Origin of the sequence: Lutibacter litoralis (genome assembly GCF_014646675.1) — a bacterium.
Taxonomy (GTDB): domain Bacteria; phylum Bacteroidota; class Bacteroidia; order Flavobacteriales; family Flavobacteriaceae; genus Lutibacter; species Lutibacter litoralis.
In genome coordinates this window covers 299,883-357,553 of record NZ_BMNS01000001.1, presented here as the reverse complement: position 1 = coordinate 357,553, position 57,671 = coordinate 299,883, and the positions used below count along the sequence as shown (strand labels likewise).

Sequence of the window (57,671 nt, the reverse complement as noted above, 5' to 3'; positions counted from 1 at the left end):
CTCCAATCTAGTGAGCGCACAGAATCGTCATCGTATCTACTGGATCAACATACCGATAACAATTCCAACCGATACGCATATTGTACTAGATGATATCATCACCGATGGATATGTGGACCGTGTGAAATCCAATTGTGTACTTACTAAAAATGTACCACATACTAAAAAAGGACTGATACGATACCTAACCAAATCACTAGGTAACGTGGTCTATTACGATAAAGCATTTGCAAAGTTGCATAAGAAAGACAAGCTAACGAGTATTGAAAATATGGATGCTATTACAGCTAAATCCTTATTTAGATTGTTTAGCGTAACGGAACTAGAGCGACTTCAAACACTTCCAGATGGTTATACCAGTCTACTGAAGAAAACACCAGCAGCTCATGCAATTGGTAACGGATTCACTTTGGAATCTATAAAGCACATCCTATCTGGAGCAGAATTCAATTTATAAGTTGTTAGAAATATGTCGTTAGGAGTATTTTGATGCTAGGCTTCCATATCCGTAGGGCTCCAGCACCCTCTGGTTATGACGATAAAAATCAATATCAAATTATTTTACACAAAAATCTAAGTAAGGGGTCGGACCTCCCTATGTGTGTAACCACTCTATTATCAGGTAATTACATTCTCACAGATGGCCTCCAAAGAAACTCCCTTATATACATAATATGACATTAGTCGATTTTTTTGGCATTCGGTTATATATATAATAGAGAGCAATTGATAAGCAAAAATAAGTATCACGACAAATGTCACTTAAAATTATTTAGAAAAATTTGAGCTAAACTATTGACTTTGAGGACAAATGACGTATGATTAATAAATAACAGCAAGCTCCCTTGTATTAAGGTCTTGCGCCCTATAGTAAACAAAACAAGAATATGAAACTAAAAAATTGGTATACAACAAAAGAGTTCAGCAGTGTATGTAACATATCGGTAAGAACACTTGAAAGAAGAAGAGATAAGCTATTATTAGAGAATCCAGCGTTAGATTGGTTCAAAATGAAATCCAAACCATACAAGTACAGCTTTAAGATGATGGAACAGTTTGTAAGTACTGAACTGTTCGAACTAATCCAAAGAAACCGAAGCCTATCCAATACCATTGAGTGCATGCATCGTAACGATACACTAGAACAACACTTATCATTTTTAAACTGGGATTACTTTGTTACAGTTACCTATCAGGAGCCAAAATCTAAGATGGAGTGCATGACGCTCATGAACGAGCTATATTGTGAATTAGAATCTAGTTCCACAAGTGGTAACACTCGTATGTTCTATACTACTGAAACTTTTTCAATTAGCAAAGGCAACCACAACCACCTAGTACTAAAATCAGGCTTGAAGCTATATCAGGTTAAAGAACTTTTACAAGCATTAGAACCTATTGGTATTATAGATGTTCAGCGTTTTGATTATGAATATGCAGCCATATTCTATATCTGTAAAGAGATGGACAAGAACTTGAATGGTTTGTATTGGGGCGTATTGGGAAATAACCTAGAATCAGATGGTATCAACATTAAAAAGATAAAAGATGCAAGCAATTTATAACAAACAAGGTTTCACCGTTGGGTGGCTCTCAGGTAAAGACCTATATACAACCAATGGCTATTTCATAGGTTATCTAATCGGTAATGCGGTGTACAATCACAAATCTCAATACTGTGGTACACTAAAGCAAAGCTTTTTTAGAGATTACAATGGAAATGTGGTGGGTTTTCTAAAAGGAGCTAAAGGTGGACCATCACTGCCATCACTTAAATCATTACCAAATAAGCCAATCAAGAAATCAAGAGCATCGACCAAAGTAGCACCGCCAGCACCATCTGCTAAACCATCAAAACCGAGTTGGTCAAAACTGAATTGGGAAGTATTTATGAAATAGGTCCAGTACAGATGGTTGGCGAGTAGTTATTTTATTCACCTTTTGTTTAAGTAGTTCCAAGTGTTTTTTAAACCTGAGATTGGTTAGTTCGTGGTTGTATTCGCATATAGCATCGTCACAAGTAGCCAATTTCAATTGTAACTCACAGTACTCAATTTCAGTATCAATATTTTCAATGTTCATCTACAATAAATATCTGAATCACCACAAGAAAGCCAACCAATTTTTAAGCGATTTAAGCAGCCCTAAATCTGAAGCATCACGTAATATCGCTATCCAATGAAATGACCAGAGAACGCACCCTGAGAGGTTTAAATGCGGCTTATGGGTGCAATATTCCAATACATGTTAAAAATAAGGTAACTTCCAGATTACCAGGTTTTTATTTCCAATAAAATTACCTATCCTTGTAGTAAATAATTACAATTATGGCAATAGATAATAAAGATTACAAATGGAGACCAAACGATAATAGTTCTAGCACTCGGTTAAAATATGACCTAGAAGCTGAACACTGGACCCGTGCTTTTAAATCTGCTCAGATAAAACAACAATCCGTATCAATTGGTGAAAGCCTATCGGCTATTGGCATCGTGCTAAACCTCATAGCATCATTGGTGCTTTTGGTTGTGTTTGGTCTGGTGAATTTATATAAGTGGCTTAGGTCGTGAGTATAGAAGTATTTTAAATGAAATTTTGTAAAAGAAAATGAGCACACAATATAGCGTGCTCATATATTTTTGAAATTTATTATAAATCCAATCTATTATTCTCTTTTGTGACTTCTAATCCAAATTGTTCAAATAAATTAAGGTATCCAAATATTTGCTTGGTATCTTATCACTTTTCTTATTTAATATACCTTTAAAGCTATATTCAATACTTGAATTTATTGGAGTAATGAATATTCTAAATTTATTTTGTTCAATTCTCTCAAAAGTATTACGAAAAACAACAGTATCAATATCCACTGGATTAATTTTAGTTCCAATTAAATTACATATCGAATCTGAAATCCATTCCAGTCTAGCAATAAATACTGGTTCGTTGTTATATAATTCAACTTGATAATTCTTTAATCTAAATATCCTACCTAGATATTTTTCATTTTCATACAATTCAAATTCACCTTCTTTAATTCCACTTTGATTTGAGACACATCCAATGAAAGCAAAAATGATAGCAAAAAGGCAAAATATTTTTTTATACATCTCTAAATATTAAATACATTCCATAAACAAATAATATTATTGCAATTAACCAAGATTTAATTAAAACAGCTTGTGTCGAGTAATTTTCACTTTTTTTTCTAAATACATTATAAAGGACAAAAAGAATTGCAATGCCTACAAATATAATTCCAATAAAAATATTATTATTCATAATCTTTATCTTTAGTTTCCTGAACTAATTTATCCGCTACTTTTTTACTTGTATAATTCCACGAAAATCCAGTGAGCTGAAATATAGTTTCTTGAATTAATTCATTATTTTTTGACAAATCTGATACTTTTTTAGTAGCCGACAATGCTTCATCTGCTAAACCACCAGTTAGTACTCCAACGGCAGCAGTAGCACCCTCTGCATAATTTGCAGTATCATCACCTTTAAGATTATTAGCTGCCATTTTAAAGGCGGTTCCAATGCCTGATACTAATTTCCCTAATCCTACCAATGTCACTGATGTTCCAGCAGACGGAATAAGAGCCGCTGTCCCAGTTATTTCCATCGCTGTACCTAGATTTTGTAATCCACTTGCACCAAGGTCAATAGAACCGATACCAGCTTCAGTCGCACCTTTCATAATTTGATTCTTAGCACCGTTAATTTCTACATTTCTTTCTTCTTGAGCGATACTTGATTTTAAATTATCAGTAGAATTAATTTGTTTACTTCTATTTATGTTCATTGACTCACTAATTTGCCGTGTAGTACCAGATTGTATATTATTCATACCACGCCCAACTAACTTTAATTCAAGTCCTTCTAATTCAATACCTAATCCAAGTTTATTTTCCTGAAAAGCATAGGTAGAATTATATGTATACTCATCTGCTAAAGGGTCTATTGTCACAAACCTTGCAATAGCGGGGTCATAATGTCTATACTTGAACTCTAGCATATTATATCCTAGTTCATCGGTCAATTCTTGCCCTTGATACGTTTTATATTTTTGAGCAATGTTTGTAGATGTGATAACGTTATTATACCCTTTATGTTTGAGTCCAAATCAATCCCAATTATAGCCGTTGCACCCAATTTAAAAGCTTGTTCTTCCATTTCTTTTAAAGCAGTTTCTTTAGCTTCTCTCAACACCCTTTCATAAGAGCCAGATCTTCCACCAACAATATCTCTAATTCCTGCAAAAAAGTCTTTAAAAATATTTGCACCAATAATGGTTTCACCAGATACAATACCTAAATACTCTTTTACTGGATGTGTTTCAATAGTATTTGTAGTAGATAATATCATTATTTTTTATTATTTTTAGTGTCTTTTACTTCTTCGTGAGAAGATTCATTTATTTTATTCGCTGCTACTAAGCTAGAAACCATATCATTTAACATAGAACTTGCAGCATTTGGATTATTTGGTAATAAAATTAAATTCGATTTTGTATCAGATCCAATACTTTGTAGCGTATCATAATGTTGTGTAATTACAATTAGGGCAGAAGCTTCTTGGCTATTAATACCAGCTCTGTTTAAAACATCAACACTCTCTTCTAATCCACGCGCAATTTCTCTACGTTGATCAGCGATACCTTTACCTTGTAAACGTTTACTTTCAGCTTCAGCTTTTGCACGTTCAACAATTAAAATACGTTGTGCATCACCTTCATGTTGTGCTGCAATTTTTTCTCTATCAGCAGCATTAATACGGTTCATTGCTATTTTTACCTTTTCATCAGGATCAATATCGGTTACTAAAGCTTTAATTATATCGTAACCATATTCTAACATGGCTTGTTTTAGATCGCGTTGAATTGCTAAAGCAATTTCTTCTTTCTTTTCAAAAACATCATCTAATATCATTTTTGGAACTTCAGCACGCACAACATCAAAAATAAAGGATGTAATTTGTTCATGTGGATTTTGAAGTTTATAAAACGCATCATAAACATGATCTGGTCTAATTAAAAATTGAACAGAAATTTTTAAATGTACAAAAACATCATCTTTTGTTTTTGTTTCAACAATTACATCTAATTGTTGCACGCGTAAATTAACACGACCAGCAACTTTATCTACAATTGGTATTTTAAGTTGTAAACCTGCACCTCGAATACTTTGGTATTTTCCAAAGCGTTCAATTACAGCATTTGTTTGTTGTTTAACAGTAAATAAACCAGTTACTACAATTACAACCAGAATAAAAATAAAAATATATGTTCCAACCATTTCTGAAAAATTTTAAAGATTAATAAGCGTTTTAAAGATACAATGTTTTAAAATTTAATTCAAAACTTATTGTATCTATTTGTAGTGAAAAAAATAAAAATGTTACATGGAAAATAAAAGAAATAAAAAATGTGGTTTTAAATTATTTATAATCACTCAAAATTAGAAGTTGGTATTGTACAAAGTTTTAATAATAACTAACTTTAAAAGTTAGTTGTAAGAACTTATAAAATGAACAATAAAACGATGAGTACTTAAAATTTGTTCTCACTTGATAAAGCTTATTTAAATGTTTTATATGACTAATAAAGAACACTAAATATATACAGATGAAACAATCAATTAATTTTAAATTGAATTCAAAAAATGTAACGGTAGAGGTTCAAGGAGATGAGTCTTTATTAACAGTTATTCGCACTTATTTAGATGAAACAGGAACTAAATATGGCTGTGGATTAGGAGATTGCGGAGCTTGTACTGTTTTGGTAAACAATGAAGTAACACGTTCTTGCATGACATTTATTGAAGATGTAGCAAATAAAGAAATAATTACAATTGAAGGTATTGGAACTAGTACTAATTTACACCCAATTCAAGAAGCTTTTGTAAAAACGGATGCACTTCAATGTGGTTTTTGTACGCCTGGAATGATAATGAATGCATATGGACTTTTATTAAAAAATCCGAATCCAACTCGAGAAGAAATAATTACAGCCATGGACACTAATTTATGCAGATGTGGTTCGTATGGTAGAATTATAGAAGCAATTGAAAAAGCCTCAAAACAACTCTCTAAAACATTTTAATTATGAAACCAGATAAAATTGATGAACTCTATTTTAGCGATGTAAATGAACCTATTTCTTTAGACAGAAGAGACTTTCTTAAAAAATTAGGGGGTGGTATTATTGTAGTTTTTTGTTTAGGAAAAATGTCATTATTAGATGGTTGGGGCCAAAATAAATCAGACGATACGCCAAATTTTAATGCTTATATACATATAAAAGAAGACGGACGCATAAATTGTTATACAGGTAAAATTGAAATGGGACAGGGAATTATAACTTCCTTAGCACAAGTGGTAGCAGATGAACTTGGTGTTCCTATTAATTTGGTGGATATGGTAATGGGAGACACCGAATTATGTCCTTATGATGCGGGAACTTGGGGTTCTTTAACCACACGTTTTGCAGATCCTGTTTTAAGAGCTGCTGCAGCTGAAGCACGAGAAATATTAATTGATTTAGCAGCTACAAAATTTGGAGTTTCAGAAGCTAGTTTAAAACTTGATAATGGCATTATTTGTGAGACTGAAAATCCTTCAAATAAAGTAACCTATGCCGAATTAACCGAAGGAAAAAGGATTGTAAAAAATCTTGAAAAGAAACCAACCATTAAAAAAGCTTCTGAATTTAAACTTATTGGAAAACCTATTATAAGTACTGATGCTATTGCAAAAGTAACAGGAACTGCTATGTATTCAGGTGATATTAAATTACCAGGAATGGTGTATGCAACAGTTGTGCGTCCTAAAGTTGTGGGTTCAAAAAAAGTACAGGTTGATGCTTCTCAATTAGAAAGTTTTTTTGGTGTTGAATTGATAAATGAAGGTGATTTGGTTGCGGTTGTACACTCAGATCCTGAAGTAGCTACAAAAGCTGCTAGAAAAGTAAAAGTTACTTGGAATGCTCCAGAACAAAAAATGGACAACGAAACTATTTTTAAATATTTAGAAGATAACATTTCAGATAATAATATATTTCAAGAAGGAGGTTTGCTTGAGGTAGGAAAAGCAGCTTCAGAATATGTTATAAAAGCGCAATACCAAGATGGTTATAAAGCTCACGCTCCTATGGAAACGCATACAGCGACTTGTTATTTTGAAGATGATAAATTAACTATTTGGACTTCAACCCAAACTCCTTTTGGAACCCAAGATCAATTAGCAAAAGCCTTGGAAATTCCTAAAGAGAATGTACACGTTAAGCAAATATTTTTAGGGGGTGGTTTTGGTGGAAAAATTTACAATCAACAAGCTATTGAAGCGGCTTTAATTGCTAAAAGTTGTAAAAAACCAGTGCAATTGGTTTGGAGTAGAAGAGAGGAATTTATGTACGATAAATTTAGACCAGCTGCAGTTATGAATGTAACTTCAGGTGTTGATGAAAATGGAAAATTGAATTTATGGGAATTCGACATTTATTGTGCAGGAACACGTGGAACAAAATTGTTTTACGATGTAGAAAATAACAGAACCAGAATGTTTAATGAACGTGATATTCATCCATTTGGAACGGGAGCATGGCGTGCACCTGGAAATAATTCAACCACATTTGCACGTGAATCTCATATAGATGTTACTGCTTTTAAAGCTGGAATTGATCCGTTAGAATTCAGAATAAAGAATTTGAAAAGCAATAATATGATCGCTGCTCTAAAATTAGGAGCTGAAAAGTTTGGTTGGAATAGAACAAAAAAAGAAGGCCACGGTTTTGGAATCGCGCTTGGTGAAGATGCAGGAACTAGTGTTGTAATGATAGCTGAAGTGCATGTTGATAAAAACACAGGAGTTGTGACTCCAATTAAAGTGGTTTGTTCACAAGATATGGGTCAAGTTGTGAATCCACATGGTGCAACTGTTCAAACTGAAGGAGGAATCACAATGGGCTTAGGTTATGCTTTGTATGAAGATGTTAAGTTTAACGGAGGTCTTGTAAAATCTAGAAATTTCAGTAATTATACCATTACCAAATTTTCTAATACTCCAGAAATTGAATGTGTATTTATTGATAAAATGGATTCAAAGCCTCAAGGTGGTGGAGAACCTGCAATTATTTGTGTGGGAGGAGCTATTGCAAACGCTGTATTTGACGCTTGTGGAGCAAGAGTAAATAGAATGCCAATTACACCAGAACGCGTATTAAAAGCTTTAAATAAAGAATAAAATTATTTTGACTACTATTTGAATTGTCAACAATATTTTCTTGTCATTCCGACAAAGGAGTAATCTCATCTTGTTAACAGTATTGTTATGAGATTGCTTACTACCGTTCGAAATGATAAATATGTTTTTTATGTCCAAATAACAAGAATAAGTATTTTGTAAAATAGATCCTATTGATTTTAATTATAAGCGTGTTATATTTGCTTCTATGAATAAAATTTATAAAAATTCTGAAGAATCAGAAGTAATTTTAACCGAATTAATGTTGCCATCACATTCCAATTTTAGTGGGAAAATTCATGGTGGATTTATTTTGTCGTTGATGGATAAAGCGGCTTTTGCTTCTGCATCAAAATTTTCTGGACAATATTGTGTTACAGCCTCTGTGAACCGAGTAGATTTTTTAAATCCTATTGAAGTTGGTGAATTGGTAACCTTGCACGCAAGAGTAAATTACGTTGGAAGATCTTCAATGGTTGTTGGTATTAGAGTTGAATCTCAAAATATTAGAACAGGAATTAAAAAGCATTGTAATTCTTCTTATTTCTCTATGGTTGCAAAAGATGGTAATGGAAAAGGAGTTCAAGTTCCTGGATTAATAATTTCGAATGAAAAAGAATTACGTCGTTATTTACGTTCAATTAAACATATTAAAATGCGAAATGAACGTAAAATTGAATTTAGTGCAGAGAATTTTCAACCTAAAAATTATAAAGATGCTTTAAAGGATTATAACGTTAAATTAGAAATATAAAAAAGGAGCTAATGAGCTCCTTTTTTTATTATGTCATACCTGCAAAAGCAGTTATCTTAAGGATGTAATTATGGATTCCTGTTTTCACAGGAATGACAATAGTGAAACCTATAAAGTTTCAATCGCTTTTTTAATTCTATCAACAGTTTGTTGTTTTCCAATCATTTCAGCAATATCAAATAGGTGAGGACCTTTCATTGCGCCAACCAAACTCAATCTAAAAGGTTGCATTACTTTTCCAAAACCAATTTCTTTATTTGTAATCCATTCTTTTACAATATTCTCAATATTCTGTGAACTAAAGTCGTTAATAGCTTCTAAAACAGTAATAAGTTCTTGCATTAAAGGAGCTGTATCTTCTTTCCAAGTTTTTTTTGAAGCTTTAGCATCAAACTCAGTTGGAGCTTCAAAAAAGAAGCTACTCAATTCCCAAAAATCTGAAACAAATATTGCGCGTTCTTTGATGGTACAAACTACTTTTTTAACAAATGATAATTCCGATGAAATACCTTTTTTAGTAAGAATTTCAAGAAATAATTCCGCTAAATCTGAATCCGATTTTTGCTGCATATATTGTTGGTTAAACCATTTTGTTTTATCAGGATCAAAACGAGCTCCAGATTTATTTACACGACTTAGATCGAATGATTTTACCAATTCTTCTAAACTAAATAACTCTTGTTCAGTCCCTGGATTCCAACCTAACAACGCTAAAAAATTAATAACTGTTTCGGCAAAATAACCATCTTCTTTGTATCCACGTGAAACATCACCAGTTTCATTGTTTTTATATTCAAGTGGAAAAACTGGAAAGCCTAATTTATCACCATCACGCTTACTTAATTTTCCTTTTCCTACAGGTTTTAAAATAAGTGGTAGGTGTGCAAATTCTGGAGCATTCCAACCAAATGCTTCATATAAAGCAATGTGTAATGGGAGAGAAGGCAACCATTCTTCACCACGAATAACATGGCTTATTTCCATTAAATGATCATCTACAATATTTGCTAAGTGATAGGTTGGCATTCCATCGCTTTTAAACAATATTTTATCGTCTAATATTTCTTTTTTGAAAGAAACGTGTCCTCGAATAATATCATCAGCCTCAATCAGTTCAGAATCATTATTTTTTGGATCGTACATTTTAAAACGAACCACATAATTATCTCCTCTTTCAATTCGCTCTTGAACTTCTTCATTTGATAATACTAATGAATTAACCAAACGTCCTTTTTCTCTATTATGCCAATTGTAAATAAAAGTTTTGCCTTTCTCTTCATGGTCTTTTCTATGAAAATCTAATTGTTCAGAAGTATCAAATGCATAGTATGCTTTTCCCTTGGCTATTAATTCTTCAGCATACTTTTTGTAGATTTCTTTACGTTCTGATTGACGATATGGTCCAAATTTTTCATTTTTACCTGGTCCTTCATCATAAGGAATATGCATCCAATTCAGTGCCTCTATAATATATTTTTCGGCATTTGCTACATAACGTGTTTGGTCGGTATCTTCAATTCTTAAAATAAAAGTTCCGTTGTGCTTTTTAGCAAATAAATAGTTAAAAAGGGCGGTTCTAACTCCTCCAATATGTAAAGGTCCTGTTGGACTAGGTGCAAATCGTACTCTAACGTTGTTCATTTTTTGTAGTTTTAAAGTGCAAAGATAATTTATACATATAAATTCAGGCATTTATATTACAAAAAAAAGGTTGCTAGAAAGCAACCTTTAAAATCAGCCCAATAATTGATTTTAGAAACCCTTTGAATTATTCAAAGAATAAGTTAGTGATGTGGGACGAGCAAATATGATTAGTTTTTTATTTAATTTCTAATATGTTTTTCAAAAATAGGTTGAACACTAGAATTACTGGTGACTTTAGTTAATAGTATAAAGTTTAAAACAAAAAGGAGAATAAAAAAACCAATTTTAATATATTTTTCTGTATGTTTTTCTTTGTAATTCATTAAACGTAAATTATTATACTTCAAAAGTACCATACAATTCTCATATTTTGCTGGGGAAATACCTCCTTTTTTAATAGGGGAAATATCCCCTTTTTCATTAAAAATTCTAAATTAACTAAATTAATTAATTAACTTTAACATTTTTAGTTTAAAATTGAATTATTCTATGAGTTTAAAATTACCTATAGGTCTTATTTCGCCTGAAAAAGCAAAGGAATTAAATCAGCAATTTGTTAAAACACGGTCTGAAGATTTAAATGGTATTGTTGAAAAATTAGATAAAAAACCTAAAAAAAAGGATGCATTATCTAATTGGTTTTCGCTTGAAGAAATTAAAAATTATATTGCTTATGTAGAAAGTAAAGCTCCTGAAGCAAATGGGTTAAGAGTTTATTTTGGAGCTTACGGAAAGAAAGCTACTGAAAAAAGTAATACAAGTACGGTGTTTTTTATTCCAACAAGAGTAAAATCACGATCGTCTCAAAAAGATTGCTTTGAAGGTGGAGGTATTACTGATATTAATGATTTAGACGGATTGAATAACGGTACTTTAGGTGATCCTCCTTCAGCAGAATATCCTCAATAACATTGAAATATTTCTTTTTAATATACCCGATATTTTATATAATAGTGCTTAGTGCAGGTTTTATAAATTATTCTAAAATTAGAGATAGTTTGTATATAAAATTATTTTTAATTTTTATCGCATATTCTTTACTAACTGAAATTTCAGCATTTATAATTGGAGTTTTGTTAAGGATAAATACTTTTCCAATATATAATACTTGGAATTTAATGAATCATTTTTTCTATTTATTCTTTTTCTTACATCTATTACAAAATTCCTTAAAAAGGAAAATTTTAAAATTTATTATTGGTATTTATGCTGTTTTTACCGCTGTAGTAATTTCCTTTTATGTTGATTTTTTAAGTAAATTTTTATCTATAAATTCTGTTATAGGAAGTATTTTAATTGTAATTTCAATAATGATATATTTTTCTGAATTATTACAAAGTGATGAAATTTTAAACTTAAAAAAATCTATCTATTTTTGGATAAGCTTGGGTGTTTTATTATTTAATATAGGTTTTATCCCTGTATACATAATTGCAGAATTTATTGTTTTTGGAGGTGTTTTTAAAATAATTACATTTTTCTTAAATTTATTAATGATAAGTTGTTTTGTTACAGGTTTTATAGTCAGCAAAAAAGAGTATAATTGATATATAATGGATCAAAAGGAAATTCAAATATTAGTTTTAGCTGTAACTATTATTATTATTGTATTAGCAGCTTCCTTGGTGGTTTTCTTATTATATTTTCAGAAGAAAAAAGTTGCTTACATTCTAAAACAGCGCGAAACTCAAAAGCAATTTGAAGAAGAAATTAATAAATCTAAATTAGAAATTCAGGAACAAGCTTTAAAAAATATTAGTTGGGAAATACATGATAATATTGGACAATTACTTTCTGTCGCAAAAATGCAATTAAATATTTTGCAAATGAATGTACCAGAAGCTGAAAAAATTAAAATTCAGGAAACTAGTGCAATTGTTGGTAAAAGTTTAGAAGAATTGCGTGGTTTGGCAAAATCTTTAAACCCTGAAACCATTAAAAATAAGGGGTTAATAGAATCTTTAGAATTAGAAATGGCACGGTTTAACCGTTTAAATGTAATTGACGCTTCTTTAACGATAAAAGGAGAAACATATAATTTAAGCAACGAAAAGGAGATTATTTTATTTAGAATTTTACAGGAGTTTTGCAACAATACTTTAAAATACTCTAAGGCCGAAAATCTTAATATTCAATTAAATTATAATGAAAATAATTTTGAAATTAATGCTGAAGATAACGGAATAGGTTTTAACATAAACGACACTTCTAAACAGCACGGTATAGGTATACTAAATATTAGGAGCCGTGGAATACTAATAGGAGCGAAAATAGATTTAAATTCTAAAGAAAATGTAGGAACAAAATTATATATTAGTTGCCCCAAATAGAATGTCTCATGAACCCAATTAACATAGTTATAGTAGATGATCATTTACTATTTTCACAAGCACTTAATGGATTAGTTTCAAATTTTGAAGAGTTTAATGTTTTGGCTGTTTTAAACAATGGAAAAGAACTTGTGGATTATATTTCAAAAGAAAAAATACTACCCGAAATTGTTTTAATGGATATTCAAATGCCAATTATGAATGGTGTTGAAGCTACCAATTGGTTAAAAGGTAATAAACCAGAAATTAAGGTGTTGGCATTGTCTATGGAATGCGAAGAATCTACTATTTTAGCAATGCTTCGTGCTGGAGCAAAAGGATATTTATTAAAAGATATTCATCCAAATATATTACACCACGCACTTAATCAAGTAAATTTAAACGGATTTTATTATACGGATAATATTACAAATACATTACTAAATTCTATTCATAAACCAGAAAAGAAAAAGAATATAACACTAAAAGAACGTGAATTGGAATTTTTAATATTAACGGTTTCAGAAAAAACATACAAAGAAATTGCTGAAGTAATGTGTTTAAGTCCAAAAACTATAGAAAATTACAGAGAATCCTTATTTGAAAAATTAGAAGTTAAATCACGTATTGGACTTGTAATTTACGCAATTAAAGAAAAAATTGTCATACTTTAAGTAAACTTTTTTCTAAAACTTACCTTTTATAAAGGTTTAATAAATACAAACATTTCTTAGAACAAAGGTTTTAACGTAATTTTCGTTATTTTTAGCCGTTTTAATAGTTTAAAATAGGGAATTGAGTAATTTTAAAAACATACAAGAAAAACTTCAGGAGTTTATAAAAAAATATTATATAAACGAACTGATAAAAGGAATTTTATTATTCTTTTCGTTAGGTTTGTTGTATTTTATTTTCACCTTACTTGTCGAACATTTCTTATGGTTAAAACCAATTTTAAGAACACTGTTATTCTGGCTATTTATACTAGTAGAGGTCGCTTTAGTTTTTAACTATATTGCTATTCCAATATTCAAAATTTATGGAATTAAGAAAGGAATATCAGATGTAGAAGCTTCAAAAATTATTGGTAAACATTTTCCTGAAATAAAAGATAAGTTACTGAATATGATGCAATTAAGGAGTATCCAGCTGCATTCTGAACTGATCCAAGCAAGTATTCAACAAAAATCTAACGAGTTTAAATTAATTCCATTTAAAAAAGCTGTTGATTTTTCAAGCAACAAAAAATATATTAAATATGCATTGCTTCCAATTCTAATTTTGGGATTGGTTTATGTTACCGGAAATATTACAATTTTTAACAATAGTTTTTCCAGGGTAGTACATTATAAAACAGCATATCAACCTCCGGCACCATTTGACTTTAAAGTAATAAATCAATCTTTAAATGTTGTTGAAACAACTGATTTTACCTTACAAGTTGAAACTATAGGAAGTACAATTCCAGAAGATGCCACCATTTATTTTAACAATCAAAGCTACTATTTGGAGAATATTGGGTTAGGTAAATTTCAATATAATTTTTTCAATGTTAAAAAGACTATAAATTTTTATATTGAGGCCAATGGCGTAATTTCTAAAGAATATTCGCTTATTGTGATTGCAACTCCTATAATTACAAGTTTAAAGATGGTTCTTAATTATCCCAGTTATACTGGTAGAAGTAATGAAGTTATTGAAAATACTGGCAATGTAATTGTTCCACAAGGAACTACTATTTCATGGCTTTTAGAAACACATCAAACTGATACGGTTTCTTTTATTTACGATAAAAATTTAAAAACAAATTTTAAGCAAACTACTAAAGATTTTTTTAGCTTCACAAAACAATTAAATAATTCTACAAATTATAAAATAGCAACTTCAAATAAGCAGTTAAAAAATCATGAAGTATTAAATTTTGAAATTGGAGTTATTTCAGATGAATTTCCTAAAATTGTTGTTAAATCTGATATTGACTCTATTTCCAGAGGTCCAGTGCAGTTTGTTGGTCAATTAAGCGACGATTACGCTGTAAATAAACTACAGTTAGTATATTATGATAAATCAAATCCAACATTGCTTAAAACACACAGTATTGAGGTTGCAAAATCTTCATTCACAGATTTTTACTATGTATTTCCAGAAGGAATTACTATTGAAAAGGGGTTAGATTACGAAATGTATTTTGAAGTTTTTGATAACGATAGAGTACAAGGAAGTAAAAAAACTAAAAGTAAAATATTCAGTTATTATAATAAAACTGAAAAGGAATTAAAAGAAGATTTATTAAAAGAACAAGCTGAAAATATTAATGAAATTTCAAGAACCTTAAAAAAATCAAAGGAGTCTAATGCCGAAGTAGAAAAATTAAAAAATCAACTACAAAAGAAAGCCGAAGTTAATTGGAATGATTCAAAAAAGTTAGAGGAGTTTATAAAACGTCAAGAACAGTACCAGGAAATGTTCAAAAAGCAAACCGAGCAATTGGAACAAAATTTAAATGAACAGCCAGAGGATGCATCTTTAAATGAAAAAAAAGAGGAACTTAAAAAACGCATTGAAGAAACTAAAAAATTGGCTGAGCAAGAAGAAATGCTTAAAGAACTTGAAGTGCTTTCTAAAAAAATTAAAAAGGATGATCTGATAGATAAGTTAGAAGAAATATCAAAAAAGAACAAACGAAACGAACAAAGTTTAGAGCGTATTTTAGAACTTACTAAACGTTTTTACGTTGAACAAAAATTTAATCAAATTGCTGAAAAATTAGAAATTCTTGCAGAAAAAGAAGAGGACTTATCTAAGAAACGGGATGAAGAAAATACATTCGAAAAGCAGAAAGAAATCAACAAAGAATTCGATGAAGTTAAGAAAGATTTTGAGCAACTAAATAAAGATAATAATGATTTAAAAAGACCGATGAAACTTCCAGATTCTTCTGATGAAAAAAAGGAAATTGATCTAAATTTAAAAGATGCTCTTGAAGAATTAAGTAATGTGGAAAAAAGTCCAGTTATAAATAATTCTAAATCTAAAGCTCAAAAAAGTCAGAAAGCTGCTGCAAAAAAAATGAAGGAATTGAGTAAATCAATGGAGCAAACTATGGAAGCTTCAGAAAGTGAATCTATTGATGAAAATATTGAAGATTTACGTAAAATTGTTGAAAATTTAATTGAGTTTTCTTTTCAACAAGAAGATTTGCTAAATAATTTTTCAAATATTGATGCTACGCATCCAGAATATTCAAAAAACTTAAAAGAGCAGTATGTGTTAAAGGAGTATTTTGAACATATTGATGATAGTATTTATATGCTTTCATTGCGTTTGGTAAAAATGAGTACTGCTATTCAAAAAGAGGTAAGTGATGCGCAATATAATATTGACGAGTCGCTTTTAAATTTTTCTGACAATAGGTTTATGGAAGGTGTATCTAACCAACAGTTTGTTATTACTTCGGTAAATAATTTAGCAAATCAACTGAGTAATTTATTAGAAAGTTTAATGAATGCTTCTGCAAGTATGGGAAGCGTAAAAGGAAGTTCTCAAGACTTTAGTTTACCTGATATTATTAAAAAACAAGGAGAGCTTTCTGATAAAATGAAAGAGGGAATAAAAAAGGGTGAAAAGTCTGGAAATAATAATGAAGGTGATAAGAATGGAGATAAGTTCGGAAAAGGGGAGGGAAAAGATGGAGACGAAACTAGTGAACAAATGAACCAAGAACTTTTTGAAATCTATAAAGAACAAGCCAAACTAAAAGAAATGCTAAAAGAAATGTTTGGAGTTGATGGCAAAAAATCGTCTGAGGGTTCTGACGATGCGATTAACAAAATGGAAGCGCTAGAAAAGGAACTTTTAGAAAAAGGATTTACTAATAGTTTATTTGATAAAATGCAGGAATTATCATACGAATTATTAAAACTTGAGAAGGCAAAGAAGGAACAGGGCGAAGATGAAAAAAGAACATCTGACACGAATATACAATTATTTCAAGAACGTAATATTGATAAATTAAAACTCAAAAATCAGTATTTTAATTATAATGAAATATTAAATAGACAATCATTACCTTTGCGCAAAATTTATAAATTTAAAGTTCAGGAGTATTTTAAAACAGTTGAAAAAAATGATTCAATTTAATTATGAAACAGCGTTTAAATTAGAGAACGAAGCTGCAGTGCAAAGCTGGATTATAGCTTGTATTAAAAGTTATGGTTTTATTGAAGGAGAAATTAGTTACATTTTATGTGATGATGAATATCTTCATAAATTGAACGTTGAATTTTTAAAACACGATACATTTACTGATGTTATTAGTTTTGATTACACTTTAGGGAAGCTTATTAGTGCTGATATTTTTATTTCAGTAGAAAGAGTGCAGGAAAATGCACAAAATTTTAATCAAAACATTGATAATGAATTAAATAGAGTATTAATTCACGGTATTTTACACTGTTTGGGCTTTAAAGATAAATCTGAAGAGGAGAAGCAAAAAATGCGATTTGAAGAAGATAAATGTTTGAGTTTATTAAATTCATAAATAACGTTCCACGTGGAACAAAATTCAAAACTTATGTTTAATACGGAATATGATGTTATAGTAGTGGGAGGTGGTCACGCTGGAGGAGAAGCTGCTGCTGCTGCTGCAAATATGGGTGCGCATACTTTATTAATTACGATGAGTTTGCAGAATATCGCGCAAATGAGTTGTAACCCGGCAATGGGTGGAATTGCTAAAGGACAAATTGTTCGTGAGATAGATGCTTTGGGTGGTTATAGTGGTATTGTAACTGATGAAACTGCAATTCAGTTTAAAATGTTGAATAAATCTAAAGGTCCTGCAATGTGGAGTCCAAGAGCCCAAAGCGATCGGATGCGTTTTGCTGAAACTTGGAGAAATATGTTAGAGCAAACTGAAAAAGTTGATTTTTTTCAGGATATGGTAAAAGGCTTGATTATTGAAGAAGGTAAAATTGTTGGTGTTAAAACTGCTTTAGGAATTTCAATAAAGTCTAAAACTGTAATTATAACAGCAGGAACATTTTTAAATGGTTTAATACATATTGGTGATAAAACTTTTGGTGGTGGTAGAGCAGGTGAAAGTGCTTCAATTGGTATAACGGAAGATTTAGTTAAAGTAGGTTTTGAAGCTGGTAGAATGAAAACTGGTACACCTCCTCGGGTTGATGGAAGGTCTTTAGATTATTCTAAAATGATTGAGCAGCCTGGTGATGAAAGTCCAGAGAAATTTTCTTACTTATCTTCAACAAAACCGTTACAAAAACAACGTTCTTGTTATATGAGTTATACTTCAAAAGAAGTGCATGATTTATTAAGAACTGGCTTTGATCGTTCGCCAATGTTTAATGGAAGAATACAAAGTATAGGTCCAAGATATTGTCCTTCAATTGAAGATAAAATTGACAGATTCGCAACGAAAGAACGTCATCAATTATTTGTTGAGCCAGAAGGGTGGAATACAGTCGAAGTATATGTTAATGGTTTTTCAACTTCCTTACCAGAGGATATTCAAGATAAAGCCTTGCGTAAAGTTGCGGGTTTTGAGAATGTGAAATTTTTCAGATATGGATATGCAATTGAGTACGACTTTTTTCCTCCAACACAATTGAAACATACTTTAGAAACAAAGTTAATTAAGAATCTTTATTTTGCAGGTCAAATTAATGGAACGACAGGTTATGAAGAAGCTGCGGCTCAAGGTTTAATGGCTGGTATAAATGCAGCGTTAAATGTACAGGATAGAGCGCCTTTTATATTAAAAAGGAATGAAGCTTATATTGGAGTTTTAATTGACGATTTAATTACAAAAGGTACTGAAGAGCCTTATAGAATGTTTACTTCTAGAGCCGAATATAGAACTTTATTGAGGCAGGATAATGCGGATTTACGTTTAACCCCGTTATCTTTTGATTTAGGTTTAGCTTCAAAAGAACGTTTAACTAGAGTAATTGAAAAACAAAAAAAGACAGATTTATTTGTGAAATTTTTAATTGAAACAAGTATTAAACCTGAAGTAATAAATCCTATTTTAGAAGCTAATAAAACTGCGCCAATTACTCAATCTATGAAGATGTTTAAAATTGCCGCGAGACCACAATTGGATTTTCATGACCTTCAACAAATACCAGATGTTGCAGTATTTATATTAGAAAATAATATTGATAATGAAATTATTGAACAGACGGAAGTTCATGTGAAATATGCTGGTTATATTGAAAAAGAAAAGAACCAAGCAGATAAATTAAATAGGCTAGAGAACGTTTCAATTCCTTCTAATTTCGATTATTCTAAGGTTAAATCTTTATCAATTGAAGCATGTCAGAAATTGACCAAAATTAAACCTGTTACCATTTCTCAAGCGACTAGAATAAGTGGTGTTTCTCCTAGTGATGTTTCTGTTTTATTAGTTTATATGGGAAGATAATTTTTTAATGTTCCACGTGGAACGTGTTACTTGATTACTGAAAGATTTAGAATGAATTCAAAAAAAAGACCTTATTTAAGTTGTATAGATTATACCGTTTCAAACAAGAAATTTGATTTATTATATAATGTTGAATACGATATGTTAGAAACTTTTCCACAACCAGAAGGGGATGAATTAGACATGTATTATGAAAGTTTAGATTATATTTCACATACAGATGCTAAAAAATCTATTGTAGATAAATTGTATCAAATTGTAAAAAGGTATGCTCTAAATAAAAAATTAGAGCTTATTAATTCTTTTAAAACTTCAGAAAAAACTTTATTAGATATTGGATGTGGTACAGGAGATTTTTTAGCAATTTGTAAAAATAATGGTTGGAAAGTTGAAGGAGTAGAGCCAAATAAGAATGCAAGAAAATTAGCTGAATCAAAAGTAAACAAGAATGATGTTGCTGCAATCTTTACTAATATAAATGAATTAGAATCTGAAAAATTTGACGTTATAACATTATGGCATGTATTAGAACATGTGCCGAACTTAGAAACATATATTTCAAAATTAAAATCCTTATTAAAGCCAAAAGGAGTTTTGGTTGTTGCTGTTCCAAATTTTAAAAGTTATGACGCTTTGTATTACAAACAGTTTTGGGCAGCGTTTGATGTTCCAAGACATTTATGGCATTTTTCAAAAACTGCCATTCAAAAGCTTTTTAAAAATGAACATATGCATGTTGAAATAATGCTTCCAATGAAATTTGATTCGTTTTATGTTTCGTTATTAAGTGAGAAATACAAAACATCTAATTCTAATTTTTTAAAAGCCTTTTATGTTGGTTTAAAGTCAAATTTAAAAGCAATGGCCTCCAAAGAGTATTCTTCCTTAATTTACATCATAAAAAACGGCTAAAACCGATTTTAAGCGCCTCTAACGGCTTTTCGATTGACTAAACTATTATTGTTTTAAAAAATCTTAAAAAGCCTGTATTTTAAAGCTACGAATCTTATTTTTAATAAAATTTAATTATACTACATAGTAGTAGTATAAATATTTCAAATAGTTAGAATTTTTATTATAGACTATGTATTTTGTTTATATATTCGCAGCAATTTAAAATCAAGCAGAATTTAAAACAACAAACTTAAAAGACATGAAAAAATTACTATTAGTTGCTTTCGTACTTGTATTCGCATCTTGTAACCAAACAAAAATTGCTTACATTAATGTTGAGGATTTAATGAAAGATTATGACGGAACAAAAGCTTTAGAAGAGACCTTAAAGGAAAAACAAGAGGTAATGGCAAAAGAATTGGATAGTATTTCTGCACCATTTCAAACAAAAGTACAAGAATATTACCAGAATGCTCAAAAGATGTCTGCTTCTAAAAGAGCACAAACTGAGCAAGCATTACAACAGGAACAACAAATTCTACAAGGAAGACAGCAACAAGCAACTCAAGCTTTACAGCAAGAAAATCAGCTATTAAGCGAAGCGATTACAAAAAAGGTAGATAGTTTTGTGTCAGTTTACTCTAAAGCTAATGGTTTAAATTTGGTTTTAGGAACCTCAGGAAATGGAACAGTAATGTATGGAGATGACAATTTAAATGTTACAAGTGCTATTTTAGAATTATTAAATGAAGATTTTGCTAAAGAATAACATTTAAAATATTGATAATCAAATAAATAAAAGCCTTTAATGTACATTAAAGGCTTTTGTTTTTAGTAGTATTAATACTGGCCTTTTACTTACTTTTAGCTCCTGAAAACTGCTGTTCTTTTATTTTAAACAACACATTAAACGTGGTTAAACTTCCATAAATACGAGTAATATATTGTTGTAAATCTACCTTGTCTTGATCTTCTAAACTGCTCGAATTTATTTTTTGTTCCATAACTCTAATTCGATCTCTAACCATAACAATTTTATGAAAAAAGGTATCAATTGGAATTTCTTTACTTGCTAGAGTAGTGTCTTTTGGTTCAAGTATTATTTTTCCGCCTTTCCAACGATCTCCAATCGGAATAATTTCAGAAATATCAGACCATTGTTTAAGCATATTTTTAAGGGTAGTTTCTACTTCGTAAAAACTAATAGTATCAACTTCATCTTCAACAGCTTCAATAACTTCAAAATCACTATCTAAATCAATCGTTTCTAATCCGTTTTCAATAAAAGTAACCCAATAATGTTTTGAGGTTACATTGGTAACTACACCCAAACCAAATTCGGCGTGTTTAATACGAGAACCTATTCCTAATAATTTCATAATCAATATTTTAAGTTAATAAATAAATTCCAATAATGTTTAAAATAAAGTATACTGCAATGTTCATTGCTCCAGGATAATCTTTAGCCAATCGTTGTCCTACCAAAAATTGTAATAAGGTAAGAGCAGAAATTTCCAATCCTATTTTAGCGATAGAAAGTGAGTTTTCTGAAACTAGAAAATAGAGACCTAAACTTAATAAAATTAATGCAGCAATTTCAAAAATTAAAACCTGAACCAATAATAGTGGAATCATTTTAAGAAGTATGGTATTTTTAAAATGATCTGTATAATAAGCTAAGGTGTTTTTCCAATCTGCTATTTTTTCAATTACAGATAAAAAATAAGTTATTATAAAAAATAATAACAGTAAAGTTTCAGCTGAATTATTATTAAAAATAGACATAATTAAGTGGTTTCTTTAGTATGCAAAAGTCGTGTTAATTTTATTGATAAATCTAACAGAATTATTTTAGGATTTCCATTACGTTCAATATGATAAATGGCATCATTTAATTCTTTTGTTATTTCTAAAATATTACCACTATGTATAAACGGTGCAAAATTATCTAACTTAAAACCTGGAGTTTTTGGTTCTATAAAAACTAAAGAATCTGCACTATAATTTAACAACATAGCCTGTCTAAAAAACTGTAAACAGTATTTTAAAAATCGCTTTTGAGTTTCCCTTCCGCTTTTTGCAATAGTTTCGCTCCAACTAATTAAATTCTGTATTACGGCAGCGTTTCCTTTTGCTTTAAATGCAACTCTAATCCATGTAATAAACCATTGTTCAAATTGTTCATCCGCATTATCATTGTGCAATAAGTGTAGAGCTTTATTAAAATTTCCATCTGCTTGATGTGCAATTTGTGCTGCAATAGGTGGGTCGGTTCCCTCTTTTTCTATAAGTCCTTTTTCAATAACTTCGTTAGATAATAATGGAAAATGTAGTATTTGACAACGAGATTTTATAGTTGTAATTAGTTGTTGTTCATCTTCAGCTACCAATAAAAATACTGTTTTCTCTGGCGGTTCTTCTAATAATTTTAATAATTTGTTAGATGCAGCATTGTTCATTTTTTCTGCCATCCATATAATCATTATTTTAAAACCTCCTTCGTAACTTTTTAGTTTTAATGATTTTACAATTTGTTCTGCTTCGTCAACACCTATTTGACCTTGTTTATTTTCAACGCCAATAGATTGCAACCATTCAAATAAATTTCCATAAGGTTTGTTTTTAACAAAATCGCGCCATTCTTCTAAAAAATCATTACTTATCGGTTTGCTTTTAATGTTTTCATTAGTTGCAACTGGAAATGCAAAATGTAAATCAGGATGCATTAATTTTTCACATTTAACAGCGGCCATTTCTGGATTACTGCTATTAGAAACTAAAATGTATTGTGCATAGGCAATTGCCATTGGTAATACACCAGCACCTTCTTTTCCAATAAACAACTGCGCATGAGAAACCCTACAATTGTCTGTAGATTTTATCAAATGGTTTTTTAAATGCTCTTGACCTAATATTTCCGAAAAATTCATTAAGGCGAAAGTAAAACTTTTTTTTAATTTTTAAATCGTTTCGTTTTTAAATAACTAAAAATGAAATCGCTTTCGTAAAAAAGTCTTCCATTTAGGCTAATTTGAGTTATATTTGTGCAACAAATACATTTAAAAATGAAAACAATACAAGATATTAATTTTGAAGGAAAAAAAGCGTTAATACGTGTTGACTTTAACGTGCCATTAGATGAAAATTTTAATGTGACTGATGTAACAAGAATTGAAGCTGCAAAACCAACAATTATAAAAATTTTAGAAGATGGTGGGGCAGTAGTTCTAATGTCGCATTTAGGTCGTCCAAAAGGTGCTCAAGAAAAATTTTCTTTGAAGCATATTATGGATAAAGTTTCTGAAATTATTGGAGTTAACGTTAAATTTGCTTCAAATTGTGTTGGTGAAGTTGCTGAAAAAGCTGCTGAAGATCTAAATATGGGAGAAGTTTTGTTGCTAGAAAACTTACGTTTTCACGATGAAGAAAAATCTGGAGATGTTAATTTTGCAAAACAACTTTCTAAATTAGGAGATGTATATGTAAACGATGCTTTTGGAACCGCACACAGAGCGCATGCTTCAACAACAATAATTGCTCAATTTTTTCCAGAAAGTAAATGTTTTGGAGCTTTATTAGCGCAAGAAATTGTAAGTCTTAAAAAAATACTAGAAGAGGGTGAAAAACCTGTTTTAGCTATTTTAGGAGGAGCAAAAGTATCTTCAAAAATAACAGTTATTGAAAATATTTTAGACAAAGTTGACCATTTAATTATTGGTGGAGGTATGAGTTTTACTTTTATTAAAGCGCAAGGTGGAAAAATTGGAAAGTCTATTTGTGAAGATGACAAACAAGAATTGGCACTTGAAATTTTAGCAAAAGCAAAAGCAAAAGGTGTACAAGTTCATATTCCTGTTGATGTAATTGCTGCTGACGATTTTAGCAACGATGCAAACACACAAATTTGTGATATTAACAATATTCCTGATGGTTGGGAAGGTGTAGATGCTGGGCCAAAATCTAGAGAAATATTCGATAAAGTTGTAAACCAATCTAAAACAATTCTTTGGAACGGACCTTTAGGTGTTTTTGAAATGGAAAGTTTTGCTGGAGGAACAATTGCTTTAGGAAATTCAATTGCAAATGCTACTAAAAATGGAACATTCTCACTTGTTGGAGGTGGAGATTCTGTTGCAGCTGTAAAGCAATTTGGTTTTGCAGATAAAGTAAGTTATGTTTCTACTGGTGGGGGAGCAATGTTAGAAAGTTTAGAAGGAAAAACGTTACCAGGTATTGAAGCAATATTGAAGTAATTAAAGGTTTAAAAGTTAATAAGGTAATATATCCTTAAACTAAAAAATATAAGCCGTCTCAAAACCTGAGGCGGTTTTTTTATTGCATTGTTTTTTTTACATTTACATCTTATTAATTGAAAATTATGAAGGTATTTTTACCATTCAACCTTTAAACTTTTTCACTTTTCAACTATTATAAAATGAAATACACTAATTTACCAAACACAAATATAAAAGTTAGTAAAATTTGTTTAGGAACTATGACTTTCGGTCAGCAAAACACCGAAAAGGAAGCTCATGAACAATTAAATTATGCTGTGGAACAAGGTGTAAATTTTATTGATACTGCTGAGATGTATTCTGTTCCAGCAAAAGAGGAAACACAAGGAAGTACAGAGCGTTATATTGGAACTTGGTTAAAAAATGAAAAAAGAGAAAATTTGATTGTTGCATCAAAAGTTGCTGGCCCAAACGAATCTTTTAAATATATAAGAGAAGATTTGGGTTTTTCTAAACAAGCAATTGAAGATGCTTTGACTAAAAGTCTAAACAGATTGCAAACCGATTATATAGATCTGTATCAATTACATTGGCCTGAGCGAAAAACAAACTTTTTTGGAACAAGAAATTACAAACACAATGTAGATGAAAAGTGGGAAGATAACTTTAAAGAAGTTATTGAAACATTAGACGGTTTTGTTAAAGCAGGAAAAATTCGCCATTATGGTGTTTCAAATGAAACTTCTTGGGGAGTTATGCGCCATTTATCGGAAAGTAACAACAATAATTTAACACGTTGTAAAACCATACAAAATGCATATTCGCTGTTAAATCGTTTGTTCGAAATTAATTTAGCAGAAGTTGCTATGCGAGAAAATGTTGGTTTATTAGCATATTCTCCTTTAGCATTTGGTGTATTATCAGGTAAATATTTAAACGGAAACTTACCAGAAAAATCTCGTATTAAATTATTTAAGCAATACAATAGATATAGTAATGTACAATGCGATTTTTTAACTTCAAAGTATGCTGAATTAGCCGAAAATCTAAATATTTCTTTAACCCAATTAGCATTGGCATTTGTGAATCAACGTGAATTTGTTACCGCCAATATTATTGGAGCCACTACAATGGAACAATTAAAAGAAAATATTTCAAGTATTCACGTGGAACTTTCTACTGAAATTTTAAATAAAATAGATGAAATTCAAGAATTACAACCCAATCCTGGGCCATAATTAGTCTTGTTATATAGTGGTTATTAAGTGCACTAATTTTTAAGAATATGACTTAAATCATAGTTTAACGTTAATTTTTTCCTAAAATTTGCATTATTAATAAGAGATAAGATTATCTTAAACTCTTTTTATAAAATTTAATAGAAACTATATGAAAAGACTATTTCGATTTTTAATTCCACCAAAACAATGGCGAATACCCGTAATTATTTTATTGGGTGCTATCTCTGGTCTTTCATTGTACGCAATGGTTGAGTCTAAAGCTGTATCGTATTTATCAGATGACCCTAAAACTTGTGCAAACTGCCACGTAATGACACCACAGTATACAACTTGGCAAAATAGTTCTCACAGAGAATGGGCTTCTTGTAACGATTGTCATGTTCCACAAGACAATTTTTTCAAAAAATACCTTTTTAAAGCTAAAGATGGTTTATACCATGCTTCAGTTTTTACTACTCGTGGAGAACCTGAAGTAATTAGAATGAAAGAAGCAGGTGTTGAAGTTGTGCAAAACAACTGTATTAGATGCCATCAAGATCAAGTTACCGATGCCAGATTAAGCGCATCTGTTACCGACCATTTTGATAACAGAACAACACGTAAATGTTGGGAATGTCATCAAGAAGTGCCCCACGGAAGTGTGCATAGTTTATCATCTGTAAAATACTATGGGAAAATTCCAGAAGAACATCAAGAAACAGTGCCAGAATGGCTAAGTAAATATTTAAACAAATCAGATAATCAAAAAGATAAAAAAGATGAGTAATAAAAGAAAACCTTGGATGAACTGGATGCTGTTTATTGCATCGCTTGTAGTAGTGTTTTTGTTGGGGCTTTTAGTTTCTTCAATAACAGAACGTAAAATGGAGGCTAAATTTGCATATACTCCAATGACACAAATTAACAAATTAGAACCAAGAAATGAAGTTTGGGGAGAAAATTTTCCGCGAGAATTTCAATCATATTATAAAACTGCCGATACTACTTTTAGATCAAAATATAATGGAAGTGCCATGATTGATATGTTAGAAGTTGATCCGCGTTTAGTGGTGCTTTGGGCTGGTTATGGTTTTGCTAAAGATTACAATCAAGGGCGTGGACACGTTCATGCAATTGACGATCTAAGAAATACTTTAAGAACTGGAGGGCCAACAGGACCAGATGACGGACCAATGCCAGCAACTTGTTGGACTTGTAAATCTCCAGATGTTCCGCGTTTAATTAATGAAACTGGTGTAAACGAATATTACAGTGGAAAATGGTCAAGTAAAGGTACAGAAATAGTAAACCCAATTGGTTGCGCTAACTGTCATGATGAAAAATCTATGAATTTAACCATTACACAACCTGCTTTAATTGAAGCATTTGCACGTCAAGGAAAAGACATTTCTAAATCATCTCATAACGAAATGCGCTCTTTAGTTTGTGCACAATGTCATTCGGAATATTACTTTAATAAAAATCTTCCAGATAGTAAAGGAATACCTTATTTAGTATTCCCATGGGATGAAGGTCAAACTGTTGAAGATATGGAAAAATATTACGACAATGTTGGTCATGTAGATTGGACTCATAAAATTAGTAAAGCGCCTATGTTAAAAGCACAACATCCAGGTTATGAAGTTTTTAAAATGGGTATTCACGGGCAAAGAGGTGTTTCTTGTTCAGATTGTCATATGCCTTATAAAACTGAAGGTGGTCAAAAATTTACAGATCACCATATTCAATCTCCTTTAAACAATGTTGCTAATTCTTGTCAAGTTTGTCATAGAGAAGAAAAAGACGAGCTAATTAAAAATGTTTTTGATAACCAAGATAGAATTATTCATAACAGAGATAAACTCGAAGAATTATTAGTTCGTGCGCATGTTGAAGCAGGTAAATGCTGGGAATTAGGAGCTACAGAAGCCCAAATGAAAGAAATTTTACACGGAATTCGTTTAGGACAATGGCGTTGGGATTATGCGGCTGCATCTCACGGAGGATCTTTTCACGCACCAGTTGAAACAGGTAGAGTTATTGGTAGAGGTATTGATATTACGCAAGAAACTAGAATTAAATTAGCAAGATTGTTGATGACTTTAGGTTTTAATGGCGAAGTACCATATCCAAACATTGATACAAAAGCAAATGCTCAGGAATTTATTGGCTTACCAATGGATAAATTAAATGCTGAAAAGGAAAAATTCTTAAAAGAATTAGCTCCTGAATGGGATAAAGAAGCTGCTGCAAGAGAAGCAAAATACTAATACATTTTATATATATATATTTGATCTCGTATGAGTGAAGACAATTTAAAAATTCAACGTAATCTATGGGAAAATCCTTGGGGTTACGTTGAATCTTTTTTTATAGGTTTTGGTTTAATGGTAACAGGCTTCTTTTTAGAAGTATTTGTTGTGAGTGATACACCATTTACAGTAGCATATCCTTACAATATTATATTTTTGGTAGGTTATGTAGCTCTTTTGGTTGTGCTGTATAAATGGTTTTCTAATACGCAAATAATTAAATGGTTAACTAAAGTTCCTGCATCTATTTCAAGCATAAGTTTAGTAACACTTTTGGTTATGGTTATGGGAATTATTCCACAAGTAGCTTCTGAAAGTAATTTTATTAATAATTTAGGACTTAATAGAATAACAAGAAATTGGGCATTTTTATTAATTTTATTTCAATTTTTAACCTGTTTAGGTTTAATTTCTATTAAAAGAATATTACAATTTAGATGGTCTAATGTTGGTTTTATATTAAATCACATTGGTTTATTTTTGGCCTTAATAGCTGGTATGTTAGGTACTGGAGATTTGCAACGCTTATCTATAAATACTTATGAAGGAAAACCAAGTTGGATTGCAACCGATGTACAAAAAAATCAAGTAGAATTACCTTTTGCTTTTTATTTAAAAGATTTTGTAATTGATGAATACCCTCCAAAATTAGCCTTAATTGATAATATAACAGGAACTATTGTACACAATAACGGCAAAAACTTATATTTAGTTGAAAAAGGAGAAACTTACTATTTTCAAAATTTTGAAGTTAAAGTAATTGATTTTTTAGCTTCAGCAGGAAGAATAGGAGAAAGATACTACCCTGTAAATGAATTAGGATCTCCACCAGCAGCAAAAATTTTAGTAAAAAATATTGAAACAGATTCCATTAAAGATGCTTGGATTAGTAGTGGAAGTTTCAGTCAACCGTACGAATCTTTAAAAATAAGTGATAAATATTCTATGGTTATGACAATTCCTGAAGTAAAGAAATTTAGTTCAGATATAGATATTTTAACAAAAGAAGGAGAACGTATTAGTACTGTTTTAGAAGTTAACAAACCGTTTAAATTTAAAGGTTATAAAATTTATCAATTAAGTTACGATGATAAAATGGGTAAATGGAGTAATTTAAGTGTTTTAGAACTTGTAAGAGACCCTTGGCTTCCTGTTATATATATTGGAATTTTTATGATGATTGCCGGTGCAATTTATATGTTTTGGATGGGAAATAAAATAACTAAAAATCAATAAAATGACTTGGATAGATTTTCCTTTATACAGCTCAATAACTGCTATTCTATGGATTGTGGGATTACTCTTTTTATTGATTTCATATAAAAAACAACAGCTGTTTAAATTTGCAAACGTATTGTTTGTACTTGGCTGGGGTACTTTAATTGTTTTTGTAGTTAAATTATGGTTAGAATTAGACAGGCCACCAATGAGAACCTTAGGTGAAACACGTTTGTGGTACGCTACATTTTTACCGCTAATTGGCTTTGTAACATACATTAGATGGAAATATAAATGGTTTTTAGCATACAGTATTGCAATGGCAGGAATGTTTCTTGCAATTAACTATTTAAATCCAGAAACCTATTCAAAAACTTTAATGCCAGCATTGCAAAGTCCTTGGTTTATCCCGCACGTTTTGGTGTACTTATTTAGCTATGCAGTTTTAGCAGCATCTAGTATTGTTGCTATCAAAGGTTGGTACGATAGTTACAAAGGGAACTTTAATATAGAAACCTTAAAATTAGCTGATAATTTAGTCTACATAGGTTTTGCATTTTTAACATTAGGATTACTTTTTGGAGCACTTTGGGCAAAAGAAGCTTGGGGACATTACTGGACTTGGGACCCTAAAGAAGTTTGGGCCTTTTTAACCTGGATGGGGTATTTAATTTATATTCATTACCGTCATTTTCATAATCATAAAACAAAACAAGCGCTTACAATTTTAGCACTAGCATTTGTAGTTTTACTTGTATGTTGGTTTGGGGTAAATTATTTACCAGTGGCAAACACAAGTGTACATACATATACAAATTAAATGTAACTGCAAAACGGTAACTACGATGTAATTTGATGACAATTTGTAAGTTAATTTATTTTCTAGCAGATTGAAAACTCTCAATAACAACTGTAGTTAAAATAAGAACACCTCCAAAAAAAGTTGATATTGAAGGTATTTCAGCTAAAAATAACATACCAAAAATAATTCCGTAAATAGGACTCATACTACTCATAATACTTACTGCAGTAATTGAAAAGTTTTTAAAACTATTTACAAACAATGTATGTCCAATTGCGGTTGTGATTAATGCTAAAGAAATAATTTTAAACCAGTTAGAAGTGTCTGTATATTCAAAACCAATAGTTACTGGCCATAAAAGTAAAAGAACTACAATTAATTGATAAAACATTACTTTAGAGGCATTGTAATGTGAAACATTTCGTTTAGTAAGGATATTTCTAAGTGAATAGAAAATTGCTGAGATAATTCCCATCAATACACCTTTTGTATCGTTGTTTTCAAAATTCATTTCTGGAGTTAAAAAATAGATTCCAACTACAACCAACCCACTTAGAATTAGTTGGTTTTTACTAAATTTTATATTAAAAAAAAGAGGTTCTAAAAGTGCAGTAATTACAGGATATGTAAACAAAGAAAGCATTCCAATAGCAACATTTGATAAATGTAATGCATAAAAATAAGTAACCCAATGCGCTCCTAAAAGAAAACCACTTAATACTAATGAAAATGTATCTTTTTTACTTTTTATTTTTAAATCGTATTTCTTGTACCAACAAAACAAACCTATAAAAACCACGGCAAAAACACATCTCCACCAAATGGTTATTTCAGGTGGAAATAAAATAGACCTTCCTAAAACGCCAGATGTACTTATAAAAATAACACCAATGTTTAGTTCTAAAATGTTTTTTAAATGTTGATTTTTCAAATTTTTATACTTTTTGTAGCGTTTCTAAGGCTTTTTTAATAGATGTAATTTTTATAAAAGTAAGCAGTAAGCGCAATCCAGCTTTTGTTTCTTTTTCTTTCATTACACAACTTGTAGGGTTTTTTTGTACATACTGCAGCACATTAGAGAAAGTAGGCGTTTGGTAAAAAGCACTTTGTTGATCTGAAACAAAATAACAAAGCATTCTATTTTTCTTTAAAATTAAACGTTCAATACCTAATTTTTTAGCAATCCATTTTATACGAACGCTGTCTAATAAATCTACTACCTGAGTTGGAAGTTCTCCAAATCTATCAATTAGTTGTACTTCAAATTGTTGCAGTTCCTCTTCGGTTTTTAATTCACTTAAATTGTTGTATAAATTCAATCTTTCAGAAATTACATTGATATAATCATCAGGAAATAATATTTCAAAATCAGTATCAATTTGAATCTCTTTTACATATTGTTTCGGCTTATCTGAATCATCTTTGTACAAGTCTTTAAACTCATTTTCTTTTAATTCGTCAATGGTTTCAGTCAATATTTTCTGATACGTATCAAAACCAATATCATTAATAAAACCGCTTTGTTCACCACCTAATAAATCTCCAGCTCCACGAATTTCTAAATCTTTCATGGCAATATTAATTCCACTTCCTAAGTCGGTAAATAATGAAATTGCTTCAATTCTTTTACGCGCATCATCTGTCATCATATGGTAGGGCGGTGTAATGAAATAACAGAACGCTTTTTTGTTTGAACGCCCAACTCTTCCACGCATTTGGTGTAAATCGGATAAGCCAAAGTTGTTGGCGTTGTTTATAAAAATGGTATTTGCGTTCGGCACGTCTAAACCACTTTCAATAATGGTGGTTGAAACCAGTACGTCAAATTCATTATTAATAAAAGAAAGCATTAATTGCTCCAATTTTTTACCATCCATTTGCCCGTGACCAATTCCAATTTTAGCATCAGGTATTAAACGCTGCAACAATCCAGCAACTTCTTTTATATTTTCAATTCTATTATGAATAAAAAATACTTGTCCACCACGTTGAATTTCATAACGGATAGCATCTCGAATAATTTCTTCATTAAAACGAATTACATTACTTTCAATTGGAACGCGGTTAGGCGGAGGTGTACTTATCACTGATAAATCCCGAGCAGCCATTAGACTAAATTGCAGTGTTCTTGGAATTGGAGTTGCGGTTAATGTAAGAGTGTCAATATTTTCTTTAATGGTTTTTAATTTATCTTTAACAGCAACACCAAATTTTTGTTCTTCATCAACAATTAACAATCCTAAATTTTTATACTTTATAGCTGCATTAGTTAATTGATGCGTACCAATAACAATGTCAATAGAACCATCTTCTAAACCAGCTAAAACTCCTTTTCGTTGATTTGCCGTTCTAAACCTGTTTAAATATTCGACCGTTACGGGGAAATCTTTTAAACGTTCGCTAAAAGTTTTAAAATGTTGAAAAGCTAAAATTGTAGTTGGCACTAAAATGGCAACTTGTTTCCCATTGTCAACTGCTTTAAAAGCTGCTCTAATTGCAATTTCTGTTTTACCAAAACCAACATCACCACACACCAACCTGTCCATTGGTTGCTCACTTTCCATATCGTTTTTTACATCTTGAGTCGAACTAGATTGATCTGGGGTGTCTTCATATAAAAAACTAGCCTCAAGTTCGTGCTGTAAATAACTGTCTGGCTGGTATTGAAATCCTTTTTGAAATTTTCGTTTTGCATACAATTCAATTAAATTGTAAGCAATATGACGGATACGAGATTTGGTTTTTTGCTTAAGATTTTTCCATACTTTAGAACCTAATTTATGAAGTTTAGGAGCCTTACCATCTTTACCATTGTATTTTGAAATTTTATGAAGTGAGTGAATGCTGATGTATAAAATATCACATTCTCCATAAATTAATTTAATAGCTTCTTGTTTTTTGCCTTCAACATCTATTTTTTGAAGTCCTCCAAATTTTCCAATACCGTGGTCAATATGTGTTACATAATCTCCAATTTCAAGATTGGTTAATTCTTTTAAACTAATAGATTGTTTTTTAGCGTAGCCATTTTTTAAACGGAATTTGTGATAACGCTCAAAAATTTGATGATCAGTATAACAAACTAATTTGTTGTCAACATCAATAAAACCTTGGTATAATGGAAAAACGATGGTTTTGTATTCAATTTCTTTGTCAACATCTTTAAAAATATCGTGAAAACGATCGGCTTGTTTTTGAGAATCACAAAACAAATAATTGGTATAACCTTTTTCTGAATTTTGATGAAAATTTTCAATTAATAAATCAAATTGTTTGTTAAATGCTGGTTGTGGTTTTGTATTAAATATTATAGCACTGTTTTCTCCATTTTGAAGAATTTTTTGTTGTGTTTTAGAAGTAACTCCCGCTTGTAGAGCATTTACAATTTCAACAGTTGTAAAATCTTTTAATTGTTTTTTTATAAGTTCGCCATTACAAAAAAGTTCAATTGGTTTGGCGTGGTTTATGGATGTGGATAATTGTTTAAATGCTTCTTCTGCCTTAGAGAATAGTTTATTAAGTCTGTCAGCAAATAGGTCTGTATTTTTAGTAAAAACAACAGTTTTAGAGGAAATGTATTTTAAAAAACTATCTCGTTTTTCATCCAATGTTTTATTTTCAACATTTGGCATTATGCTAACTTTTGTTAGTTTTTCGGTTGAAAGTTGAGTTTCAACATCAAAAGTTCGAATGCTATCTACTTCATCGCCAAAAAATTCAATTCTATAGGGTTCATCATTTGAGAATGAAAATACATCAATAATACCACCACGAACCGAAAATTCACCTGGTTCTGTAACAAAATCAACACGATTAAAATGGTATTCAAACAAGACCTCGTTTACAAAGTCTAAACTTAAATTATCGTTTACGCCAATTTTTAGGGTATTTCTGTTTAACTCCGCTTTGGTAACAACTTGTTCAAATAGTGCATCTGGATAGGTTACAATTACCGCTGGTTTTTTTCTAGAGTTTAATCGGTTTAATACTTCTGAACGCAATAAAACATTGGCATTATCAACTTCCTCAATCTGATAAGGTCTGCGGTAAGATCCCGGATAAAAAAGCACATCTTTATCATTTAACAATTGTTCTAAATCGTTTAAATAATAAGCGGCTTCTTCCTTATCATTAAAAATTAATAAGAACTGTTTATCGACTTTTTTAAAACTTTCTGAAATAATAAAAGACAATGAAGATCCAACCAAATTCGAGATTTGAAGTTGTTTTTTTTCTTCAGAAAGTAGTTGAACTAATTGTTTATTTTCTACAACTTGTTCGTAGTTTTTTATAATATTTTGCTTACTCAATTGTTGCAAATTTTGTTCAAAGGTAGCATTTTATAGAAAAATCAAAAATAAATAATAATTATTCCGTAAATTTAGGTAGCTGAATTTAAAATTGAAAAGTTATGATGTCTATTTCAGATTTATACCCAACAGGGTTACACGAACAAAATATTGGTCATTTTGCTTCCATAGTTAGACTTGCTTTGCTTGACAATAAGATAGATGCCGAGGAGCACAGGTTATTAGAAAGGTTGGCTGTTAGATTGGATATTACAAAAAGTGAGTTTGAAGCCATTTTAAAAAACCCTAAAAAATATCCTGTAAATCCACCGTTTAGTTATGAAGAACGTTTAGAGCATTTATACGATTTAACAAAAATGATGTTTTTAGATAAAAATCCTACAATTGATAAAACATCTTTAATGGATAGAATTGCTATTGGGTTAGGTTTTCCTCTTGAAAACGCAAGGGCTATTGTAAAAGAAGCAATTAAATTTTTTTTAAAAGAACCTGATATGGAAGATTTTAAAAAGGTAATAAAAAATGTAAATCCAATGAAGCATTAATAGCATATTTATTTTTTAAATTGCTATTGTTATATAGGTTTATTTATATTTGCGTTTTAAAAAGGTAAATATGTCTATATCAAATTATAACCTAAGTGGTGACCAAAAACGAAATATTGAGTATTTTGCAAGTATTGTAAAATTAGCTTTAGCGGACGCTATAGTTACAGAAGGAGAAGAAAGACTACTTAAAAGACTAGCTAATAAATTTCATATATTAGAAGAAAGGTATAATGATATTATTGAAAATTATGACAAATATTCTTTAAAAGGATTTCATAGTTATGATGAAAGAATAGAGCATTTGTACGATTTAGCAAAAATGATTTATGCAGACGATACAGTTTCTATGAAGGAAGCAAGTGTTTTAATAAAAATATGTGTTGGTTTAGGGTTCTCTGTTAACAATGCAGAAAAAGTAGCAGATGAAGCGATTCATTTAATTTTAGAAGATACCGATTTAGAAGATTTTACAAAAGCAATAAAACAAGTAAATAAACAATAATTTTGATTTTAATGTAGAGGTTAAATTATTTACCCCCATAATAAATATAATTTATTAATATAATTTACGTTATAAAACATTAGTAATCAACAACCCCCATTGAACTATGAAAAACGGATTGTTTAAAAATATATTATTACTGCTCTTTATTAATTTGATTTTTGCGAGTACAGCTTACTCTCAAGACCAGTATAATAAATGGGTTGTAGGTATAGGTATAAATGCCGTAGATTACTTTCCAACCCTAAATCCTACACATCATCCAGGTTTAGATCCTTCAACAGGAAATCAAGATGGATTTTTTAATGAAATTACAAATGCTGAAGACCATTGGAATATTTATGCTCCAAGAGTTAATGTAACAAGGCATTGGAGAAATAGAATTTCTATGGATGCTTCTTTCTCAATGAATAAAATAACTAAATATGGTGATATTGAAGTTGATGCAATACCCTATTACGCATTAGATGGTAATTTACAATATAGCCTTGTAAATCCAGAAAATAAATTTACGCCTTTTATTTACGCAGGTGGAGGTTATACCTTTGCTGAAAGAAGTGGTGGAACTGTAAATGCAGGATTAGGAACAAATTTATGGTTTAATGAATCTTTTGGAATTAACGTTCAAGGAGGTTATAAATACAATTCTCCAGATTTTCAACTAGTACCGCACCTTTTTTATTCGTTTAGCGTAGTTATGAAATTAAATGGTCAAAGAAGATTTATGTGGAATAGTAGGAAAAAATTTAATTGGCGAAATGGTAAGTAATTTAGCTACTAAAACTTTTTAAAATTGTTAACTTGCGTTTATAATTGTTATAAATGCAACAGTCTAAAAATTTCCAAATATATAGTGCTTCTGCCGGAAGTGGAAAAACCTTTACGCTTGTAAAAGAGTATTTAAAAATTCTTTTAACAAGTGAAAATCCGTTTAAATTTCAACAAATTTTAGCAGTTACTTTTACCAATAAAGCTGCCGGTGAAATGAAAGAACGTGTTATTCAAAATTTAAAAACATTTTCAAATTTTGAACATAATAATATGCTTTCTATAATTTGTGCGGAAACAAATTTGAATGCAGATGATTTATTTAAAAAATCAAAAATAATTTTAAACGCTATTTTACAAAACTACGGAGCGTTTAATATTACTACAATAGATAGTTTTACCCATAAAATTATTAGAACCTTTGCGCACGATTTAAAACTTCCAATGAATTTTGAAGTGGAAATGGATGCCGAAAGTTTATTAAATGAAGCTGTTGATATTGTAATTTCTAAAATTGGTGAAAATAAAGAACTTACAAATTTGCTTGTAAATTATGCCATTCAAAAATTAGATGATGATAAATCTTGGGATATTGCAATGGAATTAAAAGATTTTGCAAAAATTATTTTGAATGAAAACCACACCAGTCATTTAAAATCTTTAAATAATATTTCCATTGAAGAATTTAAGCAACTAAAAAATAAACTTCAAACAGCAAATAAAAAAAATGAGAATGAATTTGAAGAAATTGGCTCAAAAGCACTAGCAATTATTAAAGAAAACGGGTTGGAAATTAATGAGTTTGGTTATTTAGGAGAATTTCCAAAGCATTTTATTAAGCTTCAAAAATTTAGACAACAAAAGCCAAATAGCATAAAATTTGATGGTAGATTAAATAAAACTATTGAAGAAAATAAAAATTTGTATGCTGCTAAAACTGATGCTTCATCTAAAGACGTAATTGATAGTATAAAACCTCAATTAATTGATCTTTATTACATCTCAAAACAACTATTTGAAGTTTCTTACCCAACTTATATTTTAAACAGTATTTTAGTAGAAAGTTTAATTCCATTAGCGGTTTTAAATTATATAAACACGGCACTTCAAGATATTAAACAAGAAAATAATATGCTGTTAAATGCCGAATTTAACCAATTAATAAGCGATACAATTAAAGATGAACCAGCTCCGTTTATTTATGAAAGATTAGGCGAAAAATTTCGTTATTATTTTTTAGATGAAATGCAAGATACTTCTCAATTACAATGGAAAAATTTAATTCCACTAATTGAAAATGCGCTCACCTCTGAAAACGAATTAGGAGAAACAGGAAAGCTATTATTGGTTGGTGATGCAAAACAATCTATTTACAGATGGCGGGGAGGAAATCCAGAACAATTTATTGCACTTTCGTTAGAAGAAGGGCGCAAAGAAAATAACCCGTTTTATGTAGAAAAACTGTTATCTAATTTAGACACAAATTATAGAAGTTATTCAGAAATAATTGAGTTTAATAATGGGTTTTTTAAATTTATTGCTCAGTTTTTAGCCAACAAAAATTACAGCAATTTATATGTAGAAGGTAATTCACAGAAAGCAACAGATAATATTGGAGGCTTTGTGCAACTTTCGTTTATTGAAAAAGATAAAGACGATGAGGAAAGGGATTTAGTGTATCCTAAAAAAGTACTCGAAATTATTCAAAACTTATATCCTTCCTTCCAAAAAAATGAGGTGTGTGTTTTGGTGAGAACAAAAGTACAAGGAATAGCAATTGCAAATTATTTATCGAAAAACAACATAGAGATAATTTCTTCAGAAACATTGTTGCTAAAAAATAATGAAAAGGTAAAATTTATTATCGATGTTTTAAATACAATTGACAATCCCCTAAATAAAGAATTTAAAGCTAAAATACTCTATTTTTTATACAATCATTTGCAATTAAAAATACCAAAACATCAATTTTTAAGTAGTTTTATAGATTTAGCAAATACCGAATTCTTTAATCAATTAAAAGAGTACAATCTCTTTTTTAATTATCAAGAATATTTACAAACTCCGTTTTACGAAAGTTTTGAATATATAATTAGAAGTTTTAATTTAATTTCAGAATCGGATTCGGATATTCAATTTTTCTTAGATTTTGTTTTTGAATACCGGCAAAAAAAACAACCTTCCGTAGGCGATTTTTTAGAACTGTGGGAATTAAAAAAAGACAAATTAAGTATAGTTGCTCCCGAAGCTGAGAATGCTGTACGAATAATGACAATTCATAAAGCAAAAGGATTGGAATTTCCAATAGTAATTTATCCGTATGATATTGATATTTACAACCAAATTAAGCCAAAAGTTTGGTATAAACAATCCGAAATAAGTGCAATCGATTCTTTTTTAGTGAATTATAGTTCTAAATTAAATTTTGTAGGCAAGCAAGGAGAACGGTTGTTTCAAGAACGCAAAGAGGCTTTAGAATTGGATAATTATAATATTTTATACGTAGCCTTAACACGGGCAGTTGAACAACTGTATATAGTTTCAGAAAATAGAAATACCATAAAAAATGAAAGTGAAATAAGATATACTTCAAGTTTGTTTATCAACTATTTAAAACAACAAAGTTTATGGAATCCAGAACAGTTAGAGTATAATTTTGGAAACCCAAAAAGAGTGGTTATTCCTTCAAAAGAAAAAAGTGATACTACTATTCAGAAGGAGTTTATTTCAAATTCTTGGAAAAATCATAATATTTCTATTGTTGCAAACTCTTCATTACTTTGGGGAACGGAACAAGGAAAAGCAATAGGTTACGGAAACTTAATCCACGAAATTTTATCAAAAATAAAAACAAAAAATGATATTAATGAAGTTGTAAATCAATATGTTTTTAATGGAACAATTTCAAAAAACGAACAGAAGGAAATCCAATTAATACTAATTTCTATTGTTAATCACCCGAAATTAAAAGCCTATTTTGGTCAAAATAATGAAGTTTATAACGAACAAGAAATTATAACAGCCGACAAAAAAAGTATCATTCCTGACAGGTTGGTTATTAACAATAATAAAGTTGCAATTATAGATTATAAAACTGGAAATCCAGATAAAAAACATCGAGAACAACTTCAAAAATATGCAACTACATTAGAAAATTTAAATTATATAATTGATAAAAAAATTGTGGTTTATATTAATACTAAAATTATTATAGAAGAAGTATAAAAAATTATAGCTTTGTAAAAAAAGAAAACAATTATGTACGGCAAAATACAACAACACTTGCAGAAGGAATTGCAAGAAATTAAAGAAGCAGGTTTATATAAATCTGAGCGCATTATAACCTCGTCACAAGATGCAGTTATAAAATTGAATACAGGAAAAGAAGTTATAAATTTTTGTGCAAATAATTATTTAGGCTTGTCTAATAATCCAAAAGTTATTCAAGCAGCAAAAGACACATTAGATTCACATGGTTTTGGAATGTCTTCGGTTCGTTTTATTTGCGGAACACAAGATATTCATAAAGAATTGGAGCAAACTATTGCAAACTTCTACCAAACAGAAGACACCATTTTATATGCAGCTGCTTTTGATGCAAATGGGGGTGTTTTTGAACCTTTACTATCACAAGAAGATGCCATAATTTCAGATTCTTTAAATCATGCTTCAATAATAGATGGAGTTCGTTTATGTAAAGCAGCAAGGTATAGGTATCAAAATAATGATATGGCTGATTTGGAAAATCAGTTAATTGAAGCAAACAAACAAAATCACCGATTCAAAATTATAGTTACCGACGGTGTTTTTTCTATGGATGGCGTTGTTGCAAGTTTAGATAAAATTTGTGATTTAGCCGATAAGCATGATGCACTTGTAATGGTAGATGAATGCCACGCTACTGGTTTTATTGGAGAAACAGGAAGAGGAACGGTTGAATTAAAAAATGTAATGGGTCGTGTGGACATTGTTACAGGAACTTTAGGAAAAGCACTTGGAGGCGCTATGGGTGGTTATACAACTGGTAAAAAAGAAATTATTGAATTATTACGTCAAAGATCAAGACCGTATTTATTTTCAAACTCTTTAGCCCCAGCAATTGTTGGTGCTTCACTAAAAGTTTTTGATATGATTTCTAAAGACACGTCTTTAAGAGATAAATTAGAGTGGAATACCAATTATTTTAAAGAAGGAATGACCAAAGCTGGTTTTGATATTGTAAAAGGAGATTCAGCAATTGTTCCAGTTATGTTGTATGATGCTAAGTTATCTCAAGATATGGCAAATATGTTGTTAGAAGAAGGGATTTATGTAATTGGTTTCTTTTTCCCTGTTGTACCTAAAGAAAAAGCAAGAATTAGAGTCCAATTATCTGCTGCACATACCCAAAATCACCTTGATAAGGCAATAAAAGCTTTTATTAAAGTTGGTAAATTATTGAAAATTATTTAGATTTATTATATAATTGGCTTCTATTTAAGAATATTTTGTAAATTTGCTACAATAGTTATGTAAAGATAGCTTATTTTACTATAAAAATAAAAAAGAACATTTAATTTAATTTACTGAAAATGAAACATTTAAAAATTGCCATTTTGGCTTTGTTAGTAATTACATCTTTTAGCAATGCTAATGCTCAAGATAAAGAAAATCCATGGATGTTAAACTTTGGAACTAATGCTATTGATATTAGCACTAATTCTGATGCAACTTCTGGGTATTTTGGGTCATACAAATTTGATGGAAATGACGTGAACGTTATTCCTTGGTTAAGTAGAGTTTCTCTAACTAGATACATAGGAAAAGGTTTTGGCTTAGAATTAGCTGGAGCAATGAATAAAGTTGATAGACCTTGGGGTACTGGATCAGACGTAACATTTTTTGGTCTTGATTTAAATGTTAAATATGATTTGAATAATGCATTTGGACAAACAGGTTGGTTTGATCCATTTCTATATACAGGTATAGGTGAAAACTGGGTTGGTTCTGAAAATGGCTTAGGCTTAAATTTAGGAGCTGGATTTAATGCTTGGATAAGTGATAATGTTGGTATTAACTTTACATCAGGTTATAAGAAAGTAAATACTCCTGTAGATTTTAAAATGTTTCAACATTCAGTTGGTTTAACTTGGAAATTCGGAAATAAAGATAGAGATGGTGATGGTGTAAACAATAAAGAAGATAAATGTCCAGATGAAGCTGGTTTAGCTGAGTTTGGTGGTTGTCTTGATACAGATGCTGATAAAGATGGTGTTACAGATTGTTGTGATAAATGTCCTGAAGTTCCTGGTTTAGCTGAGTTTGACGGTTGTCCTGATACAGATGGAGATGGTGTTCAAGATTCTAAAGATAAATGTCCTACAGTTGCAGGTTTAAAAGCTTTACATGGTTGTCCTGATCAGGATGGTGACGGTGTTGCTGATGGAGATGATGCTTGTATAGATGTTCCTGGTCCAAAAGGTAATTCAGGTTGTCCTTATAAAGATACAGATCAAGATGGTGTAATTGATATTATTGACAGATGTGTTGAAACTCCTGGTCCTGCTTCTAATGAAGGTTGTCCAGTAGATCCATCTAGTGATGTTATGGCTGAATTGAACAGATATGGTAAAACAATCTTGTTTGATACTGCTAAAGCAACTTTCAAAGGTGAAGCTATAAACACTTTAGAAACAATGGTAACAATACTAAAAAAATATCCAGATACTGATTTTGTAGTTGAAGGACACACTGATAATGTTGGTACAGAAAGATCAAATCAGCTATTATCTGAAAGAAGAGCATCTGCTGTTAGAGATCATTTAGTCTCTAAAGGTATCAATCCAGACCGATTATCATATGAAGGTTTTGGAGAAAGTAGACCAATTGATTCTAATGACACAGCTTCAGGTAGAGCTAATAACAGACGTACTGAAGTAAACATAAAAAAATAATATTAATTATTTTTTAAATAAAAAGTCGTCTAATAATTCAATTATTAGACGACCTTTTATAAATTTTAAAAAAAGCCACTTTTTAAAAAGTGGCTTTTTAATGCTTAATAAAATATAATATTTAATTTTGTGTTAATTAAAGATGTTATTAACTAAATAAAAGAATATGAAAAATTTAAAAATAGGTTTTGTAGCCTTATTGTTAATTATTGGAGCAACTTCAATAAACGCACAAGATAAAAACAATCCTTTTTCAGTTGGATTTGGTGTAAATGCTGTTGATTTTTATCCTACTAATCCTGGACTGATGGGACATGGTTCTTGGTTTAACGAATTTGTAAATGTTGGAGACCATTATAATGCGATTCCTGCTATTTCAAAAGTTACTGTTGGGAAATATTTAACAGATGGCTTTAGTATTGAAGCTGCTGGAGCAATTAATACCATATCTAATGTAGGTGATAATAGCGTAAGTAATACGTCATACATAGCATTAGATGGTGCCGTTAAATATGATTTAAATAATGTACTTGGTGAAACTTCCGTATTTGATCCTTATGCATTAATTGGTGGAGGTTATGTTTGGATGGATAACTTTGGAACTGGAACTTTTAATAGTGGTTTAGGTTTTAACGTATGGTTTAGTGAAAATTTGGGTGTTAATTTAGAGTCAAAATACAAGCATGCTTTTGAAAGTAATATTGTACAGCATTTTCAACACTCTTTAGGATTAGTAATAAAATTTGGTGGAACAGATACTGATAATGATGGTGTTTACAATGATGAGGATGCATGTCCAGAAGTTTTTGGGTTAATTGAGTATAATGGATGTCCAGACGCTGATAATGATGGTGTAATAGACTCTAAAGACGATTGTCCTAATGTAGCTGGGTTAGAATCTTTAAAAGGATGTCCAGACACTGATAATGATGGAATAGCAGATAAAGATGATGCGTGTCCAAATGTTAAAGGAACTAAAGCAAATAAAGGATGTCCAGATACTGATAATGATGGTATTATAGATTCAAAAGATAATTGCCCAAATCAAGCTGGTCCGGAAGCAAATAGTGGCTGTCCTTGGCCAGATACAGATGGCGATGGAGTTTTGGATAAAGATGATGCTTGTCCAGATGTTGTAGGAATAGTTTCTAATAAAGGTTGTCCAGAAGTTAGTGTTAAAGATATTGCTAAACTAGAAGCGTTGTTTAAAACAGTTTATTTTGAAACTAATAGGGCTGATTTTAAATCTGAAACCATTTCAAAATTAAATGAAGCAATTGAAATTATAGTAAAATATCCAACTGCTAAATTTGCTATATCAGGTCATACAGATAGTATTGGAAATGATCAATACAATATGAAATTATCTGAGAAACGTGCTAATGCTGTGAAAAACTATTTAGTTTCTAAAGGCGTTTCAGCTAACAATTTAACCGCAAAAGGTTTTGGAGAAACACAACCTATAGAAAGTAATATGTACAATCCTGGCAGAGCAGCAAACAGAAGAGTTGAAATAAAATTAATAAATTAAAATTTCTTAATTTATAATTATTAGAGGCTATCTAAGTGTATTAAACTTTTAGATAGCCTTTTTTCATTTTAAAAATACTTTCACATTATTTACTTAAAATACATTTCAATTAAAAAGTCATTTGTATTTTTATAGTTTATAAAAAACTATGGATTCTTTTATTTCAAAAGTTGTTAAAGACGTTATTAACAAAAATACTACAATTAAAGATTGTGTTTTTGTACTTCCAAGTCAGCGTGCTTGTGTCTTTCTCAAAAAGGAACTTGTTGAGAGTACTACTTCAAGTTTTATACTATCTAAAATTATAAGTATTGAAAACTATATTCAAGAACTTGCCGATATAAATTTAATAGATACAACGCAACTACTCTTTGAATTTTATAGTGTTTACAAAGAAATTTTAACACAAGAATTGATAGAATCTTTTGAAACATTTTCTCAATGGGCAACCATTGTATTGCACGATTTTAATGAAATTGATAGTTACTTAGTAAGCTCAAAAGACCTATTTTCAAATTTAAAAGATCTAAAAAAAATTGAGTATTGGTTTCAAGATAAAGCTCCGAGCAAACTTGCATTAAACTACCTTCAATTTTTTGAACATTTGAATAAATTATACAATTTATTGTATAAAAAGTTGAAAAAAAATAAGTTTGGTTATCAAGGTTTAATTTATAGAGAAGCTGTCCATAATTTAGAATATTATATTGAAAATAATAACAATAAACATATTGTATTTATTGGTTTTAACGCCTTAAATAAAGCAGAAGAAGTTATTTTTCAAGAATTATTAAACAACAATTTAGCTTCAATTTATTGGGATTCAAATCCAAATTTATTTAACAATGCTAATGAAGCTGGTGTTTTTTTAAGAAAGTATAAAACAACTTGGGCATATTATAAAAAAGCTCCTTTTTTATGGATGGATGAGACTAATTTAGAAGAAAGAAATATTGAGTTTATTGGTGCTCCAAAAAATATAACCCAAATTAAATACGCAGGTGAGTTATTATCTAAATTTGAAAATCACCAAAATACTGCGTTGGTTTTAGCAGATGAAAATTTATTAGCACTCACACTTAACTCTTTACCAAATAGTGTTAAAAATATAAATATTACCATGGGATATCCGTTAAAAGACATTCCTTTTTCTAATTTGTTTGAAAAGCTATTTAAGTTACATTTAAACCAACAAAAATTCAACAAACAAACACAACATCAGTTTTATTATAAAGATGTTTTAAACCTTTTAAATGATCCATTTTTAAATAAACTCCATGGAGAGACTCTTCAAAAAATTGTTGCTAAACTTAAAAGTGAGAATACTATATTTTTATCAAAAAAAGCCATTGAAGATTGTATCTCTAATCCTGAAAAAGAGCAGTTAGAGAATGTACTTATATTGTTTACTTTTTCAAATAATGTTAATACTATAATTAAACAATGTAGCAACTTAATTAATGTGCTAAAAAATTATGTTGATGGAGTAGATAAGGAATATTTATATCGCTTTTATACTGTTTTTAAACAGTTAGAAACCTTAAATGGATCTTATAACCATATCACTAATTTAAAAACGCTTGCGCAATTTTATAATCAATTATTAAATAATGAAAAATTAGCTTTTCAGGGTGAGCCTTTAAAAGGTTTACAGCTAATGGGAATGTTAGAAACCAGGGCTTTAGATTTTGAAACTGTTATAATTACCTCAGTTAATGAAGGTATCTTACCAGGTAGTAAAAATGAAAATTCATTTCTTCCTTTTGATGTTAAGAAGTATTTTAAAATGCCAACATATCAAGAAAAAGATGCTATTTTCTCATATCATTTTCAGCGACTATTGCAACGCGCAAAGAATGTATATTTAATTTATAATACGGAAACTGACGGATATGGTTCTGGAGAAAAAAGTCGATTTTTGACACAATTAGAAATCAACAATCCAAGTATTAAAAAGACTATTATAAATCCAAAAGTTCAAAAGCATGAAGAAATTTTACTTCAAATTGAAAAAACACCCGATGTAATTAATAAGTTAAAGGCTGTTTTTACAAAAGGAATTTCACCTTCAGCTTTGGCAACTTATATTTACAATCCAATTAGTTTTTATGAGCAAAAAGTATTGGAAATTAGAGATGATGATGAAGTGGAAGAAACTATAGCAGCAAATACAATGGGTTCTGTTATTCATGATGTTTTAGAGCAATTATACAAACCATTTATTGGTGTATTTTTAAGTAAGGAAAACATTGTTCAAATGCAACAGCAAACGCCTGAGTTGCTAATTAAATTTTTCGAAAAACATTATAAAAAAGGAAATATTGAAACAGGAAAAAATAAATTAATTTTTGAAGTTTGTAAAAATCATATCAATAGATTTTTAAAACAAGAATTGAGTCTTATCCATAAAGGAAATAAGTTGAAGATTCTTGCATTAGAAGCAAAATTAAATTGCAATATTATTATTGAAGGAATCGGATTTCCAATAAATTTAAGGGGAATTGTTGATAGAATTGATGAGTTAAATGGTAGTACCAGAATTATAGATTATAAAACAGGTAAAGTTGAAGCTAAGCATTTAAAAATGGATGATTTCAGCGTAATTGGTGAAGAGTATAAATACACAAAAGCAATGCAAGTAATGCTATATTCGTTTATGTTTGTTTCCAATGAGAATGCTAATTTTAATAAACTAGAAAGCGGAATAATTTCGTTTAAAAATTTAAATGCAGGATTTTTAAAAATGAATTTTTCTGAAAAACCAAGAGGGGTAGATTCTCATGTTTCAGAGGAAAGAATACATGACTTTATGATCGAAATTAAAAATATTATCAAAGAAATTTTAAATCCTGAAATTCCATTTATTCAAAAAGAAGATTTACCATTTTAAACTATAATAATGACTATAAAAACGAATATACAAGTTAAAAGTACACATCATAATAAACCAATCTTAGCAGATGTGTTTTATACTAAAAACTCCATAAAAAAACCAGTTGTAATTTTTTGTCATGGATATAAAGGTTTTAAAGATTGGGGAGCTTGGAATTTAGCAGCATCTGAGTTTGCTAATAATAAATTGTTTTTTTTGAAATTCAATTTTTCACATAATGGAGGCACGGTAGAAAACCCAATTAATTTTCCTGATTTAGAAGCTTTCGGACAAAATAATTTTACAACCGAATTAGATGATTTAGAAGATGTAATAAACTGTATTACAAGCGCTTCTGAATATAAAAGTGAAATTGACTCAACTAATATTACATTAATCGGACATTCGAGAGGAGGAGGTACAGTAACTATAAAAGCTTCAGAAGATAACAAAATTTCTAAAGTTATTTCTTGGGCAGGAGTTTCCGATTTTGGTGCACGTTTTCCTAAGGATGAAAAAATTCTTCAGCACTGGGAAAAAGAAGGTGTTTCGTATATTGAAAATTCTAGAACCAAACAGCAAATGCCACATTATTTTCAGTTTTATACTAATTTTAAAGAAAATGAAGCACGTTTAACTATAAAAAATGCTGTTCAAAAATTAACCATTCCGCACTTAATTATTCAAGGAGAAAAAGATGATGTTGTTTTACCTGCTGAAGCTAAAAATTTACATAGTTGGAATCCAAAAAGTACACTTGTTATTGTAAACGAAATGAACCATTCTTTAGGATGTACAGAACCTTGGACAGCACCTAAAATGCCAGTTCATTTAGCGGAGGTTGTGAAACAAAGTATAGACTTTATTTTATAAGAATAATGCTAATTAAAAAGGCAATATACAGCGATTTAGAAGTCTGTCATTCGATTACAAAATGCTGTGCAGATGAAATGATTAAAAACGGAATTTTTCAATGGAATGAAACCTATCCTTCAAAAGAAATACTACAAAAGGATATTGAGTTTCAACAATTGTGGAAATTAACAGAAAACAATACAATTATTGGCATAATTGTACTTACAAAAATTGAAGATGTGGAATATAAATCCGTAAAATGGTTAACAGAAAGTAGCAATAATTTATATGTGCATCGCTTAGCAGTACATCCAACATATCAAGGGAAAGGGTATGCACAAAAATTAATGACTTTTTCAGAAAAGTATGCTGCAAATAACAATTATAATTCAATCCGTTTAGACACATTTAGTAAAAATACTAGAAATCAAAAATTTTATGAAAAACGTGGTTATGTAAAATTAGAAGCAATATATTTTTCAAATCAGAGTAAAGATCCTTTTTATTGTTACGAGAAAATTTTAAATGTATAAAGAATCTAACATTACTTTTAAAGGTATTAATAAATTAGCAATTCCTGCAATAATTTCGGGAATAGCAGAACCGTTATTGTCAATTACGGACACTGCAATTGTTGGTAATATTAATTTAAATCCCACAGAAGCATTAGCTGCAGTTGGTATTGCAGGCTCATTTATTTCTGCGTTGATTTGGATTTTAGCACAAACCAGATCGGCAATTTCAGCAATTGTTGGTAAATATCTTGGCGCCAAAAAATTAGATGAAATTGCAACCTTACCTGCACAAATTATCGCTATAAATTTAAGTTTAAGTATTGTAATTTATATAGTTACGTTATTTTTTGTCGATCAAATCTTCCAAATGTACAATGCAGATGGCTTGATTTTAAATTATGCAGTAGACTATTATAAAATACGTGCTATCGGATTTCCTTTAACGCTTTTCGTTTTTTCAGCTTTTGGAGTTTTTAGAGGATTACAAAATACGTATTGGCCAATGATAATAAGCATTACAGGAGCAGTTTTAAATGTTGTGTTAGATATTGTTTTAGTTTATGGAATAGAAGGTATTATTGCACCAATGAATGTAGAAGGAGCTGCTTGGGCAAGTGTTATTGCACAAGCTGTAATGGCGATATTTGCATTAATCTTATTATTTAAAAAGACCCCTTTTAGTTATAAATTACAATTTCCTTTTAACAAAGAAATTAAAAATTTATTATCAATAAGTTTTAACTTAATTATTAGAGCAGTAGCTTTAAATATTGCCTTGTATTTAGCAAATTCCTACGCAACAAAATACGGGAATAATTATATTGCCGCACAAACTATTGCGTTTCAAATATGGTTGTTTTTCGCCTTTTTTATTGATGGTTACGCAAGTGTTGGTAGTATTGTTTCAGGAAAATTATTGGGAGAAAAAAACTATCCTAAATTATGGGAATTAAGTGGTAGGTTAAGTAAATATTCTATTATAGTTGCGCTGATACTAGCTGTTGTTTGCGCTATATTTTACACCCAAATTGGAACACTTTTTTCAAAGGAACAAGAAGTATTGGAAGCATTTTATGATATTTTTTGGATTGTACTTTTAATGCAACCGATTAATGCTGTTGCTTTTGTTTTTGATGGTATTTTTAAAGGTTTGGCAGAAGCTGTAACACTTAGAAATTTACTTTTAGTAGCTACTTTTTTTGGATTTATACCAACTTTATTAATAGGAGATTACTTTAGTTTAAGATTGTATGCTATTTGGATGGCTTTTACAGTTTGGATGCTGTTAAGATCTGGTATTTTAGTTGTTAAATTTAGACGAAAATATTTGCATAAAAACATGTAACTTTGGGCATTATGAGTAACGGAAGTTTATACACACATATTCAAAATAATATTGCTACTGTTGAGTTCTATCATCCTGCAAGTAATTCGTTTCCAAGTGAATTATTAGAACGTTTGGCAGCTGAATTTAATGCGCTAAGTATTAATAATGAAGTACACGTAATTATTTTAAAAAGTGAAAAAGAAAAAGCATTTTGTGCAGGAGCTTCATTTGACGAATTGGTTGCAATTACTAATTTTGAAGAAGGAAAAGAATTCTTTATAGGTTTTGCTAACGTAATAAATGCGATGCGAAAATGTTCAAAATTAATAATTGGACGCATACAAGGTAAAGCTGTTGGAGGTGGAGTTGGCTTAGCTGCTGCCTGCGATTATTGTTTTGCTACAGAACAAGCAGCAATTAAATTATCTGAATTTACCATTGGTATTGGTCCATTTGTAATTGCTCCAGTGGTAGAACGCAAAATAGGAGTAGCTGCATTAAGTGAACTTACTTTAGACGCCACAAGTTGGCAAAATGCTTATTGGGCAAAAGAAAAAGGTTTGTTTGCAAAAGTATTTGAAACCCATTCTGAATTAGATAATGAAGTTGATATTTTAGCTTCAAAACTTGCGTCTTATAATCCAGAAGCTTTAAATGAAATGAAAAAAATAGTTTGGCAAGGCACGGAAAATTGGGATATTTTACTAAACGATCGAGCAGCAATAAGTGGAAAATTAGTGCTTTCTGATTTTACAAAAAAGGCACTTCAAAAATTTAAAAAATAATGACTTTAGCAACGATACTTTTTTTATTTCAGCAATTAGATATTGAAGAAAAATTAAAAAATGCCCCAGATAAAGGTTACGAAATTGGTGTAGTTATTGGAACTTATTTACCCTTTGTGTTACTTGTTGCATTGGCATATTTTGTATACTACAAAGCAAAAAATAGAAAAGATTTAGACGATTAATATAGGAACATAAAGATGAGTAAAATTAGAATTACAAAACAATTTGATTTTGAAACTGGACATGCGTTATATGGCTACGATGGAAAATGTAAAAATGTACACGGACATAGTTATAAATTATCTGTAACAGTTATTGGAAAGCCAATTAGCAATACTTCTAACGTAAAATTGGGAATGGTGATTGATTTTGGAGATTTAAAAAAAATAGTACTTTCTGAAATTGTAGATAAATTTGATCATGCTACTGTGTTTAATAAAAATACACCTCACATAGAGTTAGCAAATGAACTTGAAAAAAGAGGACACAATGTTATATTAGTCGATTATCAACCTACAAGTGAAATGATGTTAATTGATTTTGCTGAAAAAATTAAAAATCGTTTGCCAGAAACTATTAAACTTCATTCATTAAAATTACAAGAAACCGCTACTTCGCATGCAGAATGGTATGCAAGTGATAATTAATAATTACTGTGAAGCACTAAGCTTTAATTTTAAAATTTGTTAAGTACCATTAAAGGTATTCATGGTGTTATTTAATCCTGCAGTTCCAAAAGATTTAATCAATTCACAAGATTTTGACAAACGCTCTGGAAGTTGTTTATCTTCATCTTTATTCCAAGTTCCTAAAACATAATCAACCTGACGTCCTTTTGAGAATGCATCTCCAACACCAAATCTAAAACGTGCATATTGTTGAGTTTGTAAGGTATTTTGAATATCTTTTAATCCATTGTGCCCGCCATCACTTCCTTTTGCTTTTAATCGAATTGCACCAAAATTTAGGTTCAAGTCATCACAAATAACCAATAAGTTTTCAAGTGGAATTTTCTCTTTTGTAAGCCAGTATTTTACAGCTTTTCCACTTAAATTCATATAGGTTGAGGGTTTTAATAAAATAAATGTTCTTCCTTTAAATCTGAATGTAGCAATAGCACCCAATTTTTGGCTTTCAAAAGTTATTTCTTCAGAAGAAGCTAATTCATCTAAAATTTTAAAACCAATATTATGCCGCGTATCATCGTATTTAGCACCAATATTTCCTAAGCCAACAATTAAGAATTTTTTCATTTGTTCTTCTGTAGATTCTACTTTTTTTGATGTGAAATGTAATTTCAGTTGTTTCAAAATATTCATAAGCAAATGTAATAAAAAGAAAAAGCGTTGCAAATGCAACGCTTTTTAAAATTTATTTCAAATGTTGAATTATTCAGCAGAAGTTTCTTCAGTAGCTCCTTCTTCAGCAGCTCCTTCTTCTCCTTCTTCACCTTCATCTTCTTCATCCTCTGGCATTACAGCGCTACGTGCAGTTCTAACTTGAACAACTACTGTAGTTTCTGGGTGTAAAATTGTGAATTTTTCATCAGCTAAGTCAGAAACAACTAATTTCATTCCAATTTTTAATTTAGAAATATCAGCGTTAATAAAATCTGGTAAGTCAGCTGGTAATGCTCTTACGCTTAATTTACGTTTAGCAAAACTTAAAGAACCACCATTAATTACTCCTGGAGATGTTCCAACTAATCTTACTGGAATATTCATTGCTACCATTTTATCATCAAATAATTGGTAAAAATCAATATGTAAAATTTTGTCTGTTACTGGGTGAAACTGAATATCTTGTAAAATAGCATGGTAAGTAGTACCATCTAATTCAATCATTGCAGTATATACGTTAGCCGTGTACACTAAATTTTTGAACGAAACTTCGTCAGCTGAAAAGTGTAATGGCTTATCCCCTCCGTATAATACGCAAGGTACCTTTCCAGCATTACGTAAGGCTTTAGTGGATACTTTACCTACGCTTTCTCTTTTAGATCCTGTGATTGTAATTGATTTCATTTATATTTATTTATTATTAATTTACATTAAAAATTGACCGCTAATTGATGTGTTATCTTGTACTTTATGCATCACGTCTGCGAACAAAGGCGCGCAAGATACAACTTTTATTTTAGAACTCTCTCTTTTTAAAGGAATTGTATCAGAAACAATAAGTTCTAATAGTTTAGATTTTTCTATTTTATCGTAAGCATTACCCGATAATATTGGGTGTGTACAAATTGCACGAACACTTATAGCTCCTCTTTCCATCATTAAATCGGCTGCTTTTGCTAAAGTACCTCCAGTATCAATCATATCATCAACTAAAATTACATTTCTGCCTTTAACTTCACCGATTAATTCCATGGTATCTATTACATTTGCTTCTAGGCGTTGTTTGTAACAAATTACAACTTCGCTTTCTAAATATTTTGAATAGGCATAAGCACGTTTAGAACCACCCATATCTGGTGAAGCAATGGTAATGTTTTCTAAATTTAATTGTTTTACATATGGTAAAAATATAGTTGAAGCATATAAATGGTCTACAGGCTTTTCGAAGAAACCTTGAATTTGATCGGCATGTAAATCCATAGTCATAATTCTTGTTGCCCCAGCTGCTTGTAATAAATTTGCAACTAATTTCGCTCCAATTGCTACCCGAGGTTGATCTTTGCGGTCTTGTCTTGCCCAACCAAAATAAGGAATAACAGCAGTAATATGGCGCGCGGAAGCTCGTTTGGCAGCATCTAGTATTAGAAGCATTTCCATTAAATTGTCTGAATTTGGAAATGTAGATCCTACTACAAATATGCGTCTTCCTCTTACTGAATCTACTAAAGCGGGTTGAAATTCGCCATCGCTAAATTGTGAAATTTTAACATTTCCTAGTTCCAGACCATAAGAATCAGCAATTTTTTGTGCTAAATTTTTACTTTGTCTGCATGCAAATATTTTTGGTGCTAGTTGATTTCCTGCCATTTTAAGTTGTGTTGTTGTTTGTAGTGCACAAATTTAAAATTAATTATACAGTAATTAAACAACTTCGTGGTTTTTTTAAGGATTTTATAAAAAAAAAATATAAATTTGCAATCCAATTCAAAAATGCCCCGATGGCGGAACTGGTAGACGCGCTGGATTCAAAATCCAGTTCTTTCGGGAGTGCCGGTTCGATTCCGGCTCGGGGTACCAAGACATTGATATGTCAATGGAATAGTAGTAAAAGCAGTGCTTAGAGAAATATCTTTAAGCACTTTTTTTATGTCTAAGATTTTAGAGTTACTTTGCATTGAATACGAAAATGTATACGGTTTAAAAATGAAGAAGAATTACTCAATACCAAAGATTTACCACGGAGGTGAAGACTATGATCTGGCTAAACGATGGTATGTTTATTACTCGTACAGGCATCCGGAAACTGGTAAACTAGTAAGGCAGGCTCCAATATTTGCTAATTTTAATCGCTTACATAAATCTAAAAGAGAACGACTTAAGAATTTTAATATCCTTAGAGAATCACTAGAGAGCCTTTTAAAAGATGGCTACTCTCCTTATGAAACTAAACCTATTGAAAATGAGTTCTCTGCTAATAGTGCTCTAGATTTCGCTTTAGAGTTAAAAGAAAAATCCGTTAGTAGAAGTACATACAAAGGATATTATAATAGAGTTCAAGTATTTAAAAAATACTTGAAAGGTAAAGGGCTAGACAATGGTAACATCAAATCAATAGGCAAGAAAATTGTTACAGAGTTTTTAAATAACATATTAAAAAATTCAAGTGCAAGTAACAGGAATAATTACAGACAAGATCTATCAGCTGTATTCTCGGTTCTAGTAGAAAATGATTATATAGAATATAATTTCATCGAGAAAATTAAAAAACTTACGTCTAAGCCAACTAGAAATAAAACATATTCACTAGATAAAGTAGATGAAATTTATAAAGAATTAGAAACTAGCGACCCCTTACTTCTTCTATTTATTAAATTCGTTTCATATAATTTCTTGCGCCCTGTTGAAGTTGTTAGATTGAAGGTTAAGGATATCAATTTAAAGGAAGGAACTCTAACTGTTAGAGCAAAGAATAAACAGCATAAGACAAAAATAATCCCTGAGATTTTAACAAAAGAACTTAATAAGTTAGACTTAAAAAATCCTGAACATTACCTATTTACGCCTGAAGGTGTTGGAAAATGGGAGCGTGAAGAGTCAGGAAAAAGATCTTATTTTGGTAATCGCTTCAATAAAGTGAAGAAAAAACTAGATATAGGTTCAGGCTATACTGTATACTCATTTAGGCATACGTTTATTACTAAGTTATACAGAGAACTAAGAAAGCAGCACTCTAAGTCGGAAACAGAAAATAAACTGATGTTAATAACTGGGCACTCTACACTGGTTGCTTTGCAAAAATATCTAAGAGATATAGATGCGGAATTACCTGAGGACTTTAGTGATTTACTATAATATGTAACCTTAAGAATGTTTTTTTAAAGTAAGGTTTAATTGTTAAACACTACACCCTACACCCCTTAAAATTTAACCACATATAATCGACCTACCGACGAATTTGTATATAGTTTTGTTTCCCACAGTCGTTTGCCGGGGATCAATCACCAATAGTATACCACTACGTGGACCGCTCAGAAAATTTTAATTTTTTTTTCTTGTTGCAATATGATAATTTATACATCTAAATAACCAATAATCGCAGGTAAAGGCGGTATTTTAGTTATAAACCTGTTGAAAAATAGAGCTCTTATAGCTTTATCTATAGCCTTCTATAATATTTTAGGAGTAAGTAGTACAAGTATAGGGTTAAACAGGATAGAAGTCTGTATATGCGTTAAAAACAGCTCCTCAGAAGTGCACTACCCCATAACTTAAATAATATATCGAACTAAATTATAAAAGGGGTGGGGCTATCTGTAAATGCACTATATTTTTGTTGCACACTTGTTTTTATAAAATATGGTTTAAGTTCTTAAGAATAATATTCCAAAGCTGAATTCTTGGGTTTAAATTACTCTTGTTTTTTCTTAAGTCATCACCAAACACATATTCCTCAAGCTTAGTTGAATCACTGTTTATTACTTTAGACCATTTATTGAAGTCTTCAACGTATGATTGGTAACAAGCACTGTAAAATTTATCATTAATCTGAACTGAATCGGGTTGTTTAGAAAATTTTAATTTAACTCCTTTATAGAATTTTTTAACCTTATCGAACTCCCCGTTCTGAAGTAACAAAGCGAGGTAAGCATTTTCTGTCCATTTATCAAATATTAGTGGTTTTATATTAATCCTAGTGTTTGATTGTCCAAGGAAGTAAAATATTTTTGTGAAATAAGCAGATCCAACACCCTCAATTTTCGCATCCTTTTGAAAAAACTCAAAGGCGCCTATAAAATCTTCATTTTCTAGATATGAATTTAAAGTAATGATGTTCTCTAGTAGAATGTTTTTAGGGTAATTTAAAAACTTATAAAAAAATGTATCCTCTTTGTTTTTTGCTCTGGTAGCATTAATACCACCCCAAATCATTGTACAAACAATAGCTGTGTAAATATCATTTCTATCAAATAACTCTATAACATCTCTTTTTTTTATCGTTTTATTCTCGTTAATGAATCTATCCTTTATATAATTCATTACTGGAAATTTATCAAATGTCTCGTTATTATAAATTTCTAATCCTAATGATAGAACTTGTTCTGGTTTGGTGTTAATTTTAACTTCGTTCTCTAGAATATATCTTGGGGTCATTTCAATATGTATTAGTGGTTTTATATGTCTCGTCCTGAAATATGGCTACAGGTAAAAAATTGATTTAGGCCGTTAATTAGTATACCCATTGTTGATAACAGTTTTATATTTCTTTGATGTAATATTCTCTCAGTATTTCGGTGAATTTTTTTGACTTAATTTCTTTAGATTTAACTACCATTTCATCAAGGTTATAAAATTCAATTTCGTATTTAGTGGTACTACTTTTTCTCCTTTCAAGAAATTTTCTTGCATCTTCAGTAAAGCCACCAGTTGACCAAAATTCAAAAACTAAATCTCTGTCAGATATAGAAGGTTGGTCAAGAGCCCATTTCCTAATTACAGGTACTTTTTCGGTTAACCAAGTTTCAACTTCTTCTAAAGGAACTTTATGATTGTATCCCTTACACTCTGAAATAAAAATTTTATTAGGAAGTAAACCAAAAACATCAATTTCACGTTGTAAGCCATCGTGATTTATTATTTTTCCAATATCAATTGATTGACAAATTCTACCTTGATAATAACCAACAGCCAATTCAAATAAATCTCCTCTTAAATTATTAGTTTTCCCATCTACTAACTTATTTAACTTGCTAATTAAATCTAAATATGCTTCTGGGTTTTTCTTTAGAATTGCTCCAGCATTAGCAACTAATCCAATCAATGAATTAAGCAAGTCCTTATACTTATCCCCAAATAATTCATTGACAAAGCCAATTACTATTCCTTGGGCTTTTAATGTATTTAAAGCATTTGTGTCAATTGACTCAACTATCAAAAAAGGAATAAATTTTGCTAAATTTCTTTGGAATTTTAAAGCTTTAACTTTATTGATAAAAAATTCAACTTGATTTTCATTAACTGTATTCCCTATTAGAATATCAGCAACCACAAACGCCGGAATAATTTTTTGTTTGTTTATTTTCGGTAGAGAACCAATATAAGAAGGTGAAACAAAGTTAAATTGGTATTTGCCAAATTCACTATGAAATTTTGAGCTATTATAAGAAACCAATCCGATTTTTCGCGACCAATCGTTAAATTGAATCAAAAGAAAATTTTTAGCTACTTCAATACCTTTAGCTCTTTTATAATTAGGATTATTATCTGTTATTAAACTTGAAACAGTCACGAATTCTTCATCGGCGTGAACTAACTTTAGACGTAAAAGTTTTTCTAAAGCTGTATTAAAAGTTGTGTGTCCTTTTAAATCTAAAATTGGGTTTACGGAATAAGATGGTAAATGAGTCAGTTTTAATTGTCCATAATGAAAGTCTAATGATTGTAAGATTATATTGTACTGCTTTCCAGCTTTTCTAAATGCTTTTGACAGACCAGAATAATACTCTTCAGTACCATAAATTTCTTTATCAATAAATAGAATTTGTCCGTCAGTAAATAATCCTCTAACTCTATAAACATCTTTACTTATACGAGAAAGTCTTTTTCTTGCAGCTTCTTTCGAAATACTTTTCTCTTTATTCATAAGGGATTCAAGCAATTCGCTTGATAGAATAGAGCCTTTGTCTTTAATGATTTTTTCTAAATATGTCACGCCACACTATTTATACAATATTATACTAATTACAACGCACGTATTTTTTTTACATTGTAGTAAATTGATATTATTTCATTCTTAATTGATTAAAAAAGCTAAACGTTTCTTTTAAGTCAAGTGAACAAGTTTTAATACTGTTCAAATATACTAAATACATTAATTCAAGCCCTTAATAAAGCTAATTTTAGCTGTCTTATAGTATTAATCTGTTGCTTAAGATTTTCTTCATAAGCAGTAATTTTCAATAGCTTTTCAACCTTTGATTGCCAGTGATCTTTTTTGTAGTTTAATAGAGCTGTATTAAGGACTTTTC

General features: G+C 30.1%; 53 protein-coding genes and 1 tRNA gene (2 of these 54 cut by a window edge). 37 read left to right on the top strand and 17 right to left on the bottom strand.

From position 1 onward, the window contains the following. The 3 genes from IEW75_RS01535 to IEW75_RS01525 form a co-directional block, all read left to right on the top strand. Nucleotides 1-457, top strand: partial view of a DNA cytosine methyltransferase gene (locus IEW75_RS01535; protein ID WP_134248277.1) — the 3' portion only. The gene continues 428 nt to the left of window position 1, outside the view; 457 of the gene's 885 nt are visible here — the last part of the coding sequence; its start codon lies beyond the left edge, outside the window; its stop codon occupies nt 455-457. Between the two features lie 772 nt (nt 458-1,229). After that, nucleotides 1,230-1,565 (top strand): hypothetical protein, encoded by a 336-nt coding sequence (locus IEW75_RS01530; protein WP_158283792.1) that lies wholly within the window; start codon nt 1,230-1,232, stop codon nt 1,563-1,565. Continuing rightward, nucleotides 1,549-1,899 carry a 4-fold beta flower protein gene (locus IEW75_RS01525; protein WP_134248275.1) on the top strand — a complete coding sequence of 117 codons (351 nt, stop codon included), beginning with the start codon at nt 1,549-1,551 and terminating at the stop codon, nt 1,897-1,899. The genes IEW75_RS01530 and IEW75_RS01525 overlap by 17 nt, the downstream gene beginning before the upstream one ends. A gap of 785 nt (nt 1,900-2,684) precedes the next feature. Here the strand turns inward: IEW75_RS01525 and IEW75_RS01520 are convergent. From IEW75_RS01520 to IEW75_RS01500, 5 genes are read right to left on the bottom strand one after another with little or no spacing between them, the layout of a single operon-like run. Then, complete coding sequence (locus IEW75_RS01520) at nt 2,685-3,110, bottom strand: hypothetical protein (RefSeq protein WP_134248274.1); 426 nt, start codon at nt 3,108-3,110, stop codon at nt 2,685-2,687. Beyond that, the gene (locus IEW75_RS01515) at nt 3,103-3,282 is read right to left on the bottom strand and encodes a hypothetical protein (protein WP_134248273.1); all 180 of its coding nucleotides are present in this window, start codon (nt 3,280-3,282) and stop codon (nt 3,103-3,105) included. The genes IEW75_RS01520 and IEW75_RS01515 overlap by 8 nt, the downstream gene beginning before the upstream one ends. Then, nucleotides 3,275-4,045 carry an RHS repeat-associated core domain-containing protein gene (locus IEW75_RS01510; RefSeq protein ID WP_229714368.1) on the bottom strand — a complete coding sequence of 257 codons (771 nt, stop codon included), beginning with the start codon at nt 4,043-4,045 and terminating at the stop codon, nt 3,275-3,277. Before IEW75_RS01510 ends, IEW75_RS01515 begins: the two co-directional genes overlap by 8 nt. Continuing rightward, nucleotides 4,042-4,371, bottom strand: a complete 330-nt coding sequence (locus IEW75_RS01505) for a YbjQ family protein (protein WP_134248271.1) — start codon at nt 4,369-4,371, stop codon at nt 4,042-4,044. Before IEW75_RS01505 ends, IEW75_RS01510 begins: the two co-directional genes overlap by 4 nt. Further along, nucleotides 4,371-5,300, bottom strand: coding sequence for an SPFH domain-containing protein (locus IEW75_RS01500; RefSeq protein ID WP_134248270.1), 930 nt, complete (start codon nt 5,298-5,300; stop codon nt 4,371-4,373). Before IEW75_RS01500 ends, IEW75_RS01505 begins: the two co-directional genes overlap by 1 nt. 329 nt (nt 5,301-5,629) lie before the next feature. Here IEW75_RS01500 and IEW75_RS01495 point away from each other — a divergent pair, with 329 nt between their 5' ends. The 3 genes from IEW75_RS01495 (at nt 5,630) to IEW75_RS01485 (ending at nt 8,998) form a co-directional block, all read left to right on the top strand. After that, on the top strand, nt 5,630-6,106 hold the full coding sequence (locus IEW75_RS01495) for a (2Fe-2S)-binding protein (protein ID WP_134248269.1): 477 nt from the start codon (nt 5,630-5,632) through the stop codon (nt 6,104-6,106). Nucleotides 6,107-6,108: 2 nt separating this feature from the next. After that, complete coding sequence (locus tag IEW75_RS01490; RefSeq protein WP_134248268.1) at nt 6,109-8,244, top strand: xanthine dehydrogenase family protein molybdopterin-binding subunit; 2,136 nt, start codon at nt 6,109-6,111, stop codon at nt 8,242-8,244. A gap of 208 nt (nt 8,245-8,452) precedes the next feature. Beyond that, on the top strand, nt 8,453-8,998 hold the full coding sequence (locus IEW75_RS01485; RefSeq protein WP_134248267.1) for an acyl-CoA thioesterase: 546 nt from the start codon (nt 8,453-8,455) through the stop codon (nt 8,996-8,998). A gap of 108 nt (nt 8,999-9,106) precedes the next feature. On the opposite strand, the gene gltX is transcribed toward IEW75_RS01485, so the two are convergent. Then, nucleotides 9,107-10,639, bottom strand: a complete 1,533-nt coding sequence (gene gltX, locus IEW75_RS01480; protein WP_134248266.1) for a glutamate--tRNA ligase — start codon at nt 10,637-10,639, stop codon at nt 9,107-9,109. Nucleotides 10,640-11,131: 492 nt separating this feature from the next. Between gltX and IEW75_RS01475 the strand changes: the two genes are divergently transcribed. From IEW75_RS01475 to IEW75_RS01435, 9 genes are all read left to right on the top strand, one after another. Next, on the top strand, nt 11,132-11,551 hold the full coding sequence (locus tag IEW75_RS01475; RefSeq protein ID WP_134248265.1) for a hypothetical protein: 420 nt from the start codon (nt 11,132-11,134) through the stop codon (nt 11,549-11,551). An 89-nt stretch (nt 11,552-11,640) separates the two neighbouring features. Continuing rightward, nucleotides 11,641-12,189, top strand: a complete 549-nt coding sequence (locus tag IEW75_RS01470) for a hypothetical protein (protein WP_134248264.1) — start codon at nt 11,641-11,643, stop codon at nt 12,187-12,189. A 6-nt stretch (nt 12,190-12,195) separates the two neighbouring features. Then, nucleotides 12,196-12,972 (top strand): sensor histidine kinase, encoded by a 777-nt coding sequence (locus IEW75_RS01465; protein WP_134248263.1) that lies wholly within the window; start codon nt 12,196-12,198, stop codon nt 12,970-12,972. A gap of 8 nt (nt 12,973-12,980) precedes the next feature. Beyond that, nucleotides 12,981-13,625 carry a response regulator transcription factor gene (locus IEW75_RS01460; protein ID WP_134248262.1) on the top strand — a complete coding sequence of 215 codons (645 nt, stop codon included), beginning with the start codon at nt 12,981-12,983 and terminating at the stop codon, nt 13,623-13,625. Nucleotides 13,626-13,746: 121 nt separating this feature from the next. Further along, nucleotides 13,747-17,091, top strand: a complete 3,345-nt coding sequence (locus IEW75_RS01455; RefSeq protein ID WP_134248261.1) for a DUF4175 family protein — start codon at nt 13,747-13,749, stop codon at nt 17,089-17,091. Then, nucleotides 17,078-17,491 carry an rRNA maturation RNase YbeY gene (gene ybeY / locus IEW75_RS01450; protein ID WP_134248260.1) on the top strand — a complete coding sequence of 138 codons (414 nt, stop codon included), beginning with the start codon at nt 17,078-17,080 and terminating at the stop codon, nt 17,489-17,491. The genes IEW75_RS01455 and ybeY overlap by 14 nt, the downstream gene beginning before the upstream one ends. 33 nt (nt 17,492-17,524) lie before the next feature. After that, on the top strand, nt 17,525-19,396 hold the full coding sequence (gene mnmG, locus IEW75_RS01445; RefSeq protein ID WP_134248259.1) for a tRNA uridine-5-carboxymethylaminomethyl(34) synthesis enzyme MnmG: 1,872 nt from the start codon (nt 17,525-17,527) through the stop codon (nt 19,394-19,396). A 51-nt stretch (nt 19,397-19,447) separates the two neighbouring features. Further along, nucleotides 19,448-20,308, top strand: a complete 861-nt coding sequence (locus tag IEW75_RS01440; RefSeq protein WP_134248258.1) for a class I SAM-dependent methyltransferase — start codon at nt 19,448-19,450, stop codon at nt 20,306-20,308. Nucleotides 20,309-20,549: 241 nt separating this feature from the next. After that, complete coding sequence (locus tag IEW75_RS01435; protein ID WP_134248257.1) at nt 20,550-21,059, top strand: OmpH/Skp family outer membrane protein; 510 nt, start codon at nt 20,550-20,552, stop codon at nt 21,057-21,059. 85 nt (nt 21,060-21,144) lie between these two features. On the opposite strand, the gene IEW75_RS01430 is transcribed toward IEW75_RS01435, so the two are convergent. Genes IEW75_RS01430 through IEW75_RS01420 form a run of 3 tightly spaced genes read right to left on the bottom strand, consistent with a single transcriptional unit; the run spans nt 21,145 to nt 23,220 of the window. Next, a complete protein-coding gene (locus tag IEW75_RS01430) occupies nt 21,145-21,669 on the bottom strand; it encodes a DUF8685 domain-containing protein (protein ID WP_134248256.1) in 525 nt (174 codons plus the stop codon). A gap of 10 nt (nt 21,670-21,679) precedes the next feature. Continuing rightward, the gene (locus IEW75_RS01425; protein ID WP_134248255.1) at nt 21,680-22,075 is read right to left on the bottom strand and encodes a DoxX family protein; all 396 of its coding nucleotides are present in this window, start codon (nt 22,073-22,075) and stop codon (nt 21,680-21,682) included. Between the two features lie 2 nt (nt 22,076-22,077). Then, nucleotides 22,078-23,220, bottom strand: coding sequence for a DNA polymerase III subunit (locus IEW75_RS01420; RefSeq protein WP_134248254.1), 1,143 nt, complete (start codon nt 23,218-23,220; stop codon nt 22,078-22,080). Nucleotides 23,221-23,355: 135 nt separating this feature from the next. Here IEW75_RS01420 and IEW75_RS01415 point away from each other — a divergent pair, with 135 nt between their 5' ends. The 6 genes from IEW75_RS01415 (at nt 23,356) to ccsA (ending at nt 30,095) form a co-directional block, all read left to right on the top strand. Further along, nucleotides 23,356-24,543, top strand: coding sequence for a phosphoglycerate kinase (locus IEW75_RS01415; RefSeq protein WP_134248253.1), 1,188 nt, complete (start codon nt 23,356-23,358; stop codon nt 24,541-24,543). Between the two features lie 182 nt (nt 24,544-24,725). Next, nucleotides 24,726-25,763, top strand: a complete 1,038-nt coding sequence (locus IEW75_RS01410; protein WP_134248252.1) for an aldo/keto reductase — start codon at nt 24,726-24,728, stop codon at nt 25,761-25,763. A gap of 151 nt (nt 25,764-25,914) precedes the next feature. After that, nucleotides 25,915-26,532: a cytochrome c nitrite reductase small subunit gene (nrfH, locus tag IEW75_RS01405; protein ID WP_134248251.1), complete on the top strand. Its 618-nt coding sequence runs from the start codon at nt 25,915-25,917 to the stop codon at nt 26,530-26,532. Beyond that, the gene (gene nrfA / locus IEW75_RS01400; RefSeq protein ID WP_134248250.1) at nt 26,525-28,015 is read left to right on the top strand and encodes an ammonia-forming cytochrome c nitrite reductase; all 1,491 of its coding nucleotides are present in this window, start codon (nt 26,525-26,527) and stop codon (nt 28,013-28,015) included. Before nrfH ends, nrfA begins: the two co-directional genes overlap by 8 nt. 30 nt (nt 28,016-28,045) lie before the next feature. Beyond that, on the top strand, nt 28,046-29,293 hold the full coding sequence (locus IEW75_RS01395; protein WP_134248249.1) for a cytochrome c biogenesis ResB family protein: 1,248 nt from the start codon (nt 28,046-28,048) through the stop codon (nt 29,291-29,293). Nucleotide 29,294: 1 nt separating this feature from the next. Further along, a complete protein-coding gene (gene ccsA / locus IEW75_RS01390) occupies nt 29,295-30,095 on the top strand; it encodes a cytochrome c biogenesis protein CcsA (RefSeq protein ID WP_134248248.1) in 801 nt (266 codons plus the stop codon). Nucleotides 30,096-30,150: 55 nt separating this feature from the next. On the opposite strand, the gene IEW75_RS01385 is transcribed toward ccsA, so the two are convergent. Both IEW75_RS01385 and mfd read right to left on the bottom strand, forming a co-directional pair. Beyond that, complete coding sequence (locus IEW75_RS01385; RefSeq protein ID WP_134248247.1) at nt 30,151-31,008, bottom strand: DMT family transporter; 858 nt, start codon at nt 31,006-31,008, stop codon at nt 30,151-30,153. 4 nt (nt 31,009-31,012) lie between these two features. Further along, nucleotides 31,013-34,387: a transcription-repair coupling factor gene (mfd, locus tag IEW75_RS01380; RefSeq protein WP_134248246.1), complete on the bottom strand. Its 3,375-nt coding sequence runs from the start codon at nt 34,385-34,387 to the stop codon at nt 31,013-31,015. 101 nt (nt 34,388-34,488) lie between these two features. On the opposite strand from mfd, the gene IEW75_RS01375 reads away from it, so the two are divergent. From IEW75_RS01375 to IEW75_RS01310, 14 genes are all read left to right on the top strand, one after another. Beyond that, nucleotides 34,489-34,932, top strand: coding sequence for a tellurite resistance TerB family protein (locus IEW75_RS01375; protein ID WP_134248245.1), 444 nt, complete (start codon nt 34,489-34,491; stop codon nt 34,930-34,932). Nucleotides 34,933-35,002: 70 nt separating this feature from the next. Then, on the top strand, nt 35,003-35,437 hold the full coding sequence (locus tag IEW75_RS01370; RefSeq protein ID WP_134248244.1) for a TerB family tellurite resistance protein: 435 nt from the start codon (nt 35,003-35,005) through the stop codon (nt 35,435-35,437). A 106-nt stretch (nt 35,438-35,543) separates the two neighbouring features. Further along, entirely contained in the window at nt 35,544-36,206 is a 663-nt protein-coding gene (locus tag IEW75_RS01365) for a hypothetical protein (RefSeq protein WP_134248243.1), read from the top strand. A 53-nt stretch (nt 36,207-36,259) separates the two neighbouring features. Then, nucleotides 36,260-39,430: a UvrD-helicase domain-containing protein gene (locus IEW75_RS01360; protein WP_134248242.1), complete on the top strand. Its 3,171-nt coding sequence runs from the start codon at nt 36,260-36,262 to the stop codon at nt 39,428-39,430. Between the two features lie 33 nt (nt 39,431-39,463). After that, nucleotides 39,464-40,657 (top strand): glycine C-acetyltransferase, encoded by a 1,194-nt coding sequence (gene kbl, locus IEW75_RS01355; protein ID WP_134248241.1) that lies wholly within the window; start codon nt 39,464-39,466, stop codon nt 40,655-40,657. 119 nt (nt 40,658-40,776) lie between these two features. Then, on the top strand, nt 40,777-42,138 hold the full coding sequence (locus tag IEW75_RS01350; RefSeq protein ID WP_134248240.1) for an OmpA family protein: 1,362 nt from the start codon (nt 40,777-40,779) through the stop codon (nt 42,136-42,138). A 166-nt stretch (nt 42,139-42,304) separates the two neighbouring features. Continuing rightward, complete coding sequence (locus IEW75_RS01345) at nt 42,305-43,669, top strand: OmpA family protein (protein ID WP_134248239.1); 1,365 nt, start codon at nt 42,305-42,307, stop codon at nt 43,667-43,669. Nucleotides 43,670-43,817: 148 nt separating this feature from the next. Then, nucleotides 43,818-46,559 (top strand): PD-(D/E)XK nuclease family protein, encoded by a 2,742-nt coding sequence (locus IEW75_RS01340; RefSeq protein ID WP_134248238.1) that lies wholly within the window; start codon nt 43,818-43,820, stop codon nt 46,557-46,559. Between the two features lie 9 nt (nt 46,560-46,568). Then, on the top strand, nt 46,569-47,414 hold the full coding sequence (locus tag IEW75_RS01335) for an alpha/beta hydrolase family protein (protein WP_134248237.1): 846 nt from the start codon (nt 46,569-46,571) through the stop codon (nt 47,412-47,414). Nucleotides 47,415-47,419: 5 nt separating this feature from the next. After that, complete coding sequence (locus IEW75_RS01330) at nt 47,420-47,929, top strand: GNAT family N-acetyltransferase (protein WP_134248236.1); 510 nt, start codon at nt 47,420-47,422, stop codon at nt 47,927-47,929. Beyond that, the gene (locus tag IEW75_RS01325; RefSeq protein ID WP_134248235.1) at nt 47,922-49,256 is read left to right on the top strand and encodes an MATE family efflux transporter; all 1,335 of its coding nucleotides are present in this window, start codon (nt 47,922-47,924) and stop codon (nt 49,254-49,256) included. The genes IEW75_RS01330 and IEW75_RS01325 overlap by 8 nt, the downstream gene beginning before the upstream one ends. Before the next feature lie 11 nt (nt 49,257-49,267). After that, the gene (locus IEW75_RS01320) at nt 49,268-50,023 is read left to right on the top strand and encodes an enoyl-CoA hydratase/isomerase family protein (protein ID WP_134248234.1); all 756 of its coding nucleotides are present in this window, start codon (nt 49,268-49,270) and stop codon (nt 50,021-50,023) included. Continuing rightward, a complete protein-coding gene (locus IEW75_RS01315; protein WP_134248233.1) occupies nt 50,023-50,208 on the top strand; it encodes a hypothetical protein in 186 nt (61 codons plus the stop codon). The genes IEW75_RS01320 and IEW75_RS01315 overlap by 1 nt, the downstream gene beginning before the upstream one ends. Before the next feature lie 15 nt (nt 50,209-50,223). Continuing rightward, the gene (locus IEW75_RS01310; RefSeq protein WP_134248232.1) at nt 50,224-50,673 is read left to right on the top strand and encodes a 6-pyruvoyl trahydropterin synthase family protein; all 450 of its coding nucleotides are present in this window, start codon (nt 50,224-50,226) and stop codon (nt 50,671-50,673) included. A 39-nt stretch (nt 50,674-50,712) separates the two neighbouring features. Here the strand turns inward: IEW75_RS01310 and pth are convergent, their stop codons facing one another. The 3 genes from pth to IEW75_RS01295 form a co-directional block, all read right to left on the bottom strand. Then, nucleotides 50,713-51,279, bottom strand: a complete 567-nt coding sequence (gene pth, locus IEW75_RS01305; protein ID WP_134248541.1) for an aminoacyl-tRNA hydrolase — start codon at nt 51,277-51,279, stop codon at nt 50,713-50,715. A 135-nt stretch (nt 51,280-51,414) separates the two neighbouring features. Beyond that, a complete protein-coding gene (locus IEW75_RS01300; protein ID WP_134248231.1) occupies nt 51,415-52,050 on the bottom strand; it encodes a 50S ribosomal protein L25/general stress protein Ctc in 636 nt (211 codons plus the stop codon). 21 nt (nt 52,051-52,071) lie between these two features. Continuing rightward, entirely contained in the window at nt 52,072-53,013 is a 942-nt protein-coding gene (locus IEW75_RS01295; protein WP_134248230.1) for a ribose-phosphate pyrophosphokinase, read from the bottom strand. Between the two features lie 125 nt (nt 53,014-53,138). Here IEW75_RS01295 and IEW75_RS01290 point away from each other — a divergent pair. Continuing rightward, a tRNA-Leu gene (locus IEW75_RS01290) sits at nt 53,139-53,223 on the top strand. Nucleotides 53,224-53,292: 69 nt separating this feature from the next. Further along, nucleotides 53,293-54,498: a tyrosine-type recombinase/integrase gene (locus IEW75_RS01285; protein ID WP_134248229.1), complete on the top strand. Its 1,206-nt coding sequence runs from the start codon at nt 53,293-53,295 to the stop codon at nt 54,496-54,498. Between the two features lie 495 nt (nt 54,499-54,993). Here IEW75_RS01285 and IEW75_RS01280 read toward each other — a convergent pair whose 3' ends face one another. From IEW75_RS01280 to IEW75_RS15990, 3 genes are all read right to left on the bottom strand, one after another. Next, nucleotides 54,994-55,797, bottom strand: coding sequence for an 8-oxoguanine DNA glycosylase OGG fold protein (locus IEW75_RS01280; protein WP_134248228.1), 804 nt, complete (start codon nt 55,795-55,797; stop codon nt 54,994-54,996). 103 nt (nt 55,798-55,900) lie between these two features. Next, a complete protein-coding gene (locus tag IEW75_RS01275) occupies nt 55,901-57,286 on the bottom strand; it encodes a hypothetical protein (protein WP_158283790.1) in 1,386 nt (461 codons plus the stop codon). Nucleotides 57,287-57,519: 233 nt separating this feature from the next. Further along, nucleotides 57,520-57,671 carry the 3' portion of a DUF6943 family protein gene (locus IEW75_RS15990; protein ID WP_373286315.1) on the bottom strand. The gene runs 28 nt beyond the window's last position, so only the last 152 of its 180 coding nucleotides appear in the window; its start codon lies off the right edge, out of view; its stop codon occupies nt 57,520-57,522.

Bases quoted from the DNA above. Each gene is read 5' to 3' on its own strand.
- IEW75_RS01505 (WP_134248271.1), bottom strand. From the start codon at position 4,371: ATGATATTATCTACTACAAATACTATTGAAACACATCCAGTAAAAGAG.
- IEW75_RS01280 (WP_134248228.1), bottom strand. From the start codon at position 55,797: ATGACCCCAAGATATATTCTAGAGAACGAAGTTAAAATTAACACCAAA.
- kbl (WP_134248241.1), top strand. From the start codon at position 39,464: ATGTACGGCAAAATACAACAACACTTGCAGAAGGAATTGCAAGAAATT.
- IEW75_RS01515 (WP_134248273.1), bottom strand. From the start codon at position 3,282: ATGAATAATAATATTTTTATTGGAATTATATTTGTAGGCATTGCAATT.
- IEW75_RS01325 (WP_134248235.1), top strand. From the start codon at position 47,922: ATGTATAAAGAATCTAACATTACTTTTAAAGGTATTAATAAATTAGCA.
- IEW75_RS01435 (WP_134248257.1), top strand. From the start codon at position 20,550: ATGAAAAAATTACTATTAGTTGCTTTCGTACTTGTATTCGCATCTTGT.
- ccsA (WP_134248248.1), top strand. From the start codon at position 29,295: ATGACTTGGATAGATTTTCCTTTATACAGCTCAATAACTGCTATTCTA.
- IEW75_RS01465 (WP_134248263.1), top strand. From the start codon at position 12,196: ATGGATCAAAAGGAAATTCAAATATTAGTTTTAGCTGTAACTATTATT.
- IEW75_RS01485 (WP_134248267.1), top strand. From the start codon at position 8,453: ATGAATAAAATTTATAAAAATTCTGAAGAATCAGAAGTAATTTTAACC.
- IEW75_RS01360 (WP_134248242.1), top strand. From the start codon at position 36,260: ATGCAACAGTCTAAAAATTTCCAAATATATAGTGCTTCTGCCGGAAGT.
- IEW75_RS01365 (WP_134248243.1), top strand. From the start codon at position 35,544: ATGAAAAACGGATTGTTTAAAAATATATTATTACTGCTCTTTATTAAT.
- IEW75_RS01415 (WP_134248253.1), top strand. From the start codon at position 23,356: ATGAAAACAATACAAGATATTAATTTTGAAGGAAAAAAAGCGTTAATA.
- IEW75_RS01370 (WP_134248244.1), top strand. From the start codon at position 35,003: ATGTCTATATCAAATTATAACCTAAGTGGTGACCAAAAACGAAATATT.
- ybeY (WP_134248260.1), top strand. From the start codon at position 17,078: ATGATTCAATTTAATTATGAAACAGCGTTTAAATTAGAGAACGAAGCT.
- IEW75_RS01320 (WP_134248234.1), top strand. From the start codon at position 49,268: ATGAGTAACGGAAGTTTATACACACATATTCAAAATAATATTGCTACT.
- IEW75_RS01300 (WP_134248231.1), bottom strand. From the start codon at position 52,050: ATGAAATCAATTACAATCACAGGATCTAAAAGAGAAAGCGTAGGTAAA.
- IEW75_RS01395 (WP_134248249.1), top strand. From the start codon at position 28,046: ATGAGTGAAGACAATTTAAAAATTCAACGTAATCTATGGGAAAATCCT.
- IEW75_RS01495 (WP_134248269.1), top strand. From the start codon at position 5,630: ATGAAACAATCAATTAATTTTAAATTGAATTCAAAAAATGTAACGGTA.
- nrfH (WP_134248251.1), top strand. From the start codon at position 25,915: ATGAAAAGACTATTTCGATTTTTAATTCCACCAAAACAATGGCGAATA.
- IEW75_RS01410 (WP_134248252.1), top strand. From the start codon at position 24,726: ATGAAATACACTAATTTACCAAACACAAATATAAAAGTTAGTAAAATT.
- IEW75_RS01475 (WP_134248265.1), top strand. From the start codon at position 11,132: ATGAGTTTAAAATTACCTATAGGTCTTATTTCGCCTGAAAAAGCAAAG.
- IEW75_RS01295 (WP_134248230.1), bottom strand. From the start codon at position 53,013: ATGGCAGGAAATCAACTAGCACCAAAAATATTTGCATGCAGACAAAGT.
- IEW75_RS01330 (WP_134248236.1), top strand. From the start codon at position 47,420: ATGCTAATTAAAAAGGCAATATACAGCGATTTAGAAGTCTGTCATTCG.
- pth (WP_134248541.1), bottom strand. From the start codon at position 51,279: ATGAAAAAATTCTTAATTGTTGGCTTAGGAAATATTGGTGCTAAATAC.
- IEW75_RS01520 (WP_134248274.1), bottom strand. From the start codon at position 3,110: ATGTATAAAAAAATATTTTGCCTTTTTGCTATCATTTTTGCTTTCATT.
- IEW75_RS01530 (WP_158283792.1), top strand. From the start codon at position 1,230: ATGAACGAGCTATATTGTGAATTAGAATCTAGTTCCACAAGTGGTAAC.
- IEW75_RS01420 (WP_134248254.1), bottom strand. From the start codon at position 23,220: ATGAATTTTTCGGAAATATTAGGTCAAGAGCATTTAAAAAACCATTTG.
- nrfA (WP_134248250.1), top strand. From the start codon at position 26,525: ATGAGTAATAAAAGAAAACCTTGGATGAACTGGATGCTGTTTATTGCA.
- IEW75_RS01525 (WP_134248275.1), top strand. From the start codon at position 1,549: ATGCAAGCAATTTATAACAAACAAGGTTTCACCGTTGGGTGGCTCTCA.
- IEW75_RS01275 (WP_158283790.1), bottom strand. From the start codon at position 57,286: ATGAATAAAGAGAAAAGTATTTCGAAAGAAGCTGCAAGAAAAAGACTT.
- mnmG (WP_134248259.1), top strand. From the start codon at position 17,525: ATGTTTAATACGGAATATGATGTTATAGTAGTGGGAGGTGGTCACGCT.
- IEW75_RS01460 (WP_134248262.1), top strand. From the start codon at position 12,981: ATGAACCCAATTAACATAGTTATAGTAGATGATCATTTACTATTTTCA.
- IEW75_RS01425 (WP_134248255.1), bottom strand. From the start codon at position 22,075: ATGTCTATTTTTAATAATAATTCAGCTGAAACTTTACTGTTATTATTT.
- IEW75_RS01500 (WP_134248270.1), bottom strand. From the start codon at position 5,300: ATGGTTGGAACATATATTTTTATTTTTATTCTGGTTGTAATTGTAGTA.
- IEW75_RS01490 (WP_134248268.1), top strand. From the start codon at position 6,109: ATGAAACCAGATAAAATTGATGAACTCTATTTTAGCGATGTAAATGAA.
- IEW75_RS01310 (WP_134248232.1), top strand. From the start codon at position 50,224: ATGAGTAAAATTAGAATTACAAAACAATTTGATTTTGAAACTGGACAT.
- IEW75_RS01375 (WP_134248245.1), top strand. From the start codon at position 34,489: ATGATGTCTATTTCAGATTTATACCCAACAGGGTTACACGAACAAAAT.
- IEW75_RS01315 (WP_134248233.1), top strand. From the start codon at position 50,023: ATGACTTTAGCAACGATACTTTTTTTATTTCAGCAATTAGATATTGAA.
- IEW75_RS01440 (WP_134248258.1), top strand. From the start codon at position 19,448: ATGAATTCAAAAAAAAGACCTTATTTAAGTTGTATAGATTATACCGTT.
- IEW75_RS01340 (WP_134248238.1), top strand. From the start codon at position 43,818: ATGGATTCTTTTATTTCAAAAGTTGTTAAAGACGTTATTAACAAAAAT.
- IEW75_RS01350 (WP_134248240.1), top strand. From the start codon at position 40,777: ATGAAACATTTAAAAATTGCCATTTTGGCTTTGTTAGTAATTACATCT.
- IEW75_RS01345 (WP_134248239.1), top strand. From the start codon at position 42,305: ATGAAAAATTTAAAAATAGGTTTTGTAGCCTTATTGTTAATTATTGGA.
- IEW75_RS01335 (WP_134248237.1), top strand. From the start codon at position 46,569: ATGACTATAAAAACGAATATACAAGTTAAAAGTACACATCATAATAAA.
- IEW75_RS01285 (WP_134248229.1), top strand. From the start codon at position 53,293: ATGTCTAAGATTTTAGAGTTACTTTGCATTGAATACGAAAATGTATAC.
- IEW75_RS01430 (WP_134248256.1), bottom strand. From the start codon at position 21,669: ATGAAATTATTAGGAATAGGTTCTCGTATTAAACACGCCGAATTTGGT.
- gltX (WP_134248266.1), bottom strand. From the start codon at position 10,639: ATGAACAACGTTAGAGTACGATTTGCACCTAGTCCAACAGGACCTTTA.